Below are 48,666 nucleotides of genomic sequence, written 5' to 3' on the forward strand. Positions count from 1 at the left end.
GGCTGCGGCCTCCTCGACTTCGAGGAGGCCGCAGCCGCTACGGATACACGACACGGCCGGGCCACGGCCGCCAGCCGAATCAGTTCAGCTGTCGCCGATCGACTTCGGGACGATGAGCTGTCGTCGGCCGAATTCCTGACGATCAGCTGTCGCCGACCGACTCCGTAATGATCACCTCGAACTCCTCGACGCTGCGCACCGTCGAGTGCGCCTTGCCGACTGCTTCGTCGCGCAGTTGGGCCACCGGCCCGCGCGACTGCGCTAGGGCAGTGCGGTCCCGGTAGACCACGCCGATCGAGGAGCGGCCCGCCGAGCGGTTCATGAACATCGCCACGCCGATCACTCCGGGGATCGCCTTCAACCGGTCCATGACCATGCCGCGCATGGTCTCGGCCGCCAGGTCGGCGTCCATCGGGTCGAAGTCGAGGCGGCTCATCCGCATGCAGGCGCCGGTGGGGGTCTGCTCGGGCCGGCTGGCGGCGATCACCTCCCAGTTGTCGATCGTTATCGCCGTCGCGAACGGACGCAGCAGCTCCGAGCGCCGCGTGTGCAGCGCGTCGTCGCTGTCCTGCCTGGCCTTCTCGCTGTCCCACCATGTGCCGATGGAGAGCTTGCCGAGCTCCCGGTCCGCGAACAGCCCCATGCCTCGGTAGCCGGGCTGCGCGGCCAGCAGCATGCGGCCCTCGTCCTTGAGCGCTTCGATGGCCGCGTCGATCTTCTGCGGATCGCCCACCGCATAGACAGTGCGCACGAACATGGCGCCTCCTGAGGGGAATGCGGCACCCTGCCGGCAGAGTGCCGACGAAACCTCGCCAACGCTGCAAGGGCCGTTGGCGGGTGGACAGCACGCAGTCTTGTCAACGCCATGAGGGGCGACAATAGGCTATTCAGGTGGCCCATGAGCACGTTCCGTTACCGTCGAGCCCTGATTCTCCGGCGCCTGAAGCGGGCACGTGGAGGCGCGCCGCCAGGCCGCGGCAAGTTCGGATCGGTTCGGCTCGGCCTGGCGGCGCGCCTTGTGAGTGCGCCCCTCGTGTGTGTACGGCTTGCGCGCGTACGGCTCGCGTGTGCGCGGCTCGTGTGTGTCTATCCTTGTGCTCGCAGTGCGCCTACTGTGTGTTCGAGATAGCGCAGTACTCGCGGTGCGCTCGCTGCGCGTTCGTGATGGCGCAGTACTCGCGCTGCGCTTACTGCGCCATCACGATTGCGCGCGGATCAGGATCCTTACGGCAGGCTCCACTGCTGGTTGGCGCCGCCGGCACAGGACCAGATCTGCACCTGCGTACCGGACCCGCCCCAGCCGGTGTCGTCGAGACACTTGCCGGATTGCGGGTTCACGTACTCGCCGTTCGACTGGTGCTGCCAGACCTGCGCTCCGGTGCCGTTGCACGTGTAGAGCTGCACGAGCGTTCCGTTTGCCGTCCCGCCACCAGATACATCAAGGCACTTACCCAGCGCCTGCAGCTGGTTGCCGGAGGTCAGCGTCCACGACTGCGCGCTGGTTCCGTTGCAGGTGTAGACCTGGACCGGGGTGCCGTCCGCGCTGTTCGCGCTGCGCACGTCCAGGCAAAGGCCCTGGTATCCCGTCACCGGACCGGGGCCGGTACCGCCGCCGCCGCCACCGTTGCCGCTGCCCTGCGTGCCGCTCCACGTGAACGTCGCGGAGGTCGCGCTCGGCAGCGAGTAGCTGAAGGACTCGTTGCCCCAGTTGACCACCAGCTGCTGGGTGCTGCCGCTCCCGTTGTACGCGACCAGCGCCTTTGAGCCGTCCGGGTTGATCCACGCCACGTTGGGGACCGTCGAGCTGGCCGTGGAGTCGATCCGGTACGCCCCGGGCTTCACGAACTTCGTGAGCTGACCCATGTCGTAGTACTCGACCGTGTAGTCGACCTGCCCGCTGAGGCTGTCGCCGTTGTGGACCGTGATCAGGCCGGTGCACGTACCGCAGCCGCCGTTGTGCGGACCCATGTTCTGGTCCACCGCAAGGCTCCACTTGACCACCGACTGACCCCAGTTGCGGGTGTAGTCGATGATGTTGTTCATGTCCTCGTTCTGCTGGTTGGAGATCCAGGTGCCGCCGGAGTGCTCGGTGTCGAACTGACCGATGTTCGGGTACTGGTTGTGCACCGTGGTCTGCTCGCCCGCGCTGCCCTCGTCGTAACCGTGCCAGGCGACCCCGCCGAACAGCGAGTCGTTGCGGACGGTCGCGTCGTCGACCTCCTGCTGGGCGTAGCTGCCGTAGTTGCTCCAGTTCCAGTCCAGCGCCAGGTCCTTGGTGCTGGTGATGCCGGCCTGGTGAAGCGCGGGGAGCAGGTCGGTGGCGGTGAAGTAGTCCAAGCCGTTGCCGTTCCAGTTCATGGTCGGGTACGTCGAGCCGTCGCAGCAGCCTGGCTCGTTCTGCGCGGACACGTAGTCCACGTGCACGCCCTGGGCCTGATACGCCTGGATGGTCTTGACGAAGTACTGCGCGTAGGCCGCGTAGTACTGCGACTGCAGGTAGCTGTGGCTGGTGAAGTTGTCGTCCGACTTCATCCAGGCCGGGGCGCTCCACGGCGTCATCATCAGCTTGAGGTTCGGGTTCAGCTGCTCCGCCTGCTTGGTCAGCGGCAGGATGTCCACCAGGTCGTGGCTGATGGAGAAGTTGTTCAGGTTCGGGTCGGTCTGACCGGCCGGCATGTCATCGTACGAATAGTTGTAGCGGGCCAGGTCGGAGGCGCCCATCGGGTTGCGCAGGAAGTCCAGGCCGATGCCGTTGTTCGGGTCGAACAGCTTCGTCATCACGGCGCTGCGCGTCGCGGAGGTCAGCGCGCCGCTGCTGCCGAGCAGGTAGCCCGCGGTGTCGGTCATCGACGCGCCGGCGCCGACGAACTGCTGGTACTTGGTGTTCTCGTTGACCGTGACGGTGACCGCTCCGTTGGCGTTCCCGGAGCCGAACGAGATCGGGGACTGCTGCTGGAGGCCGCGCGTGACGTTGCGGCCGCCGGAGTCGTTGGTCGTGGTCAGCCAGATGTTGACGGTCTCTCCGGCGGCGTGCGCCGGGGTGGCCAGCAGCAGTGCGCCGGCCGCGAGCGCGCCGGCGGCGCCGGCGATGATCAGGGTGCGCAGCCCGGCAGCGCGGCCGAGCGGTAGGTTCGGTGGGGCCATGAGCTCTCGCCTTCCGGCCGCTGCGCCAGGCGGCCCGCAGGTGCGGGTGACGGTGGGTGAAGTTGTGATCGAACGGCGTCGCGATGACCCGGCGCCGCCCTTAATTCGCGCTGTGATTTAACTCGTACGCCATACTTTCGTCAAGGGATGCGGCAGCCTGTCCAGGGGATGCGGCTGGAGAAAGGCGGGAAGGAACGGATGGCCGAGCGCGTCATGCGAACCGTGCGCGACCTAAGGCGGTCGAACCGGTCGCTGCTGCTGCGGCGCCTCTACTTCGACGGCCCGCTCAGCCGCCAGGACTTGATCGACACCACCACACTGAGCGCCGCCTCGGTCAGCAACGTCATCGGCGACCTGATCAACGACGGTCTGGTCGCCGAGGTCGGCTCGGTCGGATCGGACGGCGGCCGGCCCCGCATCCTGCTCCGGGTCGACGGCTCGCGCTGGCACGCCATCGGCGTGGACGTCGGGGAGACCCGGGTGCTGGTGGAGCTCTTCACGCTGGATCTCGCCGTGCTGGCGCGCGCCGAGTATCCGCTGCCGGACGGCTGCGGCGACGTTGCGGCGGTGGTCGAACGCATCGACGCCGGACTGCGCGGCGTACTCAAGGAGAGCGGGATCGATCAGGCGAGCGTGGCCGGCGTCGGGGTCGGGGTCCCCGGTGTCGTCGAGCGCGGCCGAGAGAACAGCGGCAGCCGGGGCGGCGTGGTAGTGCATGGCCAGACGATCGGCTGGGACGCGGTTCCGCTGGAGCGACTGCTGCGCGAGGCCGGAAGCATGCGCGCCGGCATGCCGCTCTTCATCGACAACGGCGCGAACACCCTCGGCCAGGCGGAGATGTGGTTCGGAGCCGGAGCGGGCACCCGCGACGCGGTCATCGCGCTGATCGGATCCGGAGTCGGCGCCTGCGTCGTCACCGACGGATCTCCGTATCGCGGCACGGGACGCAGCGCGGGGGAGTGGGGCCACACGACCGTCCAGGTCGGCGGGCGACCGTGCCGGTGCGGGGCGCGCGGCTGCCTGGAGGCGTACGTGGGCGCCGAGGCAGTGATCGAGCGGTATCGCGAGGCAGCGGCTGACGCGACGTCATTGGGAGCTGGACCGCAGCCGGAAAGCGAGGAGAGCGCACTGGCGGCGATCCTGGCGGCCGACGAACGCGGCGACGAGGCGGCGCGCGCCGTGCTCGAGGAAACCGCTGTCTACCTGGGCGTCGGCGTCGCGAACCTGATCAACCTGTTCAACCCGGAGCGGATCGCTCTGGGTGGGTGGGCCGGGCTGCTGCTGGGGGCGCGCCTGCTGCCGCGGGTGCGGGAGATCGCCGGTGAGTACGCGCTGCGGCACGCTTTCGCGACGGTGGATCTGAGCCTGTGCCAGCTGGGTCCGGACGCCGTAGCCCGCGGGGCGGCCACGCTCCCGGTCGCGGGCTTTCTGAGCGCTGCATCGGCGCAGGGACCGGACCTCGGCGCGATCGGTGCGCCGAGCCTGAACCTCCGCTGACCCTGGAGGTCGGCGTGGGAACGCGCCGACCTCCAGGGTCCAGGAGTATTAGAACCCGTGGACGGGCTCCGCTTTAGATTCAGCTGTTGCTTCAGCTTGGGCTACGGCTTGACGACGGCTGCTTGATTGAGCGTGACGTTACCCGTCCAGGTTCCATAGGTGCCGGGGTATCCGGAGAGGTCGCCGACCGCTCCCCACACGCTGTTCGCGAACGTGTTGTTCTCGACGGTGACGTTGATACCCGTCTGGTTGCGCAGGTTGAAGGCGCCGCCGTTGAGGTAGTTGCCGATGATCGAGATGCCGGTGTCCGTGGATCCACGGTCCTGGATGAAGATCGCGGCCGTGGTGTCGCTGCGGACGGGAACGTCCACGTAGTTGCCCTCGATCTTGATGTTGCCGCCACCCTGGCTGAAAATGCCGTCCAGGTGCGTCGGGGTGCTCGCGGTGCCGTTCTGCACCAGGCCGTGGATCCAGTTGTCCTGGATGACCGAGTTGGCCGTGGGGTCAATGCCCTGAGACATGCCGGACAGGTCGTCACGGATGGCGATCTGCGCCTGGTTGCCATAAGCGGACCAGATCGGCGCGACGTCCTCGCCGGCGGGCATCGTCTTTCCGGGCAGCCAGCCCACCGTGGAGTCGGTCACCTTGATCGTCGAGTTGAGAGCCCCCGAGCTCGTAGGGTGCCCGAGGATCGCGTACCACGAGGTCCCGGTTCCGCCCTGGACGATCGACTGAGAGATCGTCAGGTTGCCGGTGCCCGTCCAGTAGAAGCTGCCCTTGATCCACACGTGGTCGAGGGTCAGGTCCGTCTGGTCGCACCGAAGGCCGTAGGACTGCCAGGAACAACCGCTCGGAGCCGCGCCGCCGGGCTCGTAGACCGTCAGGGCTGACGTGCTGCCCAGGTAGCCCACGGTGCCGGGCTTGACGTAGCCACCGGTCGATGCGGCCGTGGTGGTGACCGCGGCGGGCGTCGAGGCCGCGGCGGACGACGGCGAGGAGGTCACGGAAGGCGTGGCCGAGGCGGTGTTGCTCACCGAGGCCGATGGGCTGCTTGAAGCCGACGTGGTGGTCGGCGCCGGCGTGGAAGCCGTCGTGGCCGAGGGCTGGAACAGCACGTCGACCCAGTAGTTGGTCAACGCCTTGGACGACGTCGCCGGGAATGCCGTTGTGCCGGCGTACGTGTAGACGCCGTTGCCGTTCAGCGACGTCGCCTGTTCTGCCACCAGGTTTCCGCTCTGCCGAGCGGTGCCGAAGTAGTTGTAGTCGTAGGCGTAGTGACCGTGCGGAGCGAGGTAGGACGCGTCATACGTCGTGAACGCCGCGATATTGATCGGCGTCGCGAAGTGCGCGACCTGCCAACCCGTCGTCGTCTCGTTCGAGAAGGTGACGTTCCCCAGTTGCTTGCCCGTGGACGTCCACAGCGATCCGACGTGGGTTCCGGTGTTGCCGGGGCCCTTGTAGAAGCGGATACCGAGGATCTGGCCCGACACCGAGGAATGGAACCTCAGGCCGACGTTGACGCTGTTGGAGTCCGAGGCGTCCGCGTGAGCCGGGACGGTGTTGGTGGACCAGAGGCTCTGCACGCTCGGCGCTGCGGAGGCGTTCCAGCTGAGGAAGAAGCCCAGCAGCGCGACGGCCAATGCAAAGGGAACAGAGAGTAGAGCGGCTTTCTTCACAAACTTGTCCTTCAAAGGGCGGCGGTCAGGCCGACAGGGCGGCGGGAGACAGCCAGGTGGGAACCCACCGCGGCAGCGCAGTGCCGAGGCGTGTGACGGGGAGTCAGGTTGGTTACGGGCGCGCGAAAGCCGAGCGGCCAGGATGATGTTGCGGCGTTTCACCGACTCAGCGAGTCGCGCGCCCGAGCCCTGAGGCGTCGACAGCCGTGGTCAGGACCGGCCGAGCTGGTCGGCAGTGCAGGCTGTCGCCGGTTGGTCAGCGAGTTTCGCGTATGCGCTCGCGCTCGGCCCGGCACGAGGGTGCGGGGCCGGTGGCCAGACTCGTCACGGAGACGGTGGCGATGGCGGCTATCGGAACCGAAGCCGATGCTGGTGCCGTGGGTTCTAGATGTACGCCCATAGGGTCGTGTCGTGCCTCTCCTCCGGCCGCCTACCGGGTTAGCTGACGGGTTCGGGCGGGGGAGTCTTGTCGCCCTACGGCGCGGTGCGCGGTTGCAGCGGCGATACTCGCGGCGGCAATCCGGCACTACGCACCGATTCACCCCAGGGACGCCGTCGTACGACGAAGGTGGGTCCCCGGCTCCACGGCGCGCCGGACCGCGAGCACACCGGCCCGGTAGCTCGAAGGCTGCCGGGGGCACGCGGTCCGCCGTGCCACACGTGGACTCGGCGGGTGCGCCGGTGCCGTCTTCGACAGCGCTAGCCTGCGCACGCGCTCGACCCTATGAGGTCGCCCCGCGCCGTGTCACCCTCTTCGGGGGTGTTTGTGAAATTCGCTACTTGTCGCTACCCAATCGTTCGCTATGTGCCATGGCTTGGTGGCTCTATGTCGCACATTGAGCGCAGTTGTGTTGCCTGCCTCACCGTCGGTAGCGGTAAATTGACGCGGCGTCAGATTCCTTTTGTGCACGGGAGCTTACAGCACGTAGCCCTCCCGCCGACTCGGGCTTGACCGGGTGAGGCGACGGTGTATCAGTGCTTTGGCGTCCACACGTAGGGAGTCGTCGTGGTCACGGCGTGCAGTCCAAGCCGCTGCAGAATCGGCCTGCTGTTCTCGGAGGCGTCCACTTGGAGGTACTTCACTCCGCGCGCCGCAGCCAATTGCGCGCGACGGGCCACCATCGCCTTGTAGATACCGCGCCCGCGCCACTCGGCGAGCGTCGAGCCACCCCAAAGCCCAGCGAAGCCCTCGCCTTCCCGCAGCACCAGCCACGCCGCGCAAACCACCTCGGGGCCGGACGGGGTCTGCGCCTCCGCGACGAACACCGCGAAATCCTCGCCCCCGGTGGCGATCCGGCCGGCCAGGTCATCCACGAGGTAGCCGTGATCCTCGCCCCACACGCGGCCGTGCATCTGCGCGATCCGGCGCAGATCGTCCTCCAGGCCCTCGCCCTCGGTGACCTGACGCAACGTCACGCCTTCCGGCATGACTGGCTCGGACGCGAGGGCCGCGGCCTCGCTGATCACCACGGTTTCCCGGTCCTCCGGCTCGAACCCGGCGGCCGCCAGCCGTTCGGTCAGGTCCGCCGGCAGATCGTGCCCGCGCGTCTTCCATTCCACGGCCTCGCCGCGCGCCGCGAAGTAGTCGCGCTGGCGGGCGATCAGGGCGTCGAGTTCGGCGCCGCGCACTCCGGGATCCCGCGGCGTCTCGACAAAACCCCGGTGCATGCCGACCGTGCGCAGCAGCGCGCCGTCCCACTCGTAGCTGATCCCCGCGGGACGGGGTTCGTGGATGACGGCACGGGTGTTCTCGTCATACGCGGCGAGCAGCGCGGCGATATCAGTCACACGATGGAGACTAAGCAGGCCCGCAACCGATTATCGGCTGCTGGGACCCTCGCGACGCTGCTCGGCCAGCCGATCCACCAGCAGCGAGAGGGCAGGCAGCGCGGCGTCGATCGCGGCCTGTTCCCGCGGCCCGAGCTCGCCGAGCGCGGCGGCGATCCGCTCGCGGTGTGCGGCGTGCCAGTCGGCCAGCTGGCGGCGGCCGTGCTCGCTCAGCTCCACCACCGCGACCCGCCGGTCGGCCGGATCGGTGCCGCGCTCCACCAGGCCGGCAATCATCATCTGGCTGATCAGGCCGCTGACGGTGGAGGGGACGAGCCGCAACCTCGTGGCGAGGTCGCCCACCCGCGCCGGAGCCGCGTCGGCGAGCGACTGGAGCAGTTCGACCTGCGCCATGGGCAGCGACTCCCACGGGTAGTCGGCCCGGATGCTCGCGCGAAGCACCCGACGCAGTCGCGCGACCACGTCAGTGAGCGTGTACGCACTGGCGGGATACGCCGGCGCGCCGTTCGCGTCGGATGCAGAGTTCGCATGGGATACCGCGTCGGAAACGGACACCGGTGGCGTGGCGTTCGCTTCCTCGGCCCTCGCCGCGCCACTCCCGGTCACGCAGACACTGTACCGGTACTGTCCTTCGATCGGCGTGGGCGATCGAACTGCGGACTCACCCGAAGCGGCCGGTGATGTAGTCCTCGGTGGCCCGCTGGGCCGGGTTGGCGAAGATCCGGGCGGTGTCGTCGATCTCGATCAGCTTGCCGGGCTGGCCGGTGCTGGCGATGTTGAAGAAGGCCGTGCGGTCAGAGACGCGCGCCGCCTGCTGCATGTTGTGCGTGACGATCACGATCGTGTACTCGGACTTGAGCTGCGCGATCAGGTCCTCGATGGCGAGGGTGGAGATCGGGTCCAGCGCCGAGCAGGGCTCGTCCATCAGCAGCACGTCGGGGGAGACGGCGATGGCGCGCGCGATGCACAGGCGCTGCTGCTGTCCGCCGGACAGGCCCGCGCCCGGCTTGCCGAGCCGGTCCTTGACCTCTTCCCACAGGTTCGCGCCGCGCAGCGAGTGCTCGACCAGGTCGTTCAGGTCGCCCTTGCTCTTGAGGCCGTTCAGGCGCAGCCCGGCCGCCACGTTGTCGTAGATCGACATGGTGGGGAAGGGGTTGGGCCGCTGGAAGACCATGCCGACCGTGCGCCGCACCGCGACCGGGTCGATGGAGGGGCCGTAGAGGTCCACGTCGTCGAGCAGCACCTTGCCCTCGACCCGCGCGCCCGGGATCACCTCGTGCATCCGGTTGAGCGTGCGCAGCACGGTGGACTTGCCGCAGCCGGACGGGCCGATGAACGCGGTCACCGTGCGGGGCTCGACCGTGAGGCTGATCTCGTCGATCGCCTTGAAGCCGCCGTAGTACGCGGACATCCCGGAGACATCGATCCGCTTTGCCATCGTGAGTTTCTTCCTTCTCGTTCCGGTTGTCAGTCCGCTAGTCGCCGATGTCGAACACGTAGCCAAGGCCGCGCACGGTGCGCATCCGGGCGTAGGCGTCCGGGTCGATCTCCAGGTGCCGGCGCAGCCGCCGGATGTGCACGTCGAGCGTCTTGTTGCGGTCCGGGTAGCCCTCGCCCCAGACCGCGTCCAGCAGTTGCCTGCGGGTGAGCAGCCGGCCGGCGTTCTCCATGAGCACGGCCAGCAGCTCGAACTCCTTCGGTGCCATGTGCACGCTGCGCCCGGCGACCCGCACCGCCATGCCGTCGAGGTTCAGCTCGACCGGGCCGACCGTCAGCAGCCGTAGCCGTCCGAGGGTCTGCGGGCTCACCGCGACGTACGCGTCGTGGCGGGCGGGGCCGGTCTGGGTGTGCGAGCGCGCGGTCATCAGACGCGTCCCGGCTTCTTCCACCAGGCCAGCAGCCGGGCGGCCAGGTTGAGGATCATGATGATCAGGATCAGGGTCAGCGCTCCGGCCCAGGCCCGGTCGATCGCGGGCTGGTAGGGCTGGGTCGCCTCGTTGAAGATGAACGCCGGCAGCGAGCCCTGCGCGCCGCTGAACGGGTTCTGGTTGATCGAGGAGGTGAAGCCGACCACCAGCAGCACGGGCGCGGTCTCGCCCATGATGCGGGCGACGCCGAGCATGATGCCGGTGACGATGCCGGGCAGCGCGGTGGGCACCACGATCCGCAGTACCGTGCGCCACTTGGGCACGCCGAGCGCGTAGGAGGCCTCCCGCAGCGAGTGCGGCACGAGCTTGAGCATCTCCTCGCTGGAGCGGATCACCAGCGGCAGCATCAGGATCATCAGCGCCAGCGAACCGGCGAACCCGGAGCTCTTGAAGCCGAAGGCCAGGATCCACAGCGACAGGATGAACAGGCCGGCCACGATCGAGGGCAGGCCCATCATCACGTCCACGATGAAGGTCACCGCGCGGGCCAGCCAGCCGCGGCCGTACTCCACCAGGTAGATCGCGACCATCACGCCGATCGGGACCGCGATGAGCGTGGCCAGAGCGGCCTGCTCCAACGTGCCCAGAATGGCGTGGTAGGCGCCGCCGCCCGGGTCGGACTCGGCGATGTTGCGCATCGAGTGGTAGAGGAAGTTGCCGTTGAAGGACTTGGCCCCGTTGCTGATCACCAGCACCAGGATGGAGGCCAGGGGCAGCACCGCGAGCAGGAAGGCGAGGCCGACCCCGCCGCGGGCGAACAGGTTCGCCAGGCGGCGGCCGGCGGCCACCGAGTTGAGCGGGGCGGCCGAGAAACCGGGGTCCTGGTGCGCGTCGTTCGGGTCGATCGCGCGGTGGAACGGGCTGCGACGGAAGTTCTCCACCGGGCTCACGTCGCTTCCGGCCCTCGCCACCGCCACCTCAGGCGCCTCCGCGACGGTCGGGGTGGCTCCGGAGTCCTCCTTGATGACGCCGCGCTGGGCGATCCACCGGGCCAGGTAGTTGACCAGCAGGGTCATCACGAACAGCACGAGGCCGGAGGCGATCAGCGCGCCGCGCCCGACGTCGAAGGCGTTCTTGAACTGCACCGCGATGTTCGCGGCGATGGTGTTGCCGCCCGGCTCGAGGAAGTGGGTGAAGAAGGTGCCGGTCTGGGAGAGCACCATGGCCACCGCGATGGTCTCGCCGAGCGCACGGCCGAAGCCGAGCACGATCGCGCTGATCACGCCGGAGCGTCCGTAGGGCAGCACCGCGAGGCGGATCATCTCCCACTTCGTGGCGCCCAGCGCGTAGGCGGCCTCGATGTTCTCGCGCGGGGTCTGCAGGAACACCTCGCGGGAGATCGCCGCCACGATCGGCAGGATCATGATGGCCAGCACCACGCCGGCCGCGAACACCGAACGCGGCGCGGGCGCCCCGTCGTAGTGGAAGATCGGGATCCAGCCGAGCACGTCGGAGACGACCTGGGAGACCCCGCCCATGTGCGGGACCAGGAAGATGATGCCCCACAGGCCGTAGACCACGGAGGGCACCGCGGCCAGCAGGTCGACGACGTAGCCGAGGGCCTGCGCCAGGCGGCGCGGGGCGTACTGGGAGATGAACAGCGCCGCGCCGACCGCGATCGGGGCGCCGATCACCAGCGCGAACAGCGAGGTGATCAGGGTGCCCCAGGCCACCAGGGCCACGCCCCACACCGAGGGGTCGTCGTCCGGGTTCCACTCGAAGGCGGTCAGGAAGTTGACCGAGTCGGCGCTGATCGCGTGGATCGCCTGGGTGATCAGGAACGCCACGATCGCGCCCATCAGCACCAGCAGGAACCAGGCGCTGCCCCGCGCCCCGCCCGCGAACAGGCCGTCGCCGCGGCGCGAATGGCCGGTCAGCCCGGCGCCAGGACCACGCCGCGAACGACGCGGCTCGGAAGGGGGACCGGCCGGGGCGTACTCGGCCGCGCCGAGCCGTTCATCGCTCAAATGTGAGGGGCCGGAGTCGGTCACGGCCGGCGGCTCGCCGCTCATCGTTCTCCTGACAGTGCAGTGCGGGCGTAGGTGCGGTCGGGTAGGTGGGGTGCGGTCCGGCGTCGGGCGCGGGGCCGGAAGGGCCTCGGCTGCCGCCGCGGCAAGCAGGTCGCGGCGACAGCCTCAGGATCCTTCGGCGGGGTCCAGACGAGCCGGACACCGGTTGCGCGATGGGCGACTAGCCCAGGTTGCCGACCGCGGTCGCGACCAGGCTCTGGATGTTGCTCGGCAGGTTGACGTAGCCGGCCGTCGGCAGCTCGGCCTGCGCCGTGGCGCTGGCCATGTAGCTCAGGAAGCCCTTGATCAGCGGCAGCTGCGCCGGGTCGTTGCCCTTGTCGCAGGCGATCTCGTAGGTGACCAGGACGGCCGGGTAGGCGTTCGGGTCCGAGTAGGTGTAGTCGAACGCCAGCTGGATGTCGTTGCCGGTCTGGTTCACCTTGGCCTTGCCGATGAACGCGGACGCGTTGGCGGTGGTCGCCTCGACGAACTGGCCCTGCGCGTTGCCGACCTTGGCGGTCTGCAGGTTGTTCGCGCTGGCGTAGGAGAGCTCGGCGTAGCCGATGCCGCCGGAGGTGGTCTTCACGGCCTGGGCGACGCCGGAGGAGCCGTTCTCACCCTGGCCGCCGGTGCCCGGCCACTGCTTGTTGGCCTTCGCCGGGAAGTCGGCCGGGTCGGTGCCGTTCAGGTAGTTCGAGAAGTTGTACGAGGTGCCGGACTTGTCCGAGCGGTGGAAGGTGGTGATCTTCGTGCTGGGCAGCGTCACGCCGGAGTTGTCCTTGGCGATCGCCGGGTCGTTCCAGGTGGTGATCTTGCCGTTGAAGATCTTCGCCAGGGTCTGCGCCGACAGGTTCAGCGGGGCGGTCACGCCTGAGACGTTGTACATGACCGCGATGGCGCCGGGGACCATCGGCAGGTCCACGGCCTTGCCGCCGGTGCAGCGCGCGTCGGCCTTGGCCACGTCGGTGCCGGACAGCGGGAAGTCGGAACCGGCGAAGTCGACCTGCTTCTGCTCGAAGGAGGTGACGCCGGCGCCGGAGCCGCTCGGGTTGTAGTTGATCGTCGCGCCCGAGCAGGCGGCCTGGTAGTCCTTGGTGAACTTGTCGATCGCGTTCTTCTGGGCGCTCGACCCGGCCAGGGTCAGGGTGCCGCTCGCGCAGGAGATGCCGCCGGAGGCGGAGGCCGAGCTGCTCGCGCCGCCACCCGAGGAGGAGCTGCTCGCCGCCGGGCCGTTGTTGTTGGAACCGCACGCGGCGAGCGTGGCGGTGGCGATGAGGCCGGCGCCCGCGACGGCGACGTACCGCTGGAGCTTCACGGGGAAGTCCCTTCCGTTCGAAAGCCGGATCCGTCTCCCCGAGGGGGCGGCTCTCCGGCCGTCATGAGCCTGTTTCGTGCTGACGTCTGCGAACGTAGGGACGTGAGGTGAATCGATGAACCGGGCAAGGTGAACGCCAGGTATACAGTGCGGGACTTTTGGGCGGACGCCCGAAGCGCGCGGTTTGGTCCGGCTTCCTGCGCTCTGACCTGCGAGAAGTTCGCATTGTAGCGCAGCGGCCGACGGGCCGTTCACCAAACGGACACGCTGTTCACTGGAATTCCGTCACCGCACCGGACCGGAGCGCCGATCAGTGCGCGCCCGCCGGCATCGTGCGGATCTCGACCAGACCCTTGTAGGCGATGCCGCGCACGTGGACGGCTGGCCCGTCGGCAGGCCAGGCGTCGGACGCGGCGTCTTCGGCGTTGGTCACGCCGATGCCGGAGAACTCTACGCGCATGCCGGGCGGGACGAGGACTTGCACCCGGCACTTGTAAGCGACGGCCCGGATCGTGGTCACGGCGCTGGTCAGCTCGGCGGCGCGCAGGTCGATGACGGTGCCGCCGCCCTTGTACGAGACGGCCGTGAACTTGGCCGGCACCCGCCACCGGCCGCCCCGCCGAAGCGATGTCTTGTACGCGAGCGAGAGCTTCCCGGGCTTGTGCGTGCCGGCCGGGGAGAGCGAGGTGGACGGGGTGAGGGAACCGGCCGGGACGAGTGCGGACGCGCGTACCGACTCGGCAGGCAAGTCGGCGGCGACCGCATCAAGCTGGCTGCGCGTCTTGGCGGCCAGCGCGCTGCGCACCCGCGTGTCGAACTCCTCGTCGTCGAGGCGCCCCTCGGCGAAGGCGACTTGGAGCCGCGTGACCATCTCCTCGCGCTCCCGGTCGGAAACCCGTAGATCGACTTCCTCGGACACCGCAGACTCCCTCCGCACGCCTTCGGCAACTCGCGATATAGCGTAACTTGCCGAGGGGTCTCGCGGAAGCGCGGGAGGGACGCGTCGCTTCGCTATCGGATGCGAGCCGTCAGATGGCGTCCCATGGCGCTTGCGCGTAGAGGTCGAGCACGCGGGCCAGCAGCGGAGCCTGGAGCGGAATGTCGAGTTCGTCGATGCGGCGAACGGTCGCGACGCCTCGGGAGTTCGTCACGAAAGCGCCGTCGAAGGAGGCCAGATCGTCCAGCAGCACGCGACGGTGCCGTTGCGGCACGCCCGCCGCCGCGAGTTCCCGCTGCAAGACCAGCATGCCGATGCCCAGGAGCATCGGCGCCTGCGGCCAGATGACCGCGTCGTCCTCGATGAACCCGACATTCGTGATCGCGCCCTCGGCGACTAAGCCACCCTCGCCGACGAGCAAGGGCTCGTCGAAACCGCGGCGCTCGACCAGCTTGATGTAATGACCCTGCGCAAAGCCGCCGACGTGCTTGATGTGCGCGAAAGGCCGCTGATACGGCACGGAACACAGGCTCAGCGGCCCAGCCGGCATCTCGTACGGCGGTCGCACCGTCACCAGGACGCTGATGTCTGGCTCGACGCCCGGTGCGGGCTCGGCGGAGCCATCGGTACTGAACACGTTGATCCGTACCGAAGCGTCCTGGATGCCGTCCGCGAGCGCGTGTCGCAGGTGGTGGAGAACCCGTTCGCCGCTCAATCCGACGCCGAACAGCTCCTTGGTCGCCGCGTCCAGGCGCGCCAGGTGGAAGTCCAGACCGCGCACTCTGCCACCGCGCACCTGCATCGCAGTGAAATGCCCGTAGCCGCTGAGCGCGGGGTAAAGCTCCATGTCCCTGACCGCGCGGCCGTTGAGTTCGAGGCGCGGGGTATCGGCGGTCGGGGTGGTGGTCTGCGTCGAGGACTCGCTCACGCGGTCACCCTAACGCTGTCACCACGAGGCGGAGGCGCTCGTCAGTCGCCGTGGTCCGTGTCGTCTCCGCGCGGGATCGCGAACTCGGTAAGCAGCGCGGCGCCCGGTACCAGGTCCGCCCACTCGCCGCGCAGGCTGAACAGTGCGATGCCCGAGGTCGGGTACTTCTCGCGGGCGCGGCTCAGTGGCGCGCCGGAGTCCTCGTCGGCGAGGGTCACCGCGAGGTGCTGCATGCCGGGGTTGTGGCCGACGAGCACCAGCCCGCGGACGCGCGCCGGAGTCTCGCGCAGCACGGTGTACAGAGTCGACGTCGTCGCGGCGTACACCCTGCCGTCGAAGACCGGCGCCGGCGGGTCGTCCAGTTCCTTGGCGACCAGCTCCCAGGTCTCGCGGGTGCGCCGGGCGGGGGAGCACACGACCCGGTCGATCGCGAAGCCGTCGAGCCGCTGCCCGGTTCCGCGCAGCCATCGGCCCGCGGCGGGGGCGTCGCGCCGCCCGCGCTCGGCGAGCGGCCGTTGCCGGTCCTCGACATCCGGCCAGGCGGCCTTCGCGTGTCGCAAGACGATCAGATACCTGGTGGTGACGGGTGCGGTCACCCGTACAGCTTCGCAGAGCGAGTCAAGCCCGGCATTCCAGGGGCGCGCCTAGGGTGGCTAATACGGGGGAGGGGTATGCAACCATACCCCATAGGGGTATGCTGGACTCATGGAGGGACACGGGTACACCGCGCACAAGCAGGATTACTTGAAGCGGCTGCGCCGGATAGAGGGCCAGATCCGCGGCTTGCAGCGCATGGTCGACGAGGACAGCTACTGCATTGACATCCTCACCCAGGTCTCCGCGGCCACCAAGGCTTTGCAGTCGGTGGCGATCGGCCTGCTCGAGGAGCATCTCGGGCACTGTGTCGCGGCTGCCGTGGCCGAGGGCGGGGACACCGCCGACGCGAAGGTGAAAGAGGCAGCCGACGCCATCGCCCGGCTGGTTCGTTCGTGAAAGAGGAGTGGAGCAAAGCGATGAGCACCAACCCGGACAAGAGGATCGTCACCGACTACACCGTCAGCGGCATGACCTGCGGGCACTGCGTCGCATCGGTGACCGAGGAGGTGGGCGCGCTCGACGGCGTCTCCGCGGTCGACGTGGACCTGGCCTCGGGCCGGGTCACCGTCACCAGCGAGCGGCCGCTGCCGGTCGCCGAGGTCCAAGCGGCCGTGGACGAGGCCGGTTACCAGCTGGTCTCCTGACGGGCCGAGGGCGGCTGGCGCAGCGGTGAACGACCGAGTGGCGATGGAAGCAATGACTACCGAGACCGCCAACGCGCGGGTGCAGCTGGACATCACCGGCATGACCTGCGCGTCCTGCGCGACGCGGATCGAGCGCAAGCTCAACCGGCTCGACGGCGTCACGGCGACGGTGAATTACGCCACCGAACAAGCGAGCGTCGAGTATCCGCGGGCACTGAGCCCGCGGGACCTCGTCGCGGTCGTCGAAGCCGCCGGGTACCGGGCGACCGTGCCCGCCCCGCGCACGGCTCCCGACGCCGCGAATGAGAGCTCGACGGCAGCGCCGGGACAGGCCACTGATGTGGCCACGGATGCCGACGAATCGACGGAGTCCGCGGACTCAGCGGACTCGGCTTCCGAAGCCGCCGCCGCTCTGCTGCGGCGCCTGACGACGTCCGCGGCTCTCGCGCTGCCGGTCCTGCTCATGGCGATGATCCCGGCGCTGCAGTTCCGCAACTGGCAGTGGCTCTCGCTGACGCTCGCTGCCCCGGTCGTGGTGTGGGGCGGCTGGCCGTTCCACCGCGCCGCGTTCACGAACCTGCGCCACGGCGCGGCGACGATGGACACGCTGATCTCCCTCGGCACGCTCGCCGCCTTCACCTGGTCGCTGTACGCACTCTTCTTCGGCGACGCCGGGCGACCCGGCATGCGGATGCCGTTCGAGCTGATCGCGAGCGGCTCGGGAACGGACGCGATCTACCTCGAAGTGGCCTCGGCGGTGATCGTGTTCATCCTGGCCGGCCGCTACTTCGAGGCGAGGGCCAAGCGCCGGTCCGGGGCCGCGCTCAGAGCTCTGCTGCACCTCGGCGCGAAGGACGTCTCCGTTCTGCGGGACGGCCGGGAGACTCGCATCCCGATCGGGCAGCTGGCGCGCGGCGACCAGTTCGTGGTGCGGCCGGGGGAGAAGGTCGCCACCGACGGCGTGGTCGTCGAGGGGCGCTGCGCGATCGACGCCAGCCTGCTGACCGGCGAGTCCGTGCCGGTCGAGGTCGGCCCCGGCGACGCGGTGACCGGCGCGACCGTCAACGCGGGCGGGCGGATCGTGGTGCGCGCCACGCGGATCGGCGCCGAGACGCAGCTGGCCCAGATCGCCCGGCTGGTGGTGGAGGCGCAGACCGGGAAGGCCGCGGTGCAGCGGCTCGCCGACCGCGTCTCAGCGGTCTTCGTGCCGATCGTGATCGTGCTTTCGCTGGCGACCCTGGCCGGCTGGCTGCTCGCGGGCGAGGGCGCCGCGCGGGCCTTCACCTCTGCCGTCGCCGTGCTGATCATCGCCTGCCCTTGCGCTCTCGGCCTCGCGACGCCGACCGCGCTGCTCGTCGGCACCGGGCGCGGCGCGCAACTCGGCATCCTGATCAAAGGCCCCGAGGTGCTGGAATCCACCCGGCGCGTCGACACGATCGTGCTCGACAAGACCGGGACGGTGACCACCGGCGAGATGACGCTGCTGCGGACGGTCACCGCGTCAGCCCCTGAGGAAGGGGCCGACGGGCCCGACGAGACGCAGGTCCTCCGGTTCGCCGGAGCCGTCGAATCCGCCTCAGAGCACCCGATTGCGCGTGCCGTCGCCAAGGCCGCGACGCACCGCCTCGGCACGCTGCCGCGCGTCGATCAGTTCTCGAACACGGACGGCCTCGGCGTCGAAGGGCTCGTCGACGGTCATGACGTGCTGGTCGGACGCCCGCGGCTGCTGGCTGAGCGCGGCGTCGAACTTCCGGCGGACTTGGACGAAGCGCGGGTCGTCGCGGAGGCGGAAGGAGCGACCGCCGTCGCAGTGGCCTGGGACGGCGCGGCGCGTGCGGTCCTTGTCGTCGGCGACGTGGTCAAGCCCGGATCTGCCGAAGCGGTGGCTCGGCTGCGCGCCCTCGGCCTGACTCCGATCCTGCTCACCGGCGACAACGCGCGGGCTGCGCGCCGCATCGCCGAGCAGGTCGGCATCGACGAGGGCGACGTGATCGCCGAGGTGCTGCCCGCGGAGAAGGCAGAGCACGTGAAGCGGCTGCAAGCGCAGGGCCGCACGGTCGCCATGGTCGGTGACGGGGTCAACGACGCGGCCGCGCTCGCGCAGGCAGACCTCGGCCTGGCGATGGGCACCGGGGCTGACGCGGCGATCGAGGCCGCGGACCTGACGCTGGTAGGCGGTGATCCGCGCAGCCTGCCCGACGCGATCCGGCTCTCCCGCCGAACCCTGGCCACCATCAAGGGCAACCTGTTCTGGGCCTTCGCCTACAACGTCGCCGCGCTGCCGCTGGCCGCCGCCGGACTGCTCGGACCGCTGATCGCGGGCGCGGCGATGGCGGGCTCTTCCGTCTTCGTGGTCTCCAACAGCCTGCGGCTGCGCCGGTTCGGTTGAGGGCCGGCAGCGCGATCTTGCCCGGGGCGGTTGTCCCGCTCAGCTGGACAACTCCTCGGCCACAGCGGCGCCGAACGCGTCGATGTCCGCCTCGGTCGTATCGAACGACGCCATCCAGCGCACCTCGCCGGTGCGCTCGTTCCAGGTGTAGAACCGGAACCGCTTCTGCAGCCGCTCGGTCACATCCCGCGGCAGGATCGCGAACACCGCGTTCGCCTGCACCTGCTGCGTGATCCGCAGGCCCGGCAGGTCACACACCTCGTCGGCCAGCCGGCGCGCCATCGCGTTCGCGTGGCTCGCGTTGCGCAACCACAGGTCGCCGCCGAGCAGCGCCTCGAACTGCACCGACACGAAGCGCATCTTGGAGGCCAGTTGCATCGCCGCCTTGCGCAGGAACTGCATGCCGCGCACCGCGTCCGGGTTCAGCACGACGACCGCCTCGCCGAGCAGCATGCCGTTCTTCGTGCCGCCGAAGGAGAGCACGTCGACGCCGACGTCCGTGGTGAACGCGCGCAGCGGCAGGTTCAGCGTCGCCGCGGCGTTGGCCAGGCGCGCGCCGTCGACGTGCACCTTCATGCCGTGCCCGTGCGCCTGTTCGCAGATCGCCGCGATCTCCTCGGGCGTGTAGCAGGTGCCCAGCTCCGTCGTCTGCGCGATCGAGACGATCCGGGGCTGCGCCCGGTGCTCATCGCCCCAGCCCCAGGCGTGCCGCGCGATCAGGTCCGGCGTCAGCTTGCCATCCGGCGTGGGCAGTGTCAGCAGCTTGAGACCGGCGACCTTCTCCGGCGCGCCGCACTCGTCCACGTTGATGTGTGCGGTCTCCGCGCAGATCACCGACTCCCAGCGCTCGGTCATCGCCTGGAGCCCGACGACGTTGGCGCCGGTGCCGTTGAACACCGGGTACGCGGCGGCCTGCTCGCCGAAGTGCCGCCGGAACACCTCCTGCAGATGCTCGGTGTAGGCGTCCTCGCCGTAGCTGACCTGGTGGCCGCCGTTGGCAACGGCGAGCGCGTCGAGGATCTCCGGGTGCACGCCGGCGTAGTTGTCGCTGGCGAAACCGCGGGAGTCCGGGTCGTGTCGTCGCTGTACCGTCATCAGATCCGCTCGCTGTCCATCGCCGTGCCGCTGCTTGTTCTCACTGAGCCTAAGCGGTCTACGCCGCGTGCCCTCCGGTGATCCCCTTCGTTGAGGCCACCACGTCGCGCAGCTTCTTCTCCAGCGCCTCGTAGAACATGCTGAGCGGGAACTCGTCCGGCAGCACCTGGTTGACCAGCTCCTTCGGCGGGCCGTCCAGCGGCAGCACCTCGGCCCACGGCTGGCTCAGACCGCGCGCCCAGGTCGAGGCCGGGTTCGGCGTGACGTACTCGGCGACCAGCTCGTAAGCGGCGATCCAGTGCGCGGTCTTCGGCCGGTCGATGCCGTCGCGGTACAGCTTCTCGACTCGCTCGCACAGCGCGATCACCGCCGGGGCGACGCGCTGCCAGTCGATGGTCAGCCGGTTGTCGGTCCAGCGCAGTACGTCGTTCTTATGCAGGTAGGCGAAGAGCAGCTGCCCGCCGAGCCCGTCGTAGTTGCGGATCCGGTTGCCGGTGATCGGGAAGCGGAAGAGCCGGTCGAACAGGATGGCGTGCTGCACGGCGCGGCCCTGCTCAAGGCCCTCGGCCTCCAGCCGCACTGCCTCGCGGAAAGTGTTCAGGTCGCAGCGCAGCTCTTCGAGCGAGTACAGCCAGTACGGCATCCGCTGCTTGATCATGAAGGGGTCGAAGGGCAGGTCGCCGTGGCTGTGGGTGCGGTCGTGGATCATGTCCCACAGCACGAAGGCGTCCTGGGCGCGCTGCTGCGAGCCGATCAGCTCGGCGGCCTCGGCGGGCAGCTCGAGCCGCACGGTCTCGGCGGCGGCCTTGGTCACCGCCCGGAAGCGGGCGGACTCGCGGTCGCAGAAGATCGCGCCCCAGGTGTACACCGGCACCTCGCGCACGGCGACGGTCTCGGGGAAGAGCACGGCCGAGTTGGTGTCGTAGCCGGCGGTGAACGCGGTGAACGCGACCGGCACGAACATCGGGTTGTCGTAGCGGCTGCGCTCCAGCTCGGCCAGCCAATCCGGCCAGACCACGCGTAGCAGCACGGCCTCGATGTTGCGGTCCGGATTGCCGTTCTGGGTGTACATCGGGAACACGACGAGGTGTTCCAGCCCGTCGATCCGCTGCTGCTCGGGCCGGAAGGCGAGCAGCGAGTCGAGGAAGTCCGGCACGCCGAACCCGCCGTCCGCCCATCGCGCGAAGTCGGCACGCAAGGCGGCGTGGTACTCGGCGTCGTGCGGGAACAACGGCGCGAGCGCGTCAAGCGCCTCCAGCAGCGCGCCCACCGCGGCCCGGGCGTCCGCCAGGTCGTGCGCCTCGGGATCGATCGAGCCGTCCTTCGCCTGCAGCGGCCGGATCTCCTCCACCGCGGCGACGAGCCGGTGCCAGGCGGGATGCCGCTGCGCCCCCGACTCGGCAGGCCGTCCGGCCGGATGGTCGAGGATCACACCTATCTCCGTCATAGCCCGCTCCGTCAGAAGAATTTACGCTGATCAAGCTTTCATATTGCAAGAATTGTCGCCGATGGCATGAATGAGTGCAAGACCTGAGGTGGGCAGGCAGAACTGCCCGGCCGCGGCAGCGCGACCGGGCAGTGGCGAGGGAGCGGGGCGGGAGCGCGGAGGAGCGGAGCGAGGGTAAGCGGCGGGTCAGTGCGCGGAGGCGGTCGCCGTGTGGAAGGCCGTCGGAATCAGCCAGTGCCCGCCGAGCACCACCGAGCCCAGCGCGACCACGACGAACAAGAACACCCAGAGTCCGGCCGGAAGCTTGGTGAGCTTGCCCAGCTGGTCCGCGTCCGAGTCCGGGGCGCGGCCGCCGCGGCGCTGCCACTGCAGCTCGAAGACCGGGCGCACCCCGCCGAGCAGCAGGAACCAGACCGCGAGGTACGCGAACCCGGCCTGCACCTTCGGATCGGCGTACCAGGACACGATGAAGGCCAGCGCCCCGGTGACCACGACCGCGAGCAGGCCGAAGAAGTTGCGCAGCATCAGCAGCATGAGGGCGAGCAGCCCGACGCACACCCACAGCAACGCTGTGATATGCCCGCGGCCGAGCAGTGCCGCACCGCCGAGACCGAAGAGCGAGGGGGCGATGTAGCCGGACAGCGCCGTGAGCACCATGCCGAAGCCGTATGGCTTCCCGTACGAGACGGTGACGCCCGAAGTGTCCGCGTGTAACCGAATTCCGCTCAGTTTGCGGCCGGTGAGCAGCGCGGCGACTGCGTGGCCGCCCTCGTGCGCGATCGTCACCGCGTTTCGGGCCACCCGCCAGACCGGTCGGTAAGCGACGGTCGCCAGCGCCAACGACGCCGCGGTGAGCACCAGCCAGCGCGGCGCGGCGGGTTGCGCGGCGGTGATCTCGTGCCAGAGCTCGCTGAGATTCGACACGGCCATGTCGGCAAGGATGCTAGATCCGGTACGGTCCGGTCCAGCCACCATCCTGAGCCGTGTAATAAATCGGCGGCGCGGAGAACTCGTCGAGCACGAATACATCGAGCTCGTTCGCCCCCGCGCGGTAGCCGGTCGCGATCGCCGCACCCGGCGGGAGACCGACACCGTTCGGTACTACGCCGACCGACCACATACCGTCCGGCTCCTGCGCGTATTGACGAAGCCGGCCGTTTTCATCGACGACGAAAACGAGCAACTGGCGCCCGCCATTCTGATATCCGGTCGCGAGCGCAGACGGCGCGTGCAACCCGCCGCCCGGAAGTACCTGCGCGTCCCAGCCGAACCGTTCTCGCCGAAACGCACAAAGGCGACCCTGCACGTCCACGGTGAACAGGGTCAACTCGCCTCCGCCCCCCGGATAGCCGGTGGCCAGCGGCGCACCCGGCGGCAGGTCGAAGTCCTGCGCCAGTTGCAGCTGCGGCGACTCGACGTCCCACGCGCCGTCCGCCGTCTCCGAAACCGCCTGCAACCGGCCGTCGCGGTCGATCGCGAACAGGGTCAGCTTCATGCCGCTGTTCTGATATCCGGTCGCCAGATTCGCCCCGTGCGGCAGCGGTGTCTCCAGCGGAACTCGGCGCGGGTACCAGCGTCCGTCGTCAGTCCCCTGAAAGATGAGCGGTTCGCCGGAACGTCCGACCACGAACACGTCGAGCACCGAGCCGCCGCCCTGATAGCCGGTGGCGATACACGCGCCGGGTGGTATGCCCACAGCTTCCGGCACGACGTCTGCTTCCCACGCGCGTCCCCCAGGCGTGAGATAGATACGCAGCATTCCGTCGCGGTCGACGGCGAACACGTCGAGCTGTGCGCCCCGCGCCTGGTAACCGGTCATCAGTGCGCCGGGAGGGTGCAGGTCGGTGCCGAAAGGTAGGCCGTCGGCTTGAGGCAGTGTGACACTCGCCCACGTCGCGCCGTCCTGGACGGCGCAGCGCAGAACGCCGCTGGAGTCGATGTGGAAGACGTGCAAGCGGTCAGGTGCGCGCCGTAGTCCGGTCGCAAGCTGCCCCCCGACGCGGCTCACGAGTGAACTCCTCCCCCTTCTGCCTGATGTGCGTCCATGGTGGGACATGAAGGGCTCGGACGGTACGGTTTTCGTAAAGATTTCATGTTCTGAACGGAACCGCACCAGTGATCTTTTCGGAGATCATTTCCGGGCGCGGCTCAGCGGTTTGCGTCGCCACGGGATCCCGACGGCGCGCTCAACGAAAGCGCTGGTCAGCTCGTCGCGTTGACCAGGGCCTGATAAGTCGCCGTGTCGCAGGCGCCGTCGGGCGTGGGCTGACCTTGATCGTGTTGCAGATAGTCGTATTTGAACGCGCGAATAGCCGACGTGGTGGCGTTCTGGTAAAAGCCGACGTCGTCGGTCGGGCTCCACCACCGGTTGCCAGTGTCGGCCATCGTCCGCTCGGTCAGGCCGTACTGCGACGCGTCGCGACTCAAGGCCAGATAACGCAGCTTCGCGAGCCGGGCTTGAATGTCGGCGACCAGCGGTTGATAGTCGGTCGTCCACCTGATCGGCTCGAAACTCGCCACCGTGCTCGGGTGCGGCGAAGGCTTGGCAGGGCTGGGCGACGGGGCCGGGCTGTGGCTGGGGGAGTGGCTCGGCGAAAGGCTCGGGCTCGGCCGGCGGGACGTCGCAGCCGGCGGTACCGGATGCGCGGCGCTCGCGGTGGCCGACTTGGTCGGCATGGCGGTGGGCGCCAGCGGCCCGCTGGAGTGACCCGCGGCTATCACCACCAGCGCGATCGCGGCGATCGCGGCCAGCAGCACCGAAACTCCGATGGCGGCCGGCAGCCGCGACGGCTTGCCGCTGCCGCCGCTGTGCCGCGGCGAGTGGTCGTGTTCCGGGTCGGGCGGCGGGACCGGCGCGATGTACCCGCCTGCGCCTGCGTTCTGCGCGCCGACCGACTTCGGAGTCGGCGTGGCGATCGTGGTTGGGCCGCGCAGGTCAGGCACGGACACCGTCGGCACGACTACGGCTGGCCCGCTCGGCGAGGGCGGCATTCCCGGAACTGGGGGCAGCGGCGGGGGAGTCTCAGTGATCGTAGTCGGGACCGCCGGCTCCCCGGCCAGCGCCTCCCGCAGGGCCTTGACATCGATCGGCCGGGTCAGGTCGTGCGGTCCGACCGGTACCAGGGCCATGGTCGAATCGGAGGACTCGACCTGCGCGTCGAGCGCGCGCCGGAACGCGGAAGCCTGGCCGGGCGGCTGCCCGCCGGCTGTGGGTGCCGACGACTCGGCGCCGGGTAACTGGGGAGCGTCCACTGATCCTCTACCTGGGATGGGTGTTGGGGACACACCGTTAGTCGCCCGGACGCTACCGCATCACGGTCACCTTCCGTAAGGCATGCGAGCTCTCACACCGATAACGACGCAGTGTCGAGCAGGACATTGCCGGCCATGCCAACCATGTGCATGTCACCTGGACTGCCCGGTCGCGGTGGTACCCTGTTCCCGTGCACGCAGTACGCCTGCTCCTTACCGGGCCGCGCTGAGAGCGAAAGAGCCCCGATCCCGGGCTCCTCAGCGTGGCGACCCCTCCTGCGCGAGGGGTTTTCGCATTTCTGGCGCCAGCATCGTTCGGCTCGGCAGAGCGGGCCCGCACCGGCCGGCGCCATCGAACCGGTAGTAGACGGACAGACACCCTGAGGGGACCTCATGAGCGAGAGCAAGCCGCCGGCCACGGACGAGCCCGCCTTCCGGTACACCGCGGCGATGGCGGGCGAGATCGAGGCGCGCTGGCAGGCGTACTGGGCACAGCACGGCACGTTCGACGCGCCGAACCCGTCCGGGCCGCTGGCCACGGACGCCCCCGTGCCGGGCAAGAAGTACTTCGTCCTGGACATGTTCCCGTACCCATCGGGCTCGGGCCTGCACGTCGGCCACCCGCTGGGCTTCATCGCCACCGACGTGTTCGGGCGCTATCAGCGGATGCTGGGCTACAACGTGCTGCACGCGATGGGCTTCGACGCCTTCGGGCTGCCCGCCGAGCAGTACGCCGTGCAGACCGGGACACATCCGCGGGTGACCACGGAGAAGAACATCGAGCGCTACCGGGCCCAGATCAACCGGATCGGCCTGGCGCACGACAAGCGCCGCGGCGTCGCGACCACCGACGTCTCGTTCTACCGCTGGACCCAGTGGATCTTCCTGCAGATCTTCAACTCCTGGTATGACCGCGACGCCCGCCGGGCCAGGCCGATCAGCGAGCTGACCGCGCAGTTCGAGGCGGGCACCCGCGCCACGCCGGACGGCCGCGCCTGGTCCGAGCTGACGCCCGGCGAGCGCGCCGACGTGATCGACGGCTACCGGCTGGCCTACATCTCCGAGGCGCCGGTCAACTGGTGCCCCGGCCTGGGCACCGTGCTGGCCAACGAGGAGGTCACCGCGGACGGCCGCTCCGAGCGCGGCAACTACCCGGTGTTCAAGCGCAACCTGCGCCAGTGGATGATGCGCATCACCGCCTACGGCGACCGGCTGCTGGAGGACCTGGACCGGCTGGACTGGCCCGAGCCGATCAAGCTGATGCAGCGCAACTGGATCGGCCGCTCCGAGGGCGCGCGGGTCCGGTTCCCGATCGCCGCCGAGGGCGCCGGCGAGATCGAGGTCTTCACCACCCGGCCCGACACGCTGTTCGGCGCGACCTACATGGTCCTGGCCCCCGAGCACCCGCTGGTCGACCAGATCGTGCCGGCCGCCTGGCCGAACGGGACGCGGGAAGCCTGGCGCGGCGCCGAGCGATACGAGACGCCGACCGAGGCCGTCACCGCCTACAAGGCGCAGGCCGCCGCGAAGACCGAGGTCGAGCGGCAGACCGAGGGCCGGCAGAAGACCGGCGTCTTCACCGGCGCCTACGCGATCAACCCGGTCAACGGCGAGCGCATCCCGGTGTTCGTCGCGGACTACGTGCTGTGGGGCTACGGCACCGGCGCGATCATGGCGGTCCCCGCGCACGACCAGCGCGACTTCGAGTTCGCCCGGGCCTTCGACCTGCCGATGCGGATCGTGGTCTCGCCCAGCCACGGCCTGTCGCAGAACATTGACGAGTGGACCGAGGCCTTCGACTCCTACGAGGCGCAGTCGGTCAACTCGGCCAACGCGGACGTCTCGCTGGACGGCCTGGTGGTCGTCGAGGCCAAGAAGCGGATCATCGCCTGGCTGGAGGAGAAGGGCTACGGCACCGGCACGGTGACCTACCGGCTGCGCGACTGGCTGTTCTCCCGGCAGCGCTACTGGGGCGAGCCGTTCCCGATCGTGTACGACGCCGAGGACCCGACGCACGCGATCGCGCTGCCCGAGAGCATGCTGCCGCTGGAGCTGCCGGAGATCGCCGACTACGCGCCGCAGGCCTTCGACCCGGACGACGCGACCTCCGAGCCCGCGCCGCCGCTGGCCCGCGCGAACGAGTGGGTCGAGGTGGAGCTGGACCTGGGCGACGGCCGCGGCGTGCGCCGGTACCGCCGGGAGACCAACACCATGCCGCAATGGGCCGGCTCCTGCTGGTACCCGCTGCGCTACCTGGACCCGACCAACGAGGACCGGTTCGTCGGCGTCGAGGTCGAGAAGTATTGGATGGGCCCGCGCGACGCCGAGGACGTCGGCGGCGTGGACCTGTACGTCGGCGGCGCTGAGCACGCGGTGCTGCACCTGCTGTACTCCCGGTTCTGGCACAAGGTGCTGTACGACCTGGGGCACGTGTCGTCGGCCGAGCCGTTCCGCAAGCTGTTCAACCAGGGCTACATCCAGGCATACGCGTACACGGACGAGCGCGGCGTATACGTACCGGCTGAGGAAGTGGAGGAAGTCGACGGCGTCTACTACTTCCACGGCCAGAAGGTGAACCGTGAGTACGGCAAGATGGGCAAGTCGCTGAAGAACTCGGTCACCCCCGACGAGTTCTGCGACACCTTCGGCGCCGACACGCTGCGCGTCTACGAGATGTCGATGGGTCCGCTGGAAGTGTCGAGGCCCTGGGAGACGAAGGCGGTCGCGGGCTCGTTCCGCTTCCTGCAGCGGGTCTGGCGCAACATCGTGGACGAGGGCACCGGCGCCGTCCGGGTCGCCGACATCGAGCCGGACCTGCCGACGCTGCGCGCACTGCACACGGCGATCGCGGGCGTACGCGAGGACCTGGACAACCTGCGCTTCAACACGGCCATCGCGAAGCTGATCGTGCTGAACAACCACCTGACCAAGCTGCCCGAGGTGCCGCGCAGCGTGGCGGAGGCGCTGGTCGTGATGGTCGCGCCGATCGCGCCGCATATGGCCGAGGAGCTGTGGGACAAGCTGGGCCACGAGGGCACGGTCGCGTACACGCCGTTCCCGGTGGCCGACCTACAGTACCTGGTCGCGGACGAGGTCACCTGCGTGGTCCAGGTCGCCGGCAAGCTGCGCGACAAGCTGCAGGTCCCGCCGGACATCAGCGAGGACGCGCTGCGTGAGCTGGCCCTGGCGGCGGAGGGCGTGCGGCGCGCGCTGGACGGCCGCGGCGTGCGGACGGTGATCGTGCGCGCGCCGAAGCTGGTGAACGTCGTCCCGGCGTAACGCGGCAACGGAGCGAACGGACGCCCCGGACTGGAAACCGATCCAGCCCGGGGCGTTCCGCATCTTCGCGTCTGCCCGTCTCCACAAGTTGTGCGGTTCGCCTGGTGTGACCAACGGCGGCCGATAGATTCACCGATGTGACGCACGCGAGCCTCAGCCTGACAACGCCCGCCCTCGTGGTGAGCATCGTCGTGTACGCACTCTTTGCCGCAGGCAGCATCGCGCTTACAGTCATCGACGCGCGCACGCAGCTGCTGCCGAATCGCATCGTCTTCCCGCTCTACGGCATCGGCCTCGCGGGTTTCGGCCTGATCACGGCGCTCCTGCACAACCGTACGGCGGTAACGCACCTGGTGTCGGCGCTGGCGGCGATGGCCGTGCTGTTCGGGATCTTCTACGCCATCGCGATGTTCGGGCCGATGGGCTACGGCGACGTGAAGCTCGCCGGCGTCATCGGCCTCTACCTCGGCTGGCTCGCGATCCCGGTCGTCTTCGCCGGAATCCTGCTCGGCACGGTCCTCGCGGCTCTCGTCGCGATCGGCGCCGCCGCGTGGCGCTCCGCGCGACGCCGACCCTGGCGCCGCATGGAGATCGCGTACGGCCCGTATCTCCTGCTCGGCGCCTGGGTCGCCATCCTGCTCAACTTCTGGGGTTGACTCGGTCGGGTCGATCCGCGGTTAATGCCCGACGACCGTCTGGATCTCCTGCACGATGACCGGGCCGGACGTCTGCCTGACCGGGCCGATCGGCTTCGTCCAGCCGGGTTCGCCGGTCCCGGCATCTCCGGTCCAGGTCACGTTCCACATACTGCTCTCAACCAGCGTGTAGCCGGTGGTGGTGGATTTGAGGAAGGTGATCTGACAGCCGGGCTGCAAGCTGCCGTCGGCGTTGAAGTAGCAGGTCACCGAAGGCGGTGACATGACGCCGCCTTCCTGAGCGCTGAACGTCACCGAAACGGGGTTCGCGTTGACCGTGCTGCTTTGCCCGGTGGCCGGCAGGGTCGCGGTCGCCGTGTACGTGTGGAAGCCGTTCGCACCGGGTGCGTTGGTGATCAGTGTGGGTAGATTAACCGTCTGTGTCGTGTTCAGAGCCGGACTGAAGGTCGGCCAGCCAGGGGTGACCTCCGTATTGGCAGCGGCGTACTCGGCGAGCAGGTTCGGGTCCATGACCGGCACTCCGGGCGGCGGAGCGCCGTCCGCGAGCCAGAACCATTCCTCGTACTGGTTGGCCACGCCGAGGCTGGACTGAAGGGCGACGTAGTCGCCGTAGCCCGCGTCGGGAGTACACGCGATCGCATACCACTTGCCGCCGCTCACGCCCTCGTTATACGGAGGCTTGCTAAGTCCGACGGCCGCATCCACGCCCTGGCCGTCATGGTAAATCGCGTAGAACGCGTTCCTGATGGCGTCTTCCTGCGCGTGTAGGTAGAACGCGTAGACCTGCGCCATGTAGGCCGCGAAGCCGTCCGGTGTGTAGGCCGGGTCGACGCCGTAGCCCGAATTGAGCTCAAGCCAGCACTTGGGCGGTACCCAGCCGCTCGGGGCGTACGGCGAGCCACCGCCCGAGTACACGTCGCCGCTCAACTCGACATGCGTGGCGATCCAGAATCCTCCGGAACCGCCCGTGTCCGCCTGCGCGCCGGAACCGGCCGCTCCGGACAGGCCGAGCCCGGCAAGCAGCGCCACGGAGGCCACCCACCTGGCCAGCCGCGACCTGGTCGCCCTCATGACATGCACGACTGCCTCCCCACCTGAGCCGACGCGTACACGATGGCCCACGCTCCGCCGGAGTTCTTCTCGAACGCGGTGTCCCACCACGAGAAGGCCGCCGTGCCGGTCGCGGCCGCGCCCTTCTTCTGCCCGGTCTTGAAGCTGACCGGCACCACCTTCGACGCGTCCTGGCAGAAGAACACGTCCGCCACCTTCCCGGTGAACTTCACGTTGAACCCGTAGAAGCGCACGGAACCGGTGGGGCGCTCGTCGGCCTGAGCGAAGGTGTTGATCATCGAGTACAGGTTCCCGCGCGCGAACGACGTGGTAAGGCTTTGATAGAGCGCGTCATTCGGCGCGTTGCGGGAAACCGCCTGCTCGTATGCCATGAGCATGGCGCGGGTTTGCTCCTCCAGGGCGTCCTGCGTCGCGTTTCCCGTCGGATTGATCTCGATGTCCACCTTGTAGTCCGCCGGAATCTGCCCCGCGACGCTCGGGGTCGCGCTCACTGCCGCGTTCGCCGAGTCCTGCGCGGCGTCGACCCCGGGCAGGGCCGCCGGCGGCTGCGAGGCGGAGGCGCCGCAACCGGACAGCATCGCCGCGGCGGTCACGGCCGCCACGGCGCCGGCGGCGAAGGGTGCGAAGCGGGCGAAAATGCCGTGATTGCGACGGAGCATGGGATCCCGTCCCCAGGGCCGGCCCGGAGTGCTGAACTGACTGCTCGTCGGCCCGTGGCGCGATGTTGACAAGTCGGCTACGGATCGTACCGGCCGCAGTAGGCTGCCGGTAGTCGCAGAAGCCGGATTTAACCGAATCTTTTTCTACCGAACCGTCGGAAACCCGGCGGGACGGACGCGTGAGGTCGCAGTTTCGCCGATCTTGGCCCCGAGGTCTGTTCTTCAGCGTCACCGCGTGAGTACTATCAGCTTCCGACCCGGGCCGGGAGCCCGGCTTCCAGCGCAAACTCCAATAACAACCCTGACTCGAAGCTTCCGCGTACCCTGACGAACCGATTGGCCGGGGGGCCCGACACCGTGATGAACAACGACAACGGCGCACCGCCGGTCGGCGGGGGGTGGAAGCCGTCCGCGTCCCCATCCCCGTCCACGGCGACCATCGCCGGCCGGTCCGTGCCGGGCGGGCCTCCCCCGTCGAACGTCCGGCCGCCTTCCGCGCCGCGCAACCGCAAGCCCGCGCTGGCCGCCCTCGGCCTGCTGCTCGTCCTGGTCGGCGCGCTGGCCTCGGTTTATCTCCAGCAGCGGGCGGGGAATCGAGTCGGTGTCGTCGAGATCGTCAAGCGGGTGCCGCAAGGACAGGCCATCACCACCGACTCGATCGGCGAGGTGATGGTCGCGGTGGACTCGAACATCAGTTACGTCACCTGGGCACAAGCCCGGGCCGGCGTGCTGCACGGGTACACCGCGCGTACCGACCTGTTGCCAGGCACCCTGCTGGTCGGTCAGATGCTGACCACCGTGCAGCCGCTGTCGCCGGGGCAGGAGGTGGTCGGACTCTCGCTCAAAGACGGCCAGTATCCGATCGGTATCCAGGTGGGGGACACGGTGAGCGCGTACTACGTCTCGAACAAGAACGATGACAAAACCGGACAGTCTTACCTCACCGACGGATTCACCACACCACCGATCGTCGCAGGCGTGCGGGTGTACGACGTGGGCACGGCGGCCACCAGCGGAGCGCTCGACGTGTCGCTGGTGCTGAGCCAGCAGAGCGCGAACGCCGTCACGCAGGCCGCCTCCGGCGGGAACCTCGTGCTCGTCTTCGACAAGCACACCCAGTAGCGGGCTGTCGTCATGGCATTGATCGTCGTCGCCGGCGACAAGGGCTCACCCGGGGTCACCACCGCCTCGGTGGCGCTGGCGGCTTCGTGGCCGCGCCGCGCGCTGATGGCCGAGTGCGATCCGCACGGCGGGGATCTGGTCTACCGGCTGGCCGCGGACCACGGCGGCCCGCTGGACCCGAACCGCGGCCTGCTCTCCATCGCGATCGCCGCGCGCCGCGGTTTCGAGGCCTCCGCGCTGCCGCAGCACGTGCAGCGGATCACCGGCGGGCTCGAGGTGATCGTCGGACTCGGCACCGCCGAACAGTCCGCCGCGGTGTCCGGGCACTGGCCGCAGCTCGGCCGCTGCTTCGACCACTACGCCGCGATCCCGCACGGCGCGGACGTCATCGCGGACTGCGGCCGCGTCGGCCCCGACTCGCCGACGCTGGAGCTGATGCCGTACGCCGCGCTCGTCCTGCTGATCGCCCGCGCCGACGCCGAGCAGGTGGCACACGTGCGCGACCGTGTCAACGGTTTGTCGAACCGGCTGCACGGCAACCAGGGCTCGTCCGCCTCGGTCGCCCGCCCGCCGATCGGCGTGGTGCTGATCGCCCCGCCGAAGGAGGCCAGGCGGGCCGCCAGCCAGGTCGGCGAGCTGCTCTCGGTCACCGCGGGCGGCGGCGAGGTGCTCGGCGTGATCGCCGACGACCCGGACGGCGCCGCGGCGCTCAACGGCCGCGGCCGGGCCCGCGTCGACAAGTCGCTGCTCATCCGCTCCGCGCGCGACGTGGCCCTCTCGGTGACGCGGCGATACGGCCTGCTGGCCGTCACCTCGCCGGTGCACGGTCAGGCGCCGGGGCTCAGCCAGGGGCAAGGGCAGCAGGGCCACAGCCAAGGCCCGGCGTTCGGCCAGGCGGTGGGCGCCTGATGGACCACGGGCTCGTCAAGCGGCTGCGCCAGGAGGTCGGCGACCGGATCGCGGAGCAGCGCCGGCTCGACCAGATCTCCGGCCTGCCGCCGATGACCGGCGAGGACGAGCGGCAGTACGCGCGCGCCGTGATCGGGCAGGTGCTGGACGAGTACACGCGCAGCGAGGTCACCCTCGGCCGCACCCCGCCGAACGCCGAGGAGGAGGAGGCGCTGGCCTCCGGCATCCACGCGGCGCTGTTCGGCGTCGGGCGGCTCCAGCCGCTGCTGGACGATCCGGAGATCGAGAACATCGACATCAACGGCTGCGACCGGGTGTTCCTCTCCTACGCCGACGGCCGCGAAGTCATGGGCGAACCGGTGGCAGAGTCCGACGACGAACTCATCGAGCTGATACAGGTGCTCGGCGCGTACTCCGGTCTGTCCTCGCGTCCGTTCGACTCGGCCAATCCGCAGCTGGACCTGCGCCTGCCGGACGGCTCGCGGCTGTCCGCGGTGATGGACGTCACCCGCCGGCCCGCGGTCTCGATCCGCCGCGCCAGGCTCGGCAAGGTGTTCCTCTCCGACCTGATCGGCAACGGCACGCTCGTGCCCGAGCTCGGCTCGTTCCTGTCCGCCGCGGTCGCCGCCCGCAAGAACTTGATGATCGCCGGCTCGACCAACGCCGGGAAGACCACCTTGCTGCGCGCGATGGCCAACGAGATCCCGTCGCACGAGCGCCTGATCACCGTGGAGCGCGCGCTCGAGCTCGGCCTCGACCAGTTCCCCGAACTGCACCCGAACGCGGTCGCCTTCGAGGAGCGGCTGCCGAACTCGGAGGGCCTCGGCGCGATCTCGATGGCCGAGCTGGTGCGCCGCTCGCTGCGCATGAACCCCTCCAGGGTGATCGTCGGCGAGGTGCTCGGCGACGAGATCGTCACGATGCTCAACGCCATGTCGCAGGGCAACGACGGCTCACTGTCCACGATCCACGCCAACTCCTCGCTGGAAGTCTTCAACCGCATCTCCACCTATGCGCTGCAGGCCGCGGAGCGGCTCCCGGTCGAGGCCTCGCACATGCTGATCGCGGGCGCCATCGACTTCGTGGTCTTCATCGAGAAGCGCAACGACTACGCGCGCGGCGGCACGCTGCGCCGCTTCGTCTCCTCGGTGCGCGAGGTCAACGGCGTGGACGGCCGGGTGCTCTCCTCGGAAGTGTTCGCGCCGGGCCTGGACGGGCGCGCCGTGCCGCATTCGCCGATCTCCTGCCTGGAAGAGCTGGTCGCGAACGGCTACGTGCCCAGCGGGTTGTGGCGGTGATCTGGTGACGAACCGAGGTGTGGCGCCGTGAACCCGTCCGACCTGCTTACCCAGGACACCATGCTCGCGCTGGTGGTCGGCGTCGTGGCCGGGCTCGGGCTCGCGCTCCTCGTCGCCGGGCTGATCGGCTGGCCGGGCAAGCCCAGGGACGCGAAGGCGACCTCCGAGGTCGACCGGATGCGCAAGCTCGGCCAGCGCCTGGTGATCGCGCTGGCCATCGGCCTGGTCGTCGGACTGGCGAGCCAGTGGCCGGTGCTCGGACTCGGCACCATCGCGTTGGTGCTGTTCTGGAACCAGCTGTTCGGCGGCGCGGCCGCGGAGAAGCTGGCGATGCGCCGGGTCGAGGCGCTGGCGATGTGGACCGAGGCGCTGCGTGACACCATCGCCGGCGCGGTGGGCCTCGAGCAGGCGATCCCGTCCTCGGCCCGCGGCGCCGACCCGGTGCTGCGGGACAATCTCAATGCCCTGCTGGACCGGCTGCGCGGGCGGATGCCGCTGTCCGAGGCCTTGCAGCATCTGGCCGACGACCTGAACGACCCGTCGGCGGACCTGGTGATCGCGGCGCTGATTCTCAACTCCAAGCTGCGCGGTCCCGGACTGCGCGAGGTGCTGACCGCGCTCGGCAAATCAGCCCGCGAAGAAGTGGACATGCGCCAGCGGGTCATCGCGCAGCGCGCCGGAACCCGCCGCTCGGTGCAGATCATCGTCACCGTCGTCGTCGTGTTCGTGCTCGGCATGGCGATCTTCAACCGGCACTTCGTCGAGCCGTTCGGCACGCCGGTCGGCCAGCTGGTGCTCGCCATCGTGCTCGGGCTGTTCGCCGCCGGCTTCATCTGGCTGCGGCGCCTGGCCAAGGTCGAGTCGCCGAGCCGGTTCCTGCTGCGGCACACCGTGCCGGCGCAGCCCCAAGTGCCTCTGGGCGGCCAGCTGACCGTGGCCGACCCGGCCGGGCTCTCGTTCCAGCCGGGGATGTCGCCGCCCGGACCGCGACCGGGCGGAGGTCGCTGATGCTCACCGAAGTCGTCGTCGGAGCGCTGTGCGGGCTGGGCCTCTTCGTAGTGATCAGAGCCCTCATTCCGTCACGGCCGGGCGCGGCCGCGCAGGTCGCGCAGATTGACGCCTTGCGCGCCCGCGGCCAGTTCGGCGCCCCGTCGCCCGCCGACGAGTCGATTCGCGGGCGCATCGGCTTCCGCATCGCGCAGTTCTACGCCAGGCAGGGCTGGCAGCAGCGCTCCGTCCGCGCCGACCTCGCCCTGCTGGAACGCTCCTGGCAGGAGTTCCTGGTCACGAAGCTGGGGCTGGCGGCGCTCGGCTTCGTCTTCGGCCCGGTGCTGTTCGCGCTGCTGTGGTTCGCCGGACTGCACCTGACCCCGATCATCCCGATCTGGCTGGCGCTGGCCTTCGGCGGGCTCTGCTTCGTCCTGCCCGACCTCGAGGTGCGCCGCGACGCCACCGCCAAGCGCGACGACTTCCGCCGGGTGGTGGCCGCGTACCTGGACCTGGTGTCGATGAACCTGGCCGGCGGCCGCGGACTGCCCGAGGCGCTGATGACGGCGGCCGAGGTCAGCGACGGCTGGGCGCTGCGCCGGGTGCGCGACTGCCTCACCGACGCCCGGCTCTCCGGCGTGCCGCAGTGGAGCGCGCTCGGCGACCTGGGCACGGAGATCGGCATCAAAGAACTGACTGACCTGGGGGCCGCGCTCAACCTGGTGGCCGACGACGGCGCCAAGGTGCGCGCCTCGCTGGCCTCCCGCGCCGAGACGATGCGGCGCCGGGAGCTGGCGGAAATGGAAGGCAAGGCCGGCGCGCGCTCCCAGTCGATGCTGGTGGCGCAGATCCTGCTGGCCGCCGGATTCCTGATCTTCATCGTATATCCGGCCGCGGTCCGAATCTTCCAGCTGCAGTGACCGCGGCACTACCGAAGGAGGGAACTGGGATGGGCACAGTGTTCGGCGGCCCAGCGCTGCAGTACGCATGGGTGAGCCTGCGTGGCCGGGTCGCGCAGGTCCGCTCCGGTGAGAGGGAGCGGGGCGCGTCGGCGGTCGAGTGGGTGGTGATCTCGATGATCGTGGTCGGCATCTGCGTCGCGGTCGGCGTCCTGCTGTCCACCGCCCTCACCACGAAGGCGACGGACGTGGGCAACTGCATCGCCGGCGCGAACAACGCGGGCGGCTGCGGCTCGGGCACCAACGGCGGAGGCAAGTGAGCGTCAGGTGAAGCAGCGCAGCGGGGGAACCCGAACGCGCCGAGACGCCGCGGGAAAGCGCGGCCGCGACCGCGAACGCGGCGTCTCGGCGATCGAGTTCGTCCTGCTGACCCCGCTGCTGTTCTTCCTGATCTTCGCCACCGTGCAGTTCGCGATCTACTTCTACGCCCGGCATGTCGCGATCGCCGCGGCGCAGGAGGGCGATCGGGTGGCGCGCGAGGAGCGGGCCAATCCGAACGAGGACTGGTCCGGCGACGCGGTGCGCAAGACGCACGACTGGGTCAACCAGTTGGCATCTGGCATGGTGGACAACCTGCGGGTGCCGCCGCCCGGCGAGTCGGGGACGCCCGGCGCGGCCTCGTGGACCGTGTCGGTCACCGTCACCGCCACCGTCCACTCCCTGTGGGGCGACATGAACGTCACCGAGACCAGCGCCGGTCCGGTTGAGCAGTTCATCCAGGACACCGGCCGCTGAGCGGGCCGGCGATGAACGCAACGATGAATGAGGCGAGGAGCGTGATGAGGAGACCGCGGCGGGACGGCGGGCGCGAGGCGGGCATGTCCGTCCTCGAAGTCGTGCTGCTCGCGCCGCTGGTCATCGGGTTCATCATGATCCTGGTCGTGTTCGGGGTGCTGGTGAACGCGCGCGGCAACGTCCAGGGCGCGGCCCGCGACGCGGCGCGGATCGGGTCCCTGCAACGCGATGACGCGAGCGCTCAAGGGGCGGCCCAGAACACGGCCGCCACGGAACTCGCGCGTACTTGCCCCGGCGCGGTCGTAACGCAGGTGGACCCGAACAACACAGCGCAGAACTCCCGGGACTTCACCGCTGGCGGGCTGTTCACCATCAAGGTCAGCTGCACCGTTCCGCTCACCGGCCTGGACTGGTTCAGCCTCGGCGCGAAGACGATCACCGCCTACTCGACCGCGCCGCTCGACACGTTCCGCAGGACCGGCTGATGCGTGCCCGGCCGGGTATCAGGAAGCCGATTCGCCGACGACCGTCCGGCGAACGGGGATCGTTCACGTTCGCCGTGATCTTCTGGGCCCTGATGGCGATGATGCTGGCCGGGCTGGTGGTGGACGGCGGCCTCGCGCTCACCGAACGCCAGCGCGCCGGGGACATCGCCGAGCAGGCGGCCCGCGCCGCGGCCAACGACCTCGACCAGAACGCGCTACGCAACGGTCAGTACGTGCTCGCCGCCGACGCCTGTCAGCGGGCAGTGCTCGTCGGTTCCGCGGCGGGAGGCGCAAAGGCTGTGGTCACCTGCGACGGAGTTGGGTCGCTGACGTTGCCGAACGGGCTGGTTGTGCCCACCATGACGGTAAACGTCGAGATCACCTACGATCCGATCCTGCTCGGCATGGTCATGAAAGGGCCCGTTGCCGCCAACGCGACCGCCACCGCCCATCCCCAGCCGGGGCCTTGAGCCGGAGAGAGGAACGCCATGAACCCGCCGACGAGCGCGCCCTCCCGGTCCGGCCAGCCCGGCCAAGCGCAGTCATACTCGGGGCTTGGGCCCGCATCGCAGGCCTCGCATCCGGGCGGCTGGGATCCGCAGCCGCAGCGCATCAAGCACCGCCGCACCGGCGGGGACGTGCTCAAGGGGCTCGGCGCACTCATCGCGCTGGTGATCCTGCTCGGCGCGATCCCGCTCGCGCTCGTGCTCTTCATCGGCTGGCCGCTGCCGCACCACCTGCCGACCGCGGAGATGTTCAACCGGCCGATCACGCCGCATGTACTGCTCGACGCCTTGGCGGTCATCGTCTGGCTGGCGTGGGCGCAGTTCGCGGCCTGCGTGATCGTCGAGTTCGTCGCGGCGAAGCGTGGAATCGGCCTGCCCGCGCACATACCCGGCGCCGGTCCGAGCCAGTTCCTCGCCCGGCAACTGGTCGCGGCGCTGCTGATGATCACGGCCTCGGCCGCCTCGTTCGTGCCGAATCTCGCGCATCTCGGTTCGCATCAAGCCCCGGTGGCGGCGAGCCCGACGGTCGCCACCGCGGGCCGGCTCCCGGCTGTCAATCAGCACTCTGCGATCACGGCGGCATCGAATACTTCTCTCCAGGGCGCATACACCGACAACCTGCCGGCGCTTCGCGGCGAATCAGGGCTACGCGTTGCGGACAATTCGGCCAGCGTCGCCTCACTCAGCGCCACCAAGCTGTACCGCGTCCAGCCGCCGCACGGCAGGCACCACGACTCGCTCTGGGAGATCGCGCAGCGGCACCTCGGCGACGGCCGCAGGTACAAGGAGATCTTCGAGCTCAACAAGGACCGCGTGCAGCCGGACGGTTCGCGGCTGACCCACGCCGCGCTGATCCGGCCCGGCTGGATCCTGATGATGCCGGCCGACGCCACGGGCGGCGACCTGGTCGTCGAACCGGCGCCGATCTCCCCGAATAATCTCAGCCCCGCCCAGACTGGCGGCATCCAACTCAATCCGGGACAGTCGGGTACGGCGCAACCGGGCCAGCAGCAGGGCACGAATACGCAGGGTGCTCCGTCCGGAATCCATTCGTCCCACGCGCTTCCGTCGCAGACGGCGTTCTCGTTGGGCAGTGGCGGCACAGGTGGCCAGACCGCGTCGTCCGCGCTGACACCGGTTCCCTCCACGCCGCCTCCGACAATTACCGGAGCGACCCCTCCTGGCCAGCAGCCCGAGAACCCGCAGGGCGCGCCGAACACAACGGATTCGCAGGCTTCTGCGGAAAACTCAAATTCGGGTACCTCGACCGATAAGCAGCAGAAGCACGCGACTCAGGACTCGCAGAAAGCCACCATCGCCCAGTCCGCCGAGGAGATCGCGAAGCTCGCCAGTGCCGCTGCTGAAGCCGCGGCCAGCGCGCCGAACGCCGCCTCTCCCGCGACATCCCCCGCCGCCGTGCCCCCAGCCGTCGCTCCGCCCCCGGTAGCCGCCCCCGCCGCTGTCGCCCCTTCCGCCGCCTCTCCCGCAGCCGCCCCTCTCGCATCATCACCTCGCCAACTCAAGCCGGTGCCCGCGACCCCGCCTCACGCACCGGCCGGACCAATCACCGCTGGCCACCCGAACGCGCCCGCCCAGGCCGCGCCCCCTGCCCCTGCCCCGGCCGCGCTCCCCGCGCAGCCTGGTCCTCTCGTGCCTCCCGCACCCGCTGCGCGCCCCGCACCCGCTGCGCCCCCTGCCCCTCCCGCGCAGCCCGCACCCCACGTCAACGCCATGCCGCTTCCGCAAGCCCCGGCACGCGCACAAATCGCCCCGCCCAACCAGCCCGTCGGCAGCACCGCCCTGGTACGTCAGAACACGACGACGACGGCAACGACCGGCGGCGCCAGCATCATTCCGCGGCCCTCACACCGCGGCGCTACCTCTCCGGAGGAAAGCCAGCCCCCGTCGACCGAGAACCGCGTGCTCTACGGCCTCGCCGCCGCGCCGCTCCTCGCGGCCGGCCTGCTCAAGGCGCTCGGCCGGCATCGCCGCCGCCAGCTGTGGAACCGTGTATTCGGCCGGCGTCCGGTGACCGCCAGCGGAGACGGTGCGGTGGCCGAGGAGTCGATCCGGGTCGGCGCTGGCGAAGTAGAGGTCTGGTTCCTCGACCTCGCGCTGCGCGGGCTGTCCGCCGGACTCGCCGAACGCGGCCGCAGCGTGCCCGCCGCGTACGCCGTCCGGCTGCGCAACGAAGGCATCGAACTCCTGCTGGGCAAGCCGACCGACCCTGACGACCCGGAGGCCGCGCCGCCCCCGCCGTGGTTCACCGCCGCGGACGGCCGTTCGTGGAACTTCCCCCGCCCGGCGATCGTGGACGTCGACGCGCAGGCGGCGCACCGCCGCTTCGCGCCATACCCCGGGCTTGTCACCTTGGGCGCAGTGACCTCTCCCGCGTCACCAGGCTCGGGAGCCGTGGCCGCTGCCCCGGTCGCCGCGCACACCGATCAGCTGATGATCGACCTCGAAGAAGCCCGCGGCCTCATCGGGCTCGACGGGCCGCCCGAGGTTCGCCGCGCCGTGCTCGCCGCCCTCGCCGTCGAGCTGGCCACCAACTCCTGGTCGGATCGTATGACTGTCACGTTGGTCGGCTTCCCCGGCGACCTCACCCCGCTCGCCCCGGCCCGCGTCCGGCACGTGCGCACCCTCGACGAGATCCTGCCCAGCCTGGAGATCGAGGCCGTCGAGCGGGCGAAGGCGCTCGCCGCGGCCGGGCTCGACTCCGTGCTCGACGGCCGGTCCCGCGCCAGCCAGGCCAGTTCGTTCCCGCCCCACTTCGTGATCGTCTCCGAGGAACCGCACGCCGCGATCCTGGCCCGGCTCTCCGCCGTCGCCACCACCGCGGCGCGCGTCGGTCTCGGCTTCATCGTCGCCGGCGACGTCGTCGGCGCGACCTGGCAGCTGACGGTCAGTTCGAAGGGGGTGATCAGCGCGCCGCTGCTGGGCATCGAGGCGAAGGCGCAGCTGCTGCCCGAGGAGCAGTACGCAGCCGTCCTCGGCCTGTTCCGCGCGGTCTGCGACATCGAGGGCACCGAGGTCACCGCCGAACCGGTGCACCAGTCGGTCGGCTACAGCGGTCCGCTGCCCGACGAGCCGCCCGCCGTTTACGCCTCGCTGCTCGGGCCGCTCGAAGTCACCGGCGTCGGCGAAGTCGAACCCGAACGCGCACCGCTGCTCGACGAAGCGCTGGTCTTCCTGCTGCATCACCGCGACGGAGTCCACCCGCGCGTCCTCGCCGCCGCGCTCTGGCCGCGCGGCGCGACGGCGGACGTCGCGGAGGCAACCTTCGCCCGGCTCGCCACGTGGCTTGGCAACGACCCACACGGACAGCCGAATCTGTACACAGATGCCGACGGCCGTATGCGCCTTGGCGCTTACGTGTGGTCGGACTGGGACGTGTTCGTCTCCCTACAGTCACGGGCACTGTACGACGCATCGATCCAGGACCAGAAGCAACGCGACAAGATGCTCAGGGCAGCGCTCGACCTCGTACGCGGCCCTTACCTCGCTGGTCGCGAGCCGAACCGCTACGGCTGGCTGGCTTACGAGGTCGCCGAGGCACAAGTCCCGGCAGTTATCGCAGACACGGCGCTACAACTCGCCGACTCCTGCATCGCGGCCGAAGAGGCCGAAGCAGGGATCGAAGCGGTAAAGGCAGGCATGCGCGGCAGTCCCGACGATGAGGAACTGTGGCGCGGTCTGCTGCGCGCAACCGCTGCAACGCATGACCACGAACGGCTGCGTGGCGCTATCGAAGGGCTTTACAAGCGAACCTGGTACGTCCACGGCGTGCAGGGTCTCCACCCCCGCACTGAGGCGCTGGTGAACGAGCTGATGCCGGACTGGAGAGAGGTGCTCGCGGCTTAAGGACGACAGGTCCCACATCGACTATCGTGCGAACTATGGCCGGTCGGACAGTGGTGGTGACAGACTCGACCGCATGCTTGGCGCCCGCACGCGCGGCCGCCGCGGGCATCACGGTCGTCCCGCTCCAGGTAGTCATCGGCACGGAGTCGTACACGGAGGGCACGCCCGAAGCCAGGGCCGCGCTCATGGACGCCCTGCGCAAACACCAGCTCGCCACCACCTCGCGCCCATCCCCAGAACAGTTCGCGGCCCACTACCGCCAACTGGCCGAGGCGGGCGCGACCGGCATCGTCTCGGTCCACATCTCGGGCGAGCTATCAGCCACGCACGAGTCAGCGGTCCTCGCAGCGTCAACGTCCCCGATCCCGGTCGAGGTGGTCGACTCCCGCTCAGTCGGCATGGGACTCGGCTACGCAGCGCTCGCCGCGGCGGACGCGGCAGCCCAAGGGGAATCGGCAGCCGCGTGCGCAGCGGCGGCGGCCAAACGAGCGACGATGACCTCGGCCTTCTTCTACGTCGACACGCTCGAATACCTCCGCCGCGGCGGCCGCATCGGCTCGGCCAGGGCGTTCGTCGGCTCGGCGCTGGCGGTCAAGCCGCTGCTGCACCTGGTCGAAGGCCGCGTCGAGCCGCTGGAAAAGGTCCGCACGGCCGCGCGTGCAATCGCCCGACTCGAACAGGTAGCACTCGAACGAGCCGGCCAAGACGCGGTAGACGTCGCAGTCCACCACCTCGGCTCGGTCCCGCGGGCGGAACTCCTAGCCGAGCGACTCCGCGAGCAGCTCCCCGGACTGTCCCGCGTAGCGGCCCCCGCGTCCGAACGCGGCGGAGAGCTAACCGTCTCGGAAGTCGGCGCGGTCCTCGGCGCGCACGCCGGTCCCGGCCTCCTGGCCGTGATCGTCTCGCCCCGCCTACCGTGACGCAGTGGAGCGCGCCCGCCGGCCAACCGGCTCCCGCTCGGCCCCGTTGATCGTTACTCTCGCCCCGCCTCCCGCGATGGGGTAGCGCGCCAGCCCGGATCACTCACTCCCGATCCAGCTCCTCCAACGCAGCTCCTCCCGTCAACGTCCTCCTTTCGTCCACGCCCCCGCCTTCCCGCCGCCCTTTCCTTTGACTCCCGCGTCTCCCGCCACCTCTCTCCATCCGCCTGCGGTGTCCGCATCCCGCAACCTTCTTCCCCCAACTCCCGCGTCTCCCGTCAATGCCCTCCTTCTGCACCCGACTTGCGGGCCTCCCTCACCCCTCAGACGCGATATGTCTTGACTTTCGGAAGTCGAGCTATATCGTGTTCGTCGTCGAAATCGTTTCTCGTGGCCTGGGAGGGTAGCCATGCCCGCTGCGCAAAACCTTGCGGTGGATGCGAAAGAGCTGGTCAAGACATACAAAGGCGGAGTCGAGGCGGTGCGCGGCATCAGCCTCCAGATCCCAGCCGGCTCGGTCTTCGGTCTGCTCGGCCCGAACGGCGCCGGCAAGTCCACCGTCGTCAAGATGCTGACCACGCTCTCCGCGCCGACCGCCGGAGTCGCCACCGTCGCGGGCCACGACGTCGTTCGCGATCCAGCCGCCGTGCGCCGGGCGATCGGTTGCGTCGCGCAGGAGTCCGGCGTTGACGTGCAGGCGACCGGCCGCGAAAACCTCATGCTCCAGGGCCGCATCTACGGACTACGCGGCCGCGAGCTGAACCTGCAGACCATCGAGCTGCTCGACCGGTTCGCTCTCACCGATGCCGCCGATCGCCTGGTCAAGACGTACTCCGGCGGCATGAAGCGCAAGCTCGACGTCGCGATGGGCCTGATCCACCAGCCCCGCGTGCTGTTCCTCGACGAGCCGACCACCGGCCTCGACCCCGAGGCGCGCGCGGAGATGTGGGAGCAGATCAAGGAGCTGGCCTGGGATCGCGGGCTCACCATCCTGCTCACCACGCACTACCTGGAAGAGGCCGATCAGCTCGCTCAGCGTCTCGCGATCATCGACAAGGGCCGCGTGGTCATCGAGGGGACCCCGGACGAGCTGAAAGCCGAATTGCACGGTGACGCGATCACGCTGGAGCTCGGCTCTGACGCCGACGTCGAACGCGGCCGTGACCTGCTCGGCGAGATGACCGTGGTCAAAGAGGTCGCGCAGGACGGCCGGATTTTGCGGGCGCGCGCTGCAGACGGCGCAGGCACGGTACCCGGCCTGATCGGCGCGCTCGACGCCGCGGGAATCACCGTCACCGCTGTCACGGTGGCCCGCCCCTCGCTCGACGACGTGTATCTGCGGCACACCGGCCGCTCGTTCTCCGCGGCTGAGGAGGAGGCGGGACGTCCAGGCCGCTCAGACCGCTCCGCCGTCGCCGCGTAACCAGCCGCTTAGCGGCCTCCGCCAACCGTCTTACGCACGTCCGCTTACCCACGTCCGCGCAGGGGAGGAACAGTGCTTGCGCTTACCCATACCTGGTTTATGACGCAGCGTCACTTTAAGGCGTTCATACGCCAACCGATGTACGTCGCGTTCACACTCATTCAGCCGGTCATCTGGCTTTTCCTGTTCGGCCAGCTGTTCAAACGGGTCACGGACCTGCCCGGCTTCGGTACCGACGTCAACTACATCACTTACCTCGCTCCCGCCGTCGTCGTGATGTCTGCGCTGTTCGGAGCCGGTTGGGGCGGGATGGGAATCCTCGAAGACCTCAACCGCGGCGTGATCGACCGATTCCTGGTCTCGCCGGTCAACCGCGGTTCGCTCATCGCCGGGCGCCTTATCGTCCAGACGGTCGCCACAGTCATCCAGGCCGTGATCATCCTCATCCTCGGCGCCATCGCGGGTGCCGACTACCGGCAGGCGGTGCTTGGTGCGCTGGTGCTGATGGTGGCCGTGAATCTGTTGGCGACCGCGATCGGCTCTCTGTCTTACGGTCTGGCGCTGGTCGCGCGCAAAGAGGAATCGATCATCGCGGTCTCCAACTTCGTCCTGCTGCCGCTGCAGTTCCTGTCGACCGGCTTCATGGCCGCGGCGCTGATTCCGGGCTGGATCCGCTCGGTCGCGGCGTACAACCCGGTGAACTGGGCGCTGACCGCGGGACGTGGCGCGCTGCTGGCGAATCCGGACTGGGGATCGATCACCGCGCACCTCGGGTACCTCGCGCTGTTGGTGATCGCCTGCGGACTCATCTCGACCAGGGCCTTCCGCTCCTATCAGCGTTCGATTTAAGCGACGACTCCCGAACCGTTGACTTCTGCCCCCATTGGGGTTATCAACTAGGTATAACCCTTCACTGACCCCATTGGGGGAGGCATGGTGCCGAAGATCAACGTCTACGTGCCCGATGAGCTCGCCGAAGCCGTCAAGGAGGCCGGCATTCCGGTCTCTGCGGTCTGTCAGCGGGCGCTCGAAACGGCGGTTCGCCGGGTCACCGCCATCCGGCAGGCCGTACTCTCGCCCACTTCGGGCTTCAGCACGTCCAACCGGCTGACGCACTTCACCGACCGCGCCCGCACGGTAGTGCAGATGGCAGTTCAAGAGGCGCGCGACCAGTCAGCTGCTGAAGTCGGCACTGAGCATCTGCTGCACGGAATCCTCGCCGAGGGCGGCAACCTTGCCCTGCAAGTCCTCAGCGCATTGGAGATCGAGCCGGAACAGATCCAGCGCGAGATCGAACGGCGCAGAGGCGGTGCGGCATCGGAAGCAGCAGCTGCGACCAGCGAGCCCGAAACGGAAGCCGCTTCTTCCGCCGCGTCGCCTGACATCGATTCAGGCGCGACCGTGCCGGGTCAGGACGGACTGCGGATCGGTAGCCAAGCGGCCGCAGCCCTCGAACTCGCCGTCACCGAAGCGACCTCGCTCGGGCACAACTACGTGGGCTGTGAGCACCTGCTCCTCGGGCTGATCGCCGAACCCGACGGCGCCGGCGGCCAGATCCTGCGCGGCCTCGGCGCCGAGCTGCGACTGACCCGGCGCGCCGTCGGTGCGGCTATCGCAGGCTATGTGTACCTACACGCGCAGCAAGGCCAGAACACCGCGCCCACCCCGACCGTCGCCGATCCGATGTCGAAGCTCTCGACGATGATCGACCAGCAGCTCAAGCCAGTGGTGCAACGGCTGGAGCGGATCGAGAACAACCTCAACCTCGGCGGCAACGGCTAAGTCTCCGTGCCCGATTCCCGCGTTCCGAAGATAGTTATCCACAGATGTTCTGGAACCGGGTGATTTGAACCCCGCGGCTCCGTAACGTCGAAAGCGAAGATCACGACCGTGGTCCACGCCTTCGAGGAGCCGTCATGTCAGGGAGCGAACGCGCTGGTTTCGCGCACTACGAGTTCGGCAGGTCCGCCCGCGCGGTAGCCGTCGAACACGCCGCCGCGCCACGCAGGCCCGGCCGATTAGACCTGCTCATGCAGCAGATCAACGATCGATTACCGGTGACCCTGCGGGGCCGGTGGCGGCTCGACCGGCGAACCGGCACGGCGCTGGCCGCCGCCGTCGCTTTGGCGGCCGTGGTACTCGGCGGCTGGACCCTCTTTCGCGCACAGTCGAAACAGGTCGCCCAGCCGCAGCTGCTCACCGCCGGTCATCCTGTTCACCGGCAGGCCTCCGATTCCGCCGCCCAGGAGGCCGAGGCGCAGCCGGCCCGTCCCGAAGGCGCGCCACCGGCGGCCGCGCCGTACCCTGCGACGTCGGCGAGCGGCATAGTCGTCGACGTAGAAGGCAAGGTCGCCAAGCCTGGCGTCTTCCACTTGCCGACCGGTTCCCATGTCATGGACGCAATCAGGGCCGCGGGCGGCGCCCTACCGGGAACCGATCTGGTCCCGCTCAACCAGGCGCGCGTTCTCAACGACGGAGAACAGGTACTAGTCGGGGCGCCCGGCGGGCTCGACGCGGGTCTCGCCGCTCCCGGGCCGACAGCGCGGGTCGGTGGACGCGGCAAGGTGCCGCTGTCCGGGCCGATCCATCTCAACACCGCCACCGCAGACCAGCTTGAACAGCTTCCCGGCGTCGGTCCCGCGATGGCCCAGCGCATCCTGGACTGGCGTACTGAGCACGGCCGATTCACCTCGATCGGGGAGCTTCAGCAGGTGCGCGGGCTCGGCCCGACCAAGTTCGCTGCCCTGCGCCAGTGGGTGACACCGTGAGACGGCAGGGCGGCCCGCCAGATCTCAGACTTCTGCCACCGGTGCTGGCCGGGTGGGCGGCGACCTGGATCGGACTTTCGCTTCCACCCGAGATCACCGCCGTGGCCGCGACCGCGATCGCCATCGGGGGAGTAGCGGGAATGGTCCAAGCGCGGCGACGCGTGGCAGCGCATCCGCTGGCCCCGGAGCCGTGGTCGGCCGGGCTGTGCGCCATGCTCCTCGTTGCCGCCGGACTCGCCTTGTCAGCCGCACTGCACGTCGCGGTCGGCTCCAACGGACCGGTGCCCGGCCTGGCAGCGGAATCAGCCTTCGTCGGCACCGCGCTCACGGTGACCGGCGATCCGCGCCGAGTCGAGACGAGCCAGAAAGCACATGCCGCGGCCCATCCCGAGGGGGGAAGCGACTCGCAGACCCGCCGAGCATCAGGTTTCGACGGTAACCAGGCCACATCGACGCTCATCCTCGTACCGGTGCGCATCACGCAGGTCAGCACCGAGAACGGCGTGAGCTACCAGGTCGGCACTTCGGCGACCGTGATGGCCAAACCGCGCTCAGGCGCGGACCTGGATGCCTGGCTCGCGTTGCTGCCCTCAGAGCATCTGATCGTCTCCGGCCGGCTCGAGCCCGCTCGCGGTGGAACACGGGACGCGGCGCTTCTCGTCGCCCGAGGAGCACCAAAGGTGATCGGCGGCCCCTCCACACTCCAGGGCCTCGCGGGAAGTCTGCGCGCGGATCTTCGGGAGGCGGCGTCTACGCTGCCCGCCGAAGAGGCCGGCGTACTGCCCGCGCTCACCGTTGGCGACACAAGCCACGAGCCGACCGAGCTCGCCGACGCCCTCAAACGCACCGGCCTTACCTACCTCACGGTCGTCAGTGGCGAAACAGATCGACAGAGAGATAAGTACGGTACCGTGTCGGCATGCCGACCCTCACCAGCGTCACCATGACCGCTCAGCAGCCACTGCGCGCCTTCATCTATGACCGCAACAGCCGAGTGATCAACGGACGTCTCACGTCGACCGAGGACCAGCGGATCGAGAACCAGCGACTCTGCGAGCGCAACGGCTGGATCATCGCCGGAGAGTTCTCCGACCCGGGACGGTCAGCCAGCCGATACGCCAAGGTGGCGCGCGAGAGCTACGAGCGGATGCTGAATGGGATCCGCGAGGGCGGCTGCGACGTGCTAGTGATCTGGGAAGCCTCGCGCGGCTACAGGTCCGCGGAGACGTTCATCCAGCTGCGCAATCTGCTCGAGCAGAAGGGCGTTCTGCTCTGCTACAACGGCCGCACCCACGACATGTCGAACAGGTCGGACCGTTTCATGACGCTCCTGGATGCGGCGCGCGCCGAGGACGAGGCAGAAGGAATCCGCGACCGCATTCTGCGCACCACGCGCCGCACCGCCGAGCGAGGCCGGCCGCACGGTCGCATTCCCTACGGCTACCGGCGCGAGTACGACCAGGAGACCGGCGAACTGCTGCGGCAGGTCATCGACGAACCGCAAGCCGCGGTGATCCGCGAGGCGGCCGAACGCGTGGCAAGCGGCCAATCCCTCTACCGCATCGCCAAGGACTTCGCGTCGCGCGGCATCCCGGCGCCAGGAGGCCCTGACTACGAGTGGTCGATGCTCTCGGTGCGCAACATCCTGATGCGGCCCTCCAATGCGGGGCAGCGGCAGCATCAGGGCGTCGTCGTCGGCGCCGCGAAGTGGGCCCCGATCCTCGACGAAGAGCTGTTCTACACGGTGACCGGGATCCTGCAGGACCCCGCGCGGCGAACGCAGCGCGACAGCACGGTCAAGCATCTGCTTTCGGGGCTGATGCTGTGCGGGCCGTGTTTCGATGAGGGTATCGAGCAGATCACGAGGCCGCGTAATGCCGGGGGCGCCAAGTCGTACGTGTGCATCCGTTGTTTCCGCAGCGGTGTGCGTCTCGGTCTGGCCGAAGAGTACGTCCAGCACACGATCCTCGCCTATGTCGAGCGGCCCGAGTTCGCCGCCGCGCTTTCCGTCCGGACGGGCGACGACGACGCGGCCACGGCGCTAGCCGAGGCGAAGGCACTCGAGATTCAGCTAGAGGAAGGCAGGCGCCTGGCTTCCACATTCAAGGACGGCCGGTTCCAGCTGTCGGCGGTGTCGTTGGCGAAGATGGAGCAGGAGCTGCTGCCCCGGATCGAGGCGGCGCGTACACGTGCTCAGGACCCGGGCGTGCCGCCCGTGTTACGGCTGCTGGCCTCGGCCGGCCCTGGGGTGGGCGACGTGTGGGAACAGCTCGACGTGACGGAGAAACGCACCGCCCTGCGCGGTCTCGTGCGCATCCGGCTGAACCGGGCCGGACGCGGGGTGCGCGCGATCCGGCCCGGCCGGTTCACCTTCGACTG

42 protein-coding genes, 1 pseudogene and 1 riboswitch are annotated in these 48,666 nt (G+C 69.3%); of the genes and pseudogenes, 23 read left to right on the top strand and 20 right to left on the bottom strand.

The annotated features are described in order from the left end of the window. Nucleotides 1–142: 142 nt before the first annotated feature. Both VFA06_RS03180 and VFA06_RS03185 read right to left on the bottom strand, forming a co-directional pair. Nucleotides 143–757, bottom strand: a complete 615-nt coding sequence (locus tag VFA06_RS03180) for a hypothetical protein (protein ID WP_324838846.1) — start codon at nucleotides 755–757, stop codon at nucleotides 143–145. Between the two features lie 467 nt (nucleotides 758–1,224). Further along, a complete protein-coding gene (locus VFA06_RS03185) occupies nucleotides 1,225–3,144 on the bottom strand; it encodes a ricin-type beta-trefoil lectin domain protein (RefSeq protein ID WP_324838847.1) in 1,920 nt (639 codons plus the stop codon). Between the two features lie 198 nt (nucleotides 3,145–3,342). Here VFA06_RS03185 and VFA06_RS03190 point away from each other — a divergent pair, with 198 nt between their 5' ends. Further along, nucleotides 3,343–4,641 carry an ROK family transcriptional regulator gene (locus VFA06_RS03190; protein WP_324838848.1) on the top strand — a complete coding sequence of 433 codons (1,299 nt, stop codon included), beginning with the start codon at nucleotides 3,343–3,345 and terminating at the stop codon, nucleotides 4,639–4,641. A gap of 101 nt (nucleotides 4,642–4,742) precedes the next feature. Here the strand turns inward: VFA06_RS03190 and VFA06_RS03195 are convergent, their stop codons facing one another. From VFA06_RS03195 to VFA06_RS03240, 11 genes and pseudogenes are all read right to left on the bottom strand, one after another. After that, the gene (locus tag VFA06_RS03195; RefSeq protein WP_324838849.1) at nucleotides 4,743–6,317 is read right to left on the bottom strand and encodes a DUF4082 domain-containing protein; all 1,575 of its coding nucleotides are present in this window, start codon (nucleotides 6,315–6,317) and stop codon (nucleotides 4,743–4,745) included. A gap of 412 nt (nucleotides 6,318–6,729) precedes the next feature. Beyond that, nucleotides 6,730–6,917: riboswitch (cyclic di-AMP (ydaO/yuaA leader) on the bottom strand. 372 nt (nucleotides 6,918–7,289) lie between these two features. Beyond that, the gene (locus tag VFA06_RS03200; protein ID WP_324838850.1) at nucleotides 7,290–8,105 is read right to left on the bottom strand and encodes a GNAT family N-acetyltransferase; all 816 of its coding nucleotides are present in this window, start codon (nucleotides 8,103–8,105) and stop codon (nucleotides 7,290–7,292) included. Between the two features lie 30 nt (nucleotides 8,106–8,135). Then, nucleotides 8,136–8,711 (bottom strand): MarR family winged helix-turn-helix transcriptional regulator, encoded by a 576-nt coding sequence (locus VFA06_RS03205; RefSeq protein WP_324838851.1) that lies wholly within the window; start codon nucleotides 8,709–8,711, stop codon nucleotides 8,136–8,138. 55 nt (nucleotides 8,712–8,766) lie between these two features. Further along, complete coding sequence (gene pstB / locus VFA06_RS03210; protein WP_324838852.1) at nucleotides 8,767–9,543, bottom strand: phosphate ABC transporter ATP-binding protein PstB; 777 nt, start codon at nucleotides 9,541–9,543, stop codon at nucleotides 8,767–8,769. Between the two features lie 37 nt (nucleotides 9,544–9,580). Then, nucleotides 9,581–9,970, bottom strand: a complete 390-nt coding sequence (locus VFA06_RS03215) for a response regulator transcription factor (protein ID WP_324838853.1) — start codon at nucleotides 9,968–9,970, stop codon at nucleotides 9,581–9,583. Beyond that, nucleotides 9,970–10,950, bottom strand: a complete 981-nt coding sequence (gene pstA / locus VFA06_RS26030) for a phosphate ABC transporter permease PstA (protein ID WP_414639814.1) — start codon at nucleotides 10,948–10,950, stop codon at nucleotides 9,970–9,972. The genes VFA06_RS03215 and pstA overlap by 1 nt, the downstream gene beginning before the upstream one ends. A gap of 27 nt (nucleotides 10,951–10,977) precedes the next feature. Further along, nucleotides 10,978–12,000: pseudogene (pstC, locus tag VFA06_RS26035) on the bottom strand (phosphate ABC transporter permease subunit PstC); the annotation flags it as partial. A 223-nt stretch (nucleotides 12,001–12,223) separates the two neighbouring features. Next, entirely contained in the window at nucleotides 12,224–13,357 is a 1,134-nt protein-coding gene (gene pstS, locus VFA06_RS03225) for a phosphate ABC transporter substrate-binding protein PstS (protein WP_324838855.1), read from the bottom strand. Between the two features lie 310 nt (nucleotides 13,358–13,667). Beyond that, nucleotides 13,668–14,276 (bottom strand): DUF1707 domain-containing protein, encoded by a 609-nt coding sequence (locus VFA06_RS03230; RefSeq protein WP_324838856.1) that lies wholly within the window; start codon nucleotides 14,274–14,276, stop codon nucleotides 13,668–13,670. Nucleotides 14,277–14,385: 109 nt separating this feature from the next. Beyond that, nucleotides 14,386–15,222, bottom strand: coding sequence for an aminotransferase class IV family protein (locus VFA06_RS03235; protein WP_324838857.1), 837 nt, complete (start codon nucleotides 15,220–15,222; stop codon nucleotides 14,386–14,388). A gap of 41 nt (nucleotides 15,223–15,263) precedes the next feature. Beyond that, entirely contained in the window at nucleotides 15,264–15,818 is a 555-nt protein-coding gene (locus VFA06_RS03240; RefSeq protein WP_324838858.1) for a histidine phosphatase family protein, read from the bottom strand. 109 nt (nucleotides 15,819–15,927) lie between these two features. Here VFA06_RS03240 and VFA06_RS03245 point away from each other — a divergent pair, with 109 nt between their 5' ends. Genes VFA06_RS03245 through VFA06_RS03255 form a run of 3 tightly spaced genes read left to right on the top strand, consistent with a single transcriptional unit; the run spans nucleotide 15,928 to nucleotide 18,852 of the window. Beyond that, the gene (locus VFA06_RS03245) at nucleotides 15,928–16,215 is read left to right on the top strand and encodes a metal-sensitive transcriptional regulator (protein WP_324838859.1); all 288 of its coding nucleotides are present in this window, start codon (nucleotides 15,928–15,930) and stop codon (nucleotides 16,213–16,215) included. Between the two features lie 20 nt (nucleotides 16,216–16,235). Beyond that, a complete protein-coding gene (locus VFA06_RS03250) occupies nucleotides 16,236–16,463 on the top strand; it encodes a heavy metal-associated domain-containing protein (RefSeq protein ID WP_324838860.1) in 228 nt (75 codons plus the stop codon). A gap of 43 nt (nucleotides 16,464–16,506) precedes the next feature. Further along, nucleotides 16,507–18,852, top strand: a complete 2,346-nt coding sequence (locus VFA06_RS03255) for a heavy metal translocating P-type ATPase (protein ID WP_414639813.1) — start codon at nucleotides 16,507–16,509, stop codon at nucleotides 18,850–18,852. Nucleotides 18,853–18,891: 39 nt separating this feature from the next. Here the strand turns inward: VFA06_RS03255 and VFA06_RS03260 are convergent, their stop codons facing one another. The 5 genes from VFA06_RS03260 to VFA06_RS03280 all read right to left on the bottom strand — a co-directional run bounded on the left by VFA06_RS03260 (nucleotide 18,892) and on the right by VFA06_RS03280 (nucleotide 24,646). Then, a complete protein-coding gene (locus tag VFA06_RS03260; RefSeq protein ID WP_324838862.1) occupies nucleotides 18,892–19,947 on the bottom strand; it encodes a low specificity L-threonine aldolase in 1,056 nt (351 codons plus the stop codon). Nucleotides 19,948–20,005: 58 nt separating this feature from the next. Next, nucleotides 20,006–21,394 carry a DUF6421 family protein gene (locus tag VFA06_RS03265; protein ID WP_324838863.1) on the bottom strand — a complete coding sequence of 463 codons (1,389 nt, stop codon included), beginning with the start codon at nucleotides 21,392–21,394 and terminating at the stop codon, nucleotides 20,006–20,008. Between the two features lie 186 nt (nucleotides 21,395–21,580). Next, entirely contained in the window at nucleotides 21,581–22,324 is a 744-nt protein-coding gene (locus VFA06_RS03270) for a M50 family metallopeptidase (RefSeq protein ID WP_324838864.1), read from the bottom strand. Nucleotides 22,325–22,337: 13 nt separating this feature from the next. Then, nucleotides 22,338–23,402 carry a hypothetical protein gene (locus tag VFA06_RS03275; protein WP_324838865.1) on the bottom strand — a complete coding sequence of 355 codons (1,065 nt, stop codon included), beginning with the start codon at nucleotides 23,400–23,402 and terminating at the stop codon, nucleotides 22,338–22,340. A 194-nt stretch (nucleotides 23,403–23,596) separates the two neighbouring features. Beyond that, nucleotides 23,597–24,646, bottom strand: a complete 1,050-nt coding sequence (locus VFA06_RS03280) for a hypothetical protein (protein ID WP_324838866.1) — start codon at nucleotides 24,644–24,646, stop codon at nucleotides 23,597–23,599. Nucleotides 24,647–25,039: 393 nt separating this feature from the next. On the opposite strand from VFA06_RS03280, the gene leuS reads away from it, so the two are divergent. Both leuS and VFA06_RS03290 read left to right on the top strand, forming a co-directional pair. Beyond that, nucleotides 25,040–27,925, top strand: a complete 2,886-nt coding sequence (gene leuS / locus VFA06_RS03285; protein WP_324838867.1) for a leucine--tRNA ligase — start codon at nucleotides 25,040–25,042, stop codon at nucleotides 27,923–27,925. Nucleotides 27,926–28,062: 137 nt separating this feature from the next. Further along, a complete protein-coding gene (locus VFA06_RS03290) occupies nucleotides 28,063–28,581 on the top strand; it encodes an A24 family peptidase (RefSeq protein WP_324838868.1) in 519 nt (172 codons plus the stop codon). 21 nt (nucleotides 28,582–28,602) lie between these two features. Here VFA06_RS03290 and VFA06_RS03295 read toward each other — a convergent pair whose 3' ends face one another. After that, nucleotides 28,603–29,661, bottom strand: a complete 1,059-nt coding sequence (locus tag VFA06_RS03295) for a hypothetical protein (protein WP_324838869.1) — start codon at nucleotides 29,659–29,661, stop codon at nucleotides 28,603–28,605. Next, entirely contained in the window at nucleotides 29,649–30,311 is a 663-nt protein-coding gene (locus tag VFA06_RS03300) for a hypothetical protein (RefSeq protein WP_324838870.1), read from the bottom strand. Before VFA06_RS03300 ends, VFA06_RS03295 begins: the two co-directional genes overlap by 13 nt. Before the next feature lie 336 nt (nucleotides 30,312–30,647). On the opposite strand from VFA06_RS03300, the gene VFA06_RS03305 reads away from it, so the two are divergent. The 17 genes from VFA06_RS03305 to VFA06_RS03385 form a co-directional block, all read left to right on the top strand. Next, on the top strand, nucleotides 30,648–31,433 hold the full coding sequence (locus tag VFA06_RS03305; protein WP_324838871.1) for a hypothetical protein: 786 nt from the start codon (nucleotides 30,648–30,650) through the stop codon (nucleotides 31,431–31,433). 12 nt (nucleotides 31,434–31,445) lie between these two features. After that, nucleotides 31,446–32,342 carry a hypothetical protein gene (locus tag VFA06_RS03310; RefSeq protein ID WP_324838872.1) on the top strand — a complete coding sequence of 299 codons (897 nt, stop codon included), beginning with the start codon at nucleotides 31,446–31,448 and terminating at the stop codon, nucleotides 32,340–32,342. Beyond that, complete coding sequence (locus tag VFA06_RS03315; protein ID WP_324838873.1) at nucleotides 32,342–33,640, top strand: CpaF family protein; 1,299 nt, start codon at nucleotides 32,342–32,344, stop codon at nucleotides 33,638–33,640. Before VFA06_RS03310 ends, VFA06_RS03315 begins: the two co-directional genes overlap by 1 nt. Before the next feature lie 60 nt (nucleotides 33,641–33,700). Beyond that, a complete protein-coding gene (locus VFA06_RS03320) occupies nucleotides 33,701–34,648 on the top strand; it encodes a type II secretion system F family protein (protein ID WP_349260033.1) in 948 nt (315 codons plus the stop codon). Then, nucleotides 34,648–35,547, top strand: a complete 900-nt coding sequence (locus VFA06_RS03325; protein ID WP_324838875.1) for a type II secretion system F family protein — start codon at nucleotides 34,648–34,650, stop codon at nucleotides 35,545–35,547. Before VFA06_RS03320 ends, VFA06_RS03325 begins: the two co-directional genes overlap by 1 nt. Before the next feature lie 29 nt (nucleotides 35,548–35,576). Continuing rightward, nucleotides 35,577–35,846: a hypothetical protein gene (locus tag VFA06_RS03330; RefSeq protein WP_324838876.1), complete on the top strand. Its 270-nt coding sequence runs from the start codon at nucleotides 35,577–35,579 to the stop codon at nucleotides 35,844–35,846. Between the two features lie 7 nt (nucleotides 35,847–35,853). Beyond that, the gene (locus VFA06_RS03335) at nucleotides 35,854–36,321 is read left to right on the top strand and encodes a TadE family protein (protein WP_324838877.1); all 468 of its coding nucleotides are present in this window, start codon (nucleotides 35,854–35,856) and stop codon (nucleotides 36,319–36,321) included. A gap of 44 nt (nucleotides 36,322–36,365) precedes the next feature. Next, on the top strand, nucleotides 36,366–36,806 hold the full coding sequence (locus VFA06_RS03340; RefSeq protein WP_324838878.1) for a TadE family protein: 441 nt from the start codon (nucleotides 36,366–36,368) through the stop codon (nucleotides 36,804–36,806). Next, a complete protein-coding gene (locus VFA06_RS03345) occupies nucleotides 36,806–37,276 on the top strand; it encodes a pilus assembly protein TadG-related protein (RefSeq protein ID WP_324838879.1) in 471 nt (156 codons plus the stop codon). Before VFA06_RS03340 ends, VFA06_RS03345 begins: the two co-directional genes overlap by 1 nt. An 18-nt stretch (nucleotides 37,277–37,294) precedes the next feature. Beyond that, nucleotides 37,295–41,176: a hypothetical protein gene (locus tag VFA06_RS03350; protein ID WP_324838880.1), complete on the top strand. Its 3,882-nt coding sequence runs from the start codon at nucleotides 37,295–37,297 to the stop codon at nucleotides 41,174–41,176. Nucleotides 41,177–41,211: 35 nt separating this feature from the next. Beyond that, the gene (locus tag VFA06_RS03355) at nucleotides 41,212–42,096 is read left to right on the top strand and encodes a DegV family protein (RefSeq protein ID WP_324838881.1); all 885 of its coding nucleotides are present in this window, start codon (nucleotides 41,212–41,214) and stop codon (nucleotides 42,094–42,096) included. Between the two features lie 409 nt (nucleotides 42,097–42,505). Then, entirely contained in the window at nucleotides 42,506–43,519 is a 1,014-nt protein-coding gene (locus tag VFA06_RS03360; RefSeq protein ID WP_324838882.1) for an ATP-binding cassette domain-containing protein, read from the top strand. A gap of 99 nt (nucleotides 43,520–43,618) precedes the next feature. After that, entirely contained in the window at nucleotides 43,619–44,368 is a 750-nt protein-coding gene (locus tag VFA06_RS03365; RefSeq protein ID WP_324838883.1) for an ABC transporter permease, read from the top strand. 87 nt (nucleotides 44,369–44,455) lie between these two features. After that, nucleotides 44,456–45,301: a Clp protease N-terminal domain-containing protein gene (locus VFA06_RS03370; RefSeq protein ID WP_324838884.1), complete on the top strand. Its 846-nt coding sequence runs from the start codon at nucleotides 44,456–44,458 to the stop codon at nucleotides 45,299–45,301. Nucleotides 45,302–45,435: 134 nt separating this feature from the next. Beyond that, entirely contained in the window at nucleotides 45,436–46,287 is an 852-nt protein-coding gene (locus tag VFA06_RS03375; protein WP_324838885.1) for a ComEA family DNA-binding protein, read from the top strand. Between the two features lie 41 nt (nucleotides 46,288–46,328). Continuing rightward, nucleotides 46,329–47,234, top strand: a complete 906-nt coding sequence (locus tag VFA06_RS03380; protein WP_324838886.1) for a hypothetical protein — start codon at nucleotides 46,329–46,331, stop codon at nucleotides 47,232–47,234. Beyond that, a partial coding sequence (locus VFA06_RS03385; RefSeq protein ID WP_324838887.1) for a recombinase family protein occupies nucleotides 47,231–48,666 on the top strand: 1,436 nt, incomplete at its 3' end. The genes VFA06_RS03380 and VFA06_RS03385, both read left to right, overlap by 4 nt.

This window comes from Actinocrinis sp. (assembly GCF_035653575.1).
In the GTDB taxonomy this organism is placed as follows: domain Bacteria; phylum Actinomycetota; class Actinomycetes; order Streptomycetales; family Catenulisporaceae; genus Actinocrinis.

Coding starts and splice junctions, on each gene's coding strand:
- VFA06_RS03180 (WP_324838846.1), bottom strand. CDS start 757: ATGTTCGTGCGCACTGTCTATGCGGTGGGCGATCCGCAGAAGATCGAC.
- VFA06_RS03185 (WP_324838847.1), bottom strand. CDS start 3,144: ATGGCCCCACCGAACCTACCGCTCGGCCGCGCTGCCGGGCTGCGCACC.
- VFA06_RS03190 (WP_324838848.1), top strand. CDS start 3,343: ATGGCCGAGCGCGTCATGCGAACCGTGCGCGACCTAAGGCGGTCGAAC.
- pstB (WP_324838852.1), bottom strand. CDS start 9,543: ATGGCAAAGCGGATCGATGTCTCCGGGATGTCCGCGTACTACGGCGGC.
- VFA06_RS03215 (WP_324838853.1), bottom strand. CDS start 9,970: ATGACCGCGCGCTCGCACACCCAGACCGGCCCCGCCCGCCACGACGCG.
- VFA06_RS03245 (WP_324838859.1), top strand. CDS start 15,928: ATGGAGGGACACGGGTACACCGCGCACAAGCAGGATTACTTGAAGCGG.
- VFA06_RS03250 (WP_324838860.1), top strand. CDS start 16,236: ATGAGCACCAACCCGGACAAGAGGATCGTCACCGACTACACCGTCAGC.
- VFA06_RS03255 (WP_414639813.1), top strand. CDS start 16,507: ATGGAAGCAATGACTACCGAGACCGCCAACGCGCGGGTGCAGCTGGAC.
- VFA06_RS03260 (WP_324838862.1), bottom strand. CDS start 19,947: ATGACGGTACAGCGACGACACGACCCGGACTCCCGCGGTTTCGCCAGC.
- VFA06_RS03265 (WP_324838863.1), bottom strand. CDS start 21,394: ATGACGGAGATAGGTGTGATCCTCGACCATCCGGCCGGACGGCCTGCC.
- VFA06_RS03270 (WP_324838864.1), bottom strand. CDS start 22,324: ATGGCCGTGTCGAATCTCAGCGAGCTCTGGCACGAGATCACCGCCGCG.
- leuS (WP_324838867.1), top strand. CDS start 25,040: ATGAGCGAGAGCAAGCCGCCGGCCACGGACGAGCCCGCCTTCCGGTAC.
- VFA06_RS03300 (WP_324838870.1), bottom strand. CDS start 30,311: ATGCTCCGTCGCAATCACGGCATTTTCGCCCGCTTCGCACCCTTCGCC.
- VFA06_RS03310 (WP_324838872.1), top strand. CDS start 31,446: ATGGCATTGATCGTCGTCGCCGGCGACAAGGGCTCACCCGGGGTCACC.
- VFA06_RS03315 (WP_324838873.1), top strand. CDS start 32,342: ATGGACCACGGGCTCGTCAAGCGGCTGCGCCAGGAGGTCGGCGACCGG.
- VFA06_RS03320 (WP_349260033.1), top strand. CDS start 33,701: ATGCTCGCGCTGGTGGTCGGCGTCGTGGCCGGGCTCGGGCTCGCGCTC.
- VFA06_RS03325 (WP_324838875.1), top strand. CDS start 34,648: ATGCTCACCGAAGTCGTCGTCGGAGCGCTGTGCGGGCTGGGCCTCTTC.
- VFA06_RS03330 (WP_324838876.1), top strand. CDS start 35,577: ATGGGCACAGTGTTCGGCGGCCCAGCGCTGCAGTACGCATGGGTGAGC.
- VFA06_RS03340 (WP_324838878.1), top strand. CDS start 36,366: ATGAGGAGACCGCGGCGGGACGGCGGGCGCGAGGCGGGCATGTCCGTC.
- VFA06_RS03345 (WP_324838879.1), top strand. CDS start 36,806: ATGCGTGCCCGGCCGGGTATCAGGAAGCCGATTCGCCGACGACCGTCC.
- VFA06_RS03350 (WP_324838880.1), top strand. CDS start 37,295: ATGAACCCGCCGACGAGCGCGCCCTCCCGGTCCGGCCAGCCCGGCCAA.
- VFA06_RS03355 (WP_324838881.1), top strand. CDS start 41,212: ATGGCCGGTCGGACAGTGGTGGTGACAGACTCGACCGCATGCTTGGCG.
- VFA06_RS03360 (WP_324838882.1), top strand. CDS start 42,506: ATGCCCGCTGCGCAAAACCTTGCGGTGGATGCGAAAGAGCTGGTCAAG.
- VFA06_RS03365 (WP_324838883.1), top strand. CDS start 43,619: ATGACGCAGCGTCACTTTAAGGCGTTCATACGCCAACCGATGTACGTC.
- VFA06_RS03375 (WP_324838885.1), top strand. CDS start 45,436: ATGTCAGGGAGCGAACGCGCTGGTTTCGCGCACTACGAGTTCGGCAGG.